54 protein-coding genes (2 of these 54 running past the window's edge) are annotated in these 56,766 nt (G+C 71.2%); 21 read left to right on the top strand and 33 right to left on the bottom strand.

What is annotated here, in order from left to right; all coding sequences use genetic code 11:
* On the top strand, positions 1-556 hold the 3' portion of the coding sequence (locus tag RR3_RS20220) for an NAD-glutamate dehydrogenase domain-containing protein (RefSeq protein ID WP_017679900.1). It extends 2,480 nt beyond the left edge of the window; the window shows 556 of its 3,036 coding nt (coding positions 2,481-3,036); its start codon lies beyond the left edge, outside the window; its stop codon occupies positions 554-556.
* Positions 557-884: 328 nt separating this feature from the next.
* Here the strand turns inward: RR3_RS20220 and RR3_RS20225 are convergent, their stop codons facing one another.
* The 3 genes from RR3_RS20225 to RR3_RS20235 all read right to left on the bottom strand — a co-directional run bounded on the left by RR3_RS20225 (position 885) and on the right by RR3_RS20235 (position 4,026).
* Positions 885-1,424 (bottom strand): RES domain-containing protein, encoded by a 540-nt coding sequence (locus RR3_RS20225; RefSeq protein WP_017679899.1) that lies wholly within the window; start codon positions 1,422-1,424, stop codon positions 885-887.
* Positions 1,425-1,579: 155 nt separating this feature from the next.
* The gene (locus tag RR3_RS20230) at positions 1,580-2,089 is read right to left on the bottom strand and encodes a helix-turn-helix domain-containing protein (RefSeq protein ID WP_108754953.1); all 510 of its coding nucleotides are present in this window, start codon (positions 2,087-2,089) and stop codon (positions 1,580-1,582) included.
* Between the two features lie 434 nt (positions 2,090-2,523).
* Positions 2,524-4,026 carry a PucR family transcriptional regulator gene (locus RR3_RS20235; protein WP_017679897.1) on the bottom strand — a complete coding sequence of 501 codons (1,503 nt, stop codon included), beginning with the start codon at positions 4,024-4,026 and terminating at the stop codon, positions 2,524-2,526.
* Between the two features lie 133 nt (positions 4,027-4,159).
* Here RR3_RS20235 and gabT point away from each other — a divergent pair, with 133 nt between their 5' ends.
* On the top strand, positions 4,160-5,548 hold the full coding sequence (gene gabT / locus RR3_RS20240; RefSeq protein WP_017679896.1) for a 4-aminobutyrate--2-oxoglutarate transaminase: 1,389 nt from the start codon (positions 4,160-4,162) through the stop codon (positions 5,546-5,548).
* On the top strand, positions 5,545-6,990 hold the full coding sequence (locus tag RR3_RS20245; protein ID WP_064065701.1) for an NAD-dependent succinate-semialdehyde dehydrogenase: 1,446 nt from the start codon (positions 5,545-5,547) through the stop codon (positions 6,988-6,990). The genes gabT and RR3_RS20245 overlap by 4 nt, the downstream gene beginning before the upstream one ends.
* A gap of 84 nt (positions 6,991-7,074) precedes the next feature.
* Here RR3_RS20245 and RR3_RS20250 read toward each other — a convergent pair whose 3' ends face one another.
* Positions 7,075-7,695 carry a TetR family transcriptional regulator gene (locus RR3_RS20250; protein WP_017679894.1) on the bottom strand — a complete coding sequence of 207 codons (621 nt, stop codon included), beginning with the start codon at positions 7,693-7,695 and terminating at the stop codon, positions 7,075-7,077.
* A 173-nt stretch (positions 7,696-7,868) separates the two neighbouring features.
* Here RR3_RS20250 and RR3_RS20255 point away from each other — a divergent pair, with 173 nt between their 5' ends.
* The 4 genes from RR3_RS20255 (at position 7,869) to RR3_RS20270 (ending at position 13,539) form a co-directional block, all read left to right on the top strand.
* Positions 7,869-9,281: a flavin monoamine oxidase family protein gene (locus RR3_RS20255; RefSeq protein WP_040270364.1), complete on the top strand. Its 1,413-nt coding sequence runs from the start codon at positions 7,869-7,871 to the stop codon at positions 9,279-9,281.
* 267 nt (positions 9,282-9,548) lie between these two features.
* The gene (locus RR3_RS20260) at positions 9,549-10,976 is read left to right on the top strand and encodes a gamma-aminobutyraldehyde dehydrogenase (protein ID WP_064065700.1); all 1,428 of its coding nucleotides are present in this window, start codon (positions 9,549-9,551) and stop codon (positions 10,974-10,976) included.
* A 78-nt stretch (positions 10,977-11,054) separates the two neighbouring features.
* Positions 11,055-11,945, top strand: a complete 891-nt coding sequence (locus RR3_RS20265) for a universal stress protein (RefSeq protein WP_064065699.1) — start codon at positions 11,055-11,057, stop codon at positions 11,943-11,945.
* Between the two features lie 52 nt (positions 11,946-11,997).
* The gene (locus RR3_RS20270) at positions 11,998-13,539 is read left to right on the top strand and encodes an APC family permease (protein WP_304563469.1); all 1,542 of its coding nucleotides are present in this window, start codon (positions 11,998-12,000) and stop codon (positions 13,537-13,539) included.
* A 35-nt stretch (positions 13,540-13,574) separates the two neighbouring features.
* Here RR3_RS20270 and RR3_RS20275 read toward each other — a convergent pair whose 3' ends face one another.
* Positions 13,575-14,186, bottom strand: coding sequence for a TetR/AcrR family transcriptional regulator C-terminal domain-containing protein (locus tag RR3_RS20275; protein WP_017679889.1), 612 nt, complete (start codon positions 14,184-14,186; stop codon positions 13,575-13,577).
* Between the two features lie 107 nt (positions 14,187-14,293).
* Between RR3_RS20275 and RR3_RS20280 the strand changes: the two genes are divergently transcribed.
* Complete coding sequence (locus RR3_RS20280) at positions 14,294-15,259, top strand: nitrilase-related carbon-nitrogen hydrolase (RefSeq protein WP_017679888.1); 966 nt, start codon at positions 14,294-14,296, stop codon at positions 15,257-15,259.
* On the top strand, positions 15,256-16,272 hold the full coding sequence (locus RR3_RS20285; protein WP_017679887.1) for an agmatine deiminase family protein: 1,017 nt from the start codon (positions 15,256-15,258) through the stop codon (positions 16,270-16,272). Before RR3_RS20280 ends, RR3_RS20285 begins: the two co-directional genes overlap by 4 nt.
* A gap of 88 nt (positions 16,273-16,360) precedes the next feature.
* Here RR3_RS20285 and RR3_RS20290 read toward each other — a convergent pair whose 3' ends face one another.
* Entirely contained in the window at positions 16,361-17,632 is a 1,272-nt protein-coding gene (locus tag RR3_RS20290; RefSeq protein ID WP_064065698.1) for an NADH:flavin oxidoreductase, read from the bottom strand.
* Positions 17,633-17,943: 311 nt separating this feature from the next.
* On the opposite strand from RR3_RS20290, the gene RR3_RS20295 reads away from it, so the two are divergent.
* The 3 genes from RR3_RS20295 to RR3_RS20305 all read left to right on the top strand — a co-directional run bounded on the left by RR3_RS20295 (position 17,944) and on the right by RR3_RS20305 (position 20,640).
* On the top strand, positions 17,944-19,251 hold the full coding sequence (locus tag RR3_RS20295; RefSeq protein WP_064065697.1) for a type I glutamate--ammonia ligase: 1,308 nt from the start codon (positions 17,944-17,946) through the stop codon (positions 19,249-19,251).
* 97 nt (positions 19,252-19,348) lie between these two features.
* Complete coding sequence (locus RR3_RS20300) at positions 19,349-19,699, top strand: hypothetical protein (RefSeq protein WP_048773250.1); 351 nt, start codon at positions 19,349-19,351, stop codon at positions 19,697-19,699.
* Positions 19,700-19,803: 104 nt separating this feature from the next.
* Entirely contained in the window at positions 19,804-20,640 is an 837-nt protein-coding gene (locus tag RR3_RS20305; protein WP_064065696.1) for a mycofactocin-coupled SDR family oxidoreductase, read from the top strand.
* Between the two features lie 63 nt (positions 20,641-20,703).
* Here the strand turns inward: RR3_RS20305 and RR3_RS20310 are convergent, their stop codons facing one another.
* The gene (locus tag RR3_RS20310; protein ID WP_010596058.1) at positions 20,704-21,465 is read right to left on the bottom strand and encodes an SDR family NAD(P)-dependent oxidoreductase; all 762 of its coding nucleotides are present in this window, start codon (positions 21,463-21,465) and stop codon (positions 20,704-20,706) included.
* 173 nt (positions 21,466-21,638) lie between these two features.
* On the opposite strand from RR3_RS20310, the gene RR3_RS20315 reads away from it, so the two are divergent.
* Positions 21,639-22,415, top strand: a complete 777-nt coding sequence (locus tag RR3_RS20315) for an SDR family oxidoreductase (RefSeq protein WP_010596059.1) — start codon at positions 21,639-21,641, stop codon at positions 22,413-22,415.
* 41 nt (positions 22,416-22,456) lie between these two features.
* On the opposite strand, the gene RR3_RS20320 is transcribed toward RR3_RS20315, so the two are convergent.
* The 10 genes from RR3_RS20320 to RR3_RS20365 form a co-directional block, all read right to left on the bottom strand.
* Entirely contained in the window at positions 22,457-23,269 is an 813-nt protein-coding gene (locus RR3_RS20320; protein ID WP_010596060.1) for a MaoC/PaaZ C-terminal domain-containing protein, read from the bottom strand.
* A 17-nt stretch (positions 23,270-23,286) separates the two neighbouring features.
* Positions 23,287-24,462, bottom strand: coding sequence for a lipid-transfer protein (locus RR3_RS20325; protein WP_059174959.1), 1,176 nt, complete (start codon positions 24,460-24,462; stop codon positions 23,287-23,289).
* Positions 24,459-24,899 (bottom strand): MaoC family dehydratase, encoded by a 441-nt coding sequence (locus tag RR3_RS20330; protein ID WP_064065695.1) that lies wholly within the window; start codon positions 24,897-24,899, stop codon positions 24,459-24,461. The genes RR3_RS20325 and RR3_RS20330 overlap by 4 nt, the downstream gene beginning before the upstream one ends.
* Positions 24,896-26,008, bottom strand: a complete 1,113-nt coding sequence (locus RR3_RS20335) for an acyl-CoA dehydrogenase family protein (protein ID WP_017679882.1) — start codon at positions 26,006-26,008, stop codon at positions 24,896-24,898. The genes RR3_RS20330 and RR3_RS20335 overlap by 4 nt, the downstream gene beginning before the upstream one ends.
* On the bottom strand, positions 26,009-26,953 hold the full coding sequence (locus RR3_RS20340; RefSeq protein ID WP_064065694.1) for a bifunctional MaoC family dehydratase N-terminal/OB-fold nucleic acid binding domain-containing protein: 945 nt from the start codon (positions 26,951-26,953) through the stop codon (positions 26,009-26,011). It abuts the gene before it with no gap.
* The gene (locus RR3_RS20345; protein ID WP_064065693.1) at positions 26,950-28,116 is read right to left on the bottom strand and encodes an acyl-CoA dehydrogenase family protein; all 1,167 of its coding nucleotides are present in this window, start codon (positions 28,114-28,116) and stop codon (positions 26,950-26,952) included. Before RR3_RS20345 ends, RR3_RS20340 begins: the two co-directional genes overlap by 4 nt.
* Positions 28,117-28,215: 99 nt before the next feature.
* Positions 28,216-29,100 carry an LLM class F420-dependent oxidoreductase gene (locus RR3_RS20350; RefSeq protein WP_040270158.1) on the bottom strand — a complete coding sequence of 295 codons (885 nt, stop codon included), beginning with the start codon at positions 29,098-29,100 and terminating at the stop codon, positions 28,216-28,218.
* Complete coding sequence (locus tag RR3_RS20355) at positions 29,097-29,963, bottom strand: SDR family NAD(P)-dependent oxidoreductase (RefSeq protein ID WP_017679878.1); 867 nt, start codon at positions 29,961-29,963, stop codon at positions 29,097-29,099. The genes RR3_RS20350 and RR3_RS20355 overlap by 4 nt, the downstream gene beginning before the upstream one ends.
* Before the next feature lie 3 nt (positions 29,964-29,966).
* The gene (casI, locus tag RR3_RS20360; RefSeq protein ID WP_064065770.1) at positions 29,967-31,664 is read right to left on the bottom strand and encodes a steroid-22-oyl-CoA synthetase; all 1,698 of its coding nucleotides are present in this window, start codon (positions 31,662-31,664) and stop codon (positions 29,967-29,969) included.
* 14 nt (positions 31,665-31,678) lie between these two features.
* Complete coding sequence (locus RR3_RS20365; protein ID WP_040270153.1) at positions 31,679-32,872, bottom strand: NADH:flavin oxidoreductase; 1,194 nt, start codon at positions 32,870-32,872, stop codon at positions 31,679-31,681.
* A gap of 217 nt (positions 32,873-33,089) precedes the next feature.
* On the opposite strand from RR3_RS20365, the gene casG reads away from it, so the two are divergent.
* Positions 33,090-34,754 (top strand): steroid-24-oyl-CoA synthetase, encoded by a 1,665-nt coding sequence (gene casG, locus RR3_RS20370; protein WP_064065692.1) that lies wholly within the window; start codon positions 33,090-33,092, stop codon positions 34,752-34,754.
* Positions 34,755-34,822: 68 nt separating this feature from the next.
* Here casG and RR3_RS20375 read toward each other — a convergent pair whose 3' ends face one another.
* The 9 genes from RR3_RS20375 to hsaA all read right to left on the bottom strand — a co-directional run bounded on the left by RR3_RS20375 (position 34,823) and on the right by hsaA (position 45,258).
* Positions 34,823-35,977 (bottom strand): biosynthetic peptidoglycan transglycosylase, encoded by a 1,155-nt coding sequence (locus tag RR3_RS20375; RefSeq protein ID WP_040270151.1) that lies wholly within the window; start codon positions 35,975-35,977, stop codon positions 34,823-34,825.
* 128 nt (positions 35,978-36,105) lie between these two features.
* Positions 36,106-36,894: an SDR family NAD(P)-dependent oxidoreductase gene (locus RR3_RS20380; RefSeq protein WP_017679874.1), complete on the bottom strand. Its 789-nt coding sequence runs from the start codon at positions 36,892-36,894 to the stop codon at positions 36,106-36,108.
* Between the two features lie 10 nt (positions 36,895-36,904).
* A complete protein-coding gene (locus RR3_RS20385) occupies positions 36,905-37,555 on the bottom strand; it encodes a PaaI family thioesterase (RefSeq protein ID WP_010596073.1) in 651 nt (216 codons plus the stop codon).
* A complete protein-coding gene (locus RR3_RS20390) occupies positions 37,552-38,424 on the bottom strand; it encodes a MaoC/PaaZ C-terminal domain-containing protein (RefSeq protein ID WP_017679873.1) in 873 nt (290 codons plus the stop codon). The genes RR3_RS20385 and RR3_RS20390 overlap by 4 nt, the downstream gene beginning before the upstream one ends.
* Before the next feature lie 2 nt (positions 38,425-38,426).
* The gene (locus RR3_RS20395) at positions 38,427-39,677 is read right to left on the bottom strand and encodes a lipid-transfer protein (protein ID WP_040270145.1); all 1,251 of its coding nucleotides are present in this window, start codon (positions 39,675-39,677) and stop codon (positions 38,427-38,429) included.
* Positions 39,674-41,866: an acyl-CoA dehydrogenase family protein gene (locus tag RR3_RS20400; RefSeq protein ID WP_064065691.1), complete on the bottom strand. Its 2,193-nt coding sequence runs from the start codon at positions 41,864-41,866 to the stop codon at positions 39,674-39,676. Before RR3_RS20400 ends, RR3_RS20395 begins: the two co-directional genes overlap by 4 nt.
* A gap of 28 nt (positions 41,867-41,894) precedes the next feature.
* Positions 41,895-43,055: a steroid 3-ketoacyl-CoA thiolase gene (locus RR3_RS20405; RefSeq protein ID WP_064065690.1), complete on the bottom strand. Its 1,161-nt coding sequence runs from the start codon at positions 43,053-43,055 to the stop codon at positions 41,895-41,897.
* 221 nt (positions 43,056-43,276) lie between these two features.
* On the bottom strand, positions 43,277-43,921 hold the full coding sequence (locus RR3_RS20410; RefSeq protein WP_010596079.1) for a TetR/AcrR family transcriptional regulator: 645 nt from the start codon (positions 43,919-43,921) through the stop codon (positions 43,277-43,279).
* A gap of 170 nt (positions 43,922-44,091) precedes the next feature.
* Complete coding sequence (gene hsaA, locus RR3_RS20415; RefSeq protein ID WP_017679869.1) at positions 44,092-45,258, bottom strand: 3-hydroxy-9,10-secoandrosta-1,3,5(10)-triene-9,17-dione monooxygenase oxygenase subunit; 1,167 nt, start codon at positions 45,256-45,258, stop codon at positions 44,092-44,094.
* Between the two features lie 231 nt (positions 45,259-45,489).
* Between hsaA and RR3_RS20420 the strand changes: the two genes are divergently transcribed.
* The 3 genes from RR3_RS20420 to RR3_RS20430 are packed head-to-tail and all read left to right on the top strand — an operon-like array spanning position 45,490 to position 47,713.
* Positions 45,490-46,665: a 3-ketosteroid-9-alpha-monooxygenase, oxygenase component gene (locus RR3_RS20420; protein WP_010596082.1), complete on the top strand. Its 1,176-nt coding sequence runs from the start codon at positions 45,490-45,492 to the stop codon at positions 46,663-46,665.
* Positions 46,643-46,900 (top strand): hypothetical protein, encoded by a 258-nt coding sequence (locus tag RR3_RS20425; RefSeq protein ID WP_017679868.1) that lies wholly within the window; start codon positions 46,643-46,645, stop codon positions 46,898-46,900. Before RR3_RS20420 ends, RR3_RS20425 begins: the two co-directional genes overlap by 23 nt.
* Before the next feature lie 21 nt (positions 46,901-46,921).
* A complete protein-coding gene (locus RR3_RS20430; RefSeq protein ID WP_010596084.1) occupies positions 46,922-47,713 on the top strand; it encodes an SDR family NAD(P)-dependent oxidoreductase in 792 nt (263 codons plus the stop codon).
* A gap of 353 nt (positions 47,714-48,066) precedes the next feature.
* On the opposite strand, the gene RR3_RS25205 is transcribed toward RR3_RS20430, so the two are convergent.
* The 7 genes from RR3_RS25205 to RR3_RS20460 form a co-directional block, all read right to left on the bottom strand.
* Positions 48,067-48,198, bottom strand: coding sequence for a hypothetical protein (locus tag RR3_RS25205; protein ID WP_017679867.1), 132 nt, complete (start codon positions 48,196-48,198; stop codon positions 48,067-48,069).
* 70 nt (positions 48,199-48,268) lie between these two features.
* Positions 48,269-49,180, bottom strand: a complete 912-nt coding sequence (gene bphC, locus RR3_RS20435) for a biphenyl-2,3-diol 1,2-dioxygenase (RefSeq protein ID WP_017679866.1) — start codon at positions 49,178-49,180, stop codon at positions 48,269-48,271.
* Positions 49,181-49,211: 31 nt separating this feature from the next.
* Positions 49,212-50,390 (bottom strand): acyl-CoA dehydrogenase family protein, encoded by a 1,179-nt coding sequence (locus RR3_RS20440; RefSeq protein ID WP_017679865.1) that lies wholly within the window; start codon positions 50,388-50,390, stop codon positions 49,212-49,214.
* 32 nt (positions 50,391-50,422) lie between these two features.
* Positions 50,423-51,445 (bottom strand): 4-hydroxy-2-oxovalerate aldolase, encoded by a 1,023-nt coding sequence (gene dmpG, locus RR3_RS20445; protein ID WP_017679864.1) that lies wholly within the window; start codon positions 51,443-51,445, stop codon positions 50,423-50,425.
* Positions 51,446-51,484: 39 nt separating this feature from the next.
* Positions 51,485-52,387 (bottom strand): acetaldehyde dehydrogenase (acetylating), encoded by a 903-nt coding sequence (locus RR3_RS20450; protein ID WP_017679863.1) that lies wholly within the window; start codon positions 52,385-52,387, stop codon positions 51,485-51,487.
* A 12-nt stretch (positions 52,388-52,399) separates the two neighbouring features.
* On the bottom strand, positions 52,400-53,185 hold the full coding sequence (locus tag RR3_RS20455; protein ID WP_017679862.1) for a 2-keto-4-pentenoate hydratase: 786 nt from the start codon (positions 53,183-53,185) through the stop codon (positions 52,400-52,402).
* Positions 53,186-53,301: 116 nt separating this feature from the next.
* Positions 53,302-54,171: an alpha/beta fold hydrolase gene (locus RR3_RS20460; RefSeq protein ID WP_017679861.1), complete on the bottom strand. Its 870-nt coding sequence runs from the start codon at positions 54,169-54,171 to the stop codon at positions 53,302-53,304.
* Positions 54,172-54,412: 241 nt separating this feature from the next.
* On the opposite strand from RR3_RS20460, the gene RR3_RS20465 reads away from it, so the two are divergent.
* The 4 genes from RR3_RS20465 to RR3_RS25285 all read left to right on the top strand — a co-directional run.
* The gene (locus RR3_RS20465) at positions 54,413-54,940 is read left to right on the top strand and encodes a flavin reductase family protein (RefSeq protein WP_017679860.1); all 528 of its coding nucleotides are present in this window, start codon (positions 54,413-54,415) and stop codon (positions 54,938-54,940) included.
* Between the two features lie 80 nt (positions 54,941-55,020).
* On the top strand, positions 55,021-55,530 hold the full coding sequence (locus RR3_RS20470) for a ClbS/DfsB family four-helix bundle protein (RefSeq protein WP_026137567.1): 510 nt from the start codon (positions 55,021-55,023) through the stop codon (positions 55,528-55,530).
* 273 nt (positions 55,531-55,803) lie between these two features.
* Positions 55,804-56,244: a VOC family protein gene (locus tag RR3_RS20475; protein ID WP_017679858.1), complete on the top strand. Its 441-nt coding sequence runs from the start codon at positions 55,804-55,806 to the stop codon at positions 56,242-56,244.
* A gap of 241 nt (positions 56,245-56,485) precedes the next feature.
* Positions 56,486-56,766, top strand: the 5' end (the start) of a protein-coding gene (locus RR3_RS25285) for a DUF6745 domain-containing protein (protein ID WP_010593434.1). The gene runs 862 nt beyond the window's last position; the window shows 281 of its 1,143 coding nt (coding positions 1-281); it begins with the start codon at positions 56,486-56,488; its stop codon lies off the right edge, out of view.

The following is a 56,766-nucleotide window of genomic DNA, read 5'->3' on the forward strand; positions in this document are numbered from 1 at the left end:
CACCACGGTGGCGGAACTGAGCGCGCTCGCGCGCGTCGTCGAGGCCGAGATGGCGTGGTTGCTGCGCCACACCGCCCGCCGGACGCTCCGCGACGTGCTCGCGGGTGCGTGCACCGACGCGGACACACCGGAGGCTCTCGTCGCGGTCTTCGCCGCGCCCGTCGCCGCCGCCCTGGGCGACCGGCCCTCGGCCGAGGACTGCCGCGGCGCCTTCGCGAACGCCGCGGTGGCGCTGCGCCTGGGCATCGACCCCGCCCGTGTCGCCGCGGCCCGCGACGAACTGGCCGACCTCCTCCACATTCGCCGGCTCCTGGACGGTTTCGTGACCCGGGTGCGCGGCCCGTACTGGGAGGCCATGGGTGCGGCGGCTCTGCGCGACGAGATCGCCGACCGGCTCGACGCGCTCGTCGTCACCGCGCTCGACGGCCGTGCCGCGGACCTGCCCGATCGCGCGCACCGGCTCGTGCGGCTCCTCGACCGGCTCCGCGGTGAGGACGCGGTGGACACCGCCCGGCTGGCCGTGATCGCCGGGGAGCTGCGCCTGCTCGACCGCTGAGCGGGTGTCTCTTATGGATCGGCTCTTGCGTGCGGCATGACGCATGTCGTGGATGATGCGTTGCGTTCCCGGGACCCGGCCCCGGCACCGGGATGTGCCGCGCGGTCGGTGTCCCGGGGCCCGATACGCCACCGCAAGCCGCGCCGCGGTTCGTCGCATCGCCTCGCCTCATCCCCTACGGACAGAATCCGCGACCCCACTCAGGTGGGGCAGGGAGGAGAGGGCCATTCGGAGCGTACAGCGGGTCGAGAACACCCGCGCGGCGGGCAGGCCGTACACGCAGGAGGATGAAACTCCTTCTGCCACAGCCTCTCCTGGATGGTCCCCACTACGAGCAGGTGGGGCAGTGGGCGACCAGGTCGGCGCGCATGCCCAGACTCACCGCAGCATCGACCACGCGCGGCCACATCCGCGGCTCCGCCAGCGCGAAGTCCTGTACCGCGCCGCGCGAGTCGGCCGGTACCTCGAGCCGGTCCTCGGTGTTCCACAACGCCAACGCAGGACCGTTGGAATGCGCGGCGTCATAGTAGACACCGTGGATACGCCGTCGAGCCACGGGCTGATCCTCGTAGATCGCCCGCGCCCACTGCTGGATGCGCGGGCGCGGATAGTCGCCGGTGGCCAGCGACGGCAGCGCACCGATGCGCATCGCCGCGCCCTGCCCGCGCAGGTCGAGCACGGCGACCGGGGCGGTCGGTCGCAGCAGCGCCACCCGGTAGCGCGGGCACACCGCCGCCGCAGGGAAATCCCCGAAGACCTCACCGAGCGCTGTGGCCAAGTTGCCGGCGACGTACAGCACCGACCGCCCGTCCGGACACGTCCGCGGCGCACCGTCGGGGGCCGGCAGATGCGGGTCCAGTCGGTGCAACGGCCCGAAGTGCCGGTGGGTGGTTCCGTTCGGGGTGTACGGGGACGGGTGGTAGATGCGGCACCAGCGCCACGGGTGGCCGGGGCTCGGTTCGCGCCACCGCCAGACCCATGCTCGTCCGCCATGCAGCGGTCGCGTCGGTGCGGGAAGTGGGGCTACCACGCGGCTGCGGTGCCGGCCTCGGCCGCCCGCACGACGTCGTCGATGCGCCCGGCGGCGAGCGCTTCGGCCGGGGTCGCGCCGTCGAGGTCGGGGTTCACGTTCAGGGCCCATTCGGTCAAAGACACCGCACCCCCGGGAAACACCCGACTCACCCGGGCCAGGCCGGGCACGAAGCCCTGCTCGGTGTCGGCGTCGAACTGCCACGACGGCAGCCGCCACTCCCGGCCCTTCTTCACCCCGATCAAATCCCCCGCCTTGAGACGATCGAGGACCGCCTGCTCGGACACCTCGAGCAGCTCCGCGGCCTCCGGTCGGGTCAGGGACTCCGCCACCACCGCGCGACGGGCCCGATACTGCCGGCGCAGGTTCTCCAATGCGGCGTGTCTACGCTCGGCCGGGGACGGACCCCGCCCCCACAACCCTGCGTCCAGCCCCTCACCCTCGTCCCCGACCACGCCGAGCACGAAACTCTCCCGCTCCGCCTCCGGCACACTGCCGAGCACGTCCTTCAACACCGCGGAAAAGCCCGCTGCACCCGGCGCCGAAGTCGTGGTACCTGCAGCGTCGGACGCGGGCGGCGTCGTCCGCGGGGTCGACGTGCGGGACTTCGTCCCGGCCGCCCGACCCGTGTCCTTCGTGCGCGCGGTCGAGGCCGACCCGATGTTCGTACGACCGGTCCGCTTCGTGCTCATATCCCCAGGCTACGCCTCTGAACAAGATAAACAAGAAAAGAAAGCAAAGGAGGGGACTGCCTCGGCTCGACGATGTGGATGCGCATCGACTTCCCTGGAGTTTCCCTGGGGTCGGATTCGGGATCGGCGGACCACCCGAACTTGTCGAGGCACCATGACACTCCTCGCCGCGCTGCGCCGGCACTTTCAGGTACACGCACGAACTGCCTGGTCACGGCTCTTCCTTTCACGATGAGGCCGGTGATCTAAGGCGCCGGTTCCCCGATCAGCAAGGCGAGCAGCAGCTCTGCCCGGACGCGGGCATCACCGAGGTCCACGCCGAGCACCTGCTCCGCCTTGGCGATCCGGCTGCGCAGGGTGTGCCGGTGCACCTCCAGGGCCGCGGCCGCCGCCTCCCATTGCCCGTTCGCCTCGAGGAAGGCCCGCAGCGACGCGACGAGCCTGGTCCCGCGGCCGCGGTCGTAGTCGGCGAGAGCGGACACCGTCGACGCGGCCACGGATTCGAGAACGGCCCGCACCGCCGGGGACGCGAGCAGGGCGGTGCCGTGGGTGGCGTCGAATTCCACGAGGCGGTGGGCCGCGTCCGCGGCGGCGACGGCATGCTCGGCCTGTTCGACGGCGCGGCGGGTGTCGGTGAGCCGGTGCGCGGCGCTGAGGCCGCCGCGGAGGGTGCGGGCCTGCGGCGGGGACAGGTCCGCCAGCAGCGCCGCCACGTCGGACAGCGTGTCCTCGCCGCGCAGCAGCACGGTGAGCGCCTCGTCGTCGCTGCGCGCGTACAGCGGCCGCTGCCGGGCACCGAGACCGGCGTCGAGCACGCGCCGCACGTCGGCCGGGATCGGGGTGTGCAGCTGCAGGATCCGGATTCGGTTGCGGGTGCCGACCGCGTCGGCGAGATACTCCGAGGCGTCGCCGGAGTCGAGGGCACCGGCGACGAGAAGACCGAACACCTTCGCGCCCAGCGCGTTCCGTTCCGCCCGCAGCCGCCGCGGCTTGTCCAGCTCGAGGGTGACGAGGGAGACGGCGTGGCCGATCAGGACGAGTTCGACGTTCTCGAGCGGCCGGTCGGCCTGCACGGCCAGGTATCCGCTGACGACGCCGGCGTGCGTGACCGGCTGCACCGTCAGCGTCCGGCCGGGCCGGCTCGTGGTGACCGAGCCGGCGCCGTCCCGGCGCAAGTCCGGGATCTGCTCCGCCAGCTCCGCCGCGGCCTCGGGGTGGGCGGCCACCTCCCCGGTGCGCTCGTCCAGGTAGGCGACGGCGGTGTGAGTGGCGACGGCCAGTTCCCGCACGACGGCCGGCACACCGCCACGCAGCACGGCACGGGTGATGCGCACCTGGGTGTCGGCGGCGCGCCGCACGAGCTCGTACTGCTGCTCGGCGAGCCGGGCGGTGACGGCACGGCTCACGGCGGCGAACGGCGTCGTGTACGGCACCTCGAGCAGAGCCAGCCCCACCGCGTCGGCCGCCTCGAGGACCGACTGCGGAATCCGCTCGTGCGACAGCCCGGTGCCGAAGCCGAGGGCGGCGACGCCCGCCTCCGCGAGGCGGCGCACGTAGTCGCCGCCCGCCGCCGGCTCCAATCCCAGGCCGATAGTGAGGACGAGTTCCCCGCCGGAGAGCCACGGCCGCGGGTCCAGCAGTTCGGTGGGCTGGACGAAGCCGATCTTCCGGTCCATCCCGGCCCGGCCACCGCGCAGGGTCAATCCCAGTCCCGGTTGCCGCAGTAGCCAGGCGATGCCGACGCTCATGGGGCCATCGTAGGACGCCTCGACGAAATGGCGCGGTGCGAATCGCCGAGTTGTACGGATCGGCCCTGTCTCGGGTCCGCCGCCGCTCCCATACTCGAATCGTCTCTACGCCGCCGAGCCCGAGGAAGTCCCCATGACGAGCATCGAATACCGCCTTCCACAGCAGCGTCGCCTGGTCACCGCGCTGCCCGGCCCGCGCTCGGCGGCCCTGACCGAGCGTCGCCGCACGGCGGTCGGGGCGGGTGTGGCGTCCTCCGTGCCGGTCTACGCCGCCGACGTCGACGGCGGGATCGTCGTCGACGTCGACGGCAACGCCCTGATCGACCTGGGTTCCGGTATCGCGGTCACCAGCGTCGGCGCCTCGGACCCGGCGGTCGTGGCGGCGGTGCAGGAGCAGGTCGCGCACTTCACGCACACCTGCTTCATGGTCACCCCCTACGAGGGCTACATCGCCGTCGCCGAGAAGCTCGCGGCGCTGACCCCCGGCGACCACGCCAAGCGCACGGTGCTGTTCAACAGCGGCGCCGAGGCCGTCGAGAACGCGGTGAAGATCGCCCGCGTCGCCACCGGTCGCAGCGCCGTGGTGGTCTTCGACCACGCCTACCACGGCCGCACCAACCTGACGATGGCGCTCACCGCGAAGAACCAGCCCTACAAGGAGGGCTTCGGCCCGTTCGCCCCGGACATCCACCGCGTGCCGGCGTCCTACCCGTTCCGGGAGGGCCGCAACTACGACGGCACCGAGGTCACCGGCGAGCAGGCCGCCCACCGCGCGATCTCGCAGATCGACAAGCAGATCGGCGCGCACAACGTCGCCGCGATCGTGCTCGAGCCCATCCAGGGCGAGGGCGGATTCATCGTGCCGGCCAAGGGTTTCCTGCCGACCCTCGTCGACTGGGCGAAGGCCAACGGCATCGTCTTCGTCGCCGACGAGGTGCAGACCGGCTTCGCGCGCACCGGTGACTGGTTCGCCGGCAACGACGAGAACATCGTCCCGGACCTGATGACCCTCGCCAAGGGCATCGCCGGCGGCATGCCGCTCGCCGCGGTGACCGGCCGCGCCGAACTGATCGATGCCGTCCACGGCGGCGGTCTCGGCGGCACCTACGGCGGCAACCCCGTCGCGTGCGCCGCGGCGCTCGCCACCCTGGACCGGATCGAGCAGCTGGACCTGTGCGGCCGCGCCCGGCGCATCGAGCAGATCGCCACCGAGCGGTTGCGGGCGCTCGCCGCGGACGTCGACATCGTCGGCGAGGTCCGCGGCCGCGGCGCGATGCTCGCCGTCGAGTTCGTCCGGCCCGGCACCCGCGAGCCGAACCCGGAGGCCACCAAGGCGATCGCCGCGAAGGCGCTCGAGCAGGGCGTCATCGTGCTCACCTGCGGCACCTACGGCAACGTCGTCCGCCTGCTGCCGCCGCTGGTGATCTCCGACGAACTGCTCACCGACGGCCTCGACGTTCTCGCTGCCGCAATCCGCGACGTCGCGGGCGTGCGCCCGACCCTGGCAGGAGCCACCCGATGACCCACACCCTTCCCGCGGGTGTCCCGACCCGCCTCTGGCTGGGCGGCAAGCTCACCGACTCGTCCACCGGCGCGACGTTCCCCGTCGAGGACCCGGCCACCGGCGCGGTGCTCGCCGACGTCGCCGACGCCTCCGCCGACGACGGGCTGCGCGCCCTCGACCTCGCCGTCGCCGCGCAGGCCGAGTGGGCGGCGACCCCGCCCCGCGTGCGGGGCGAGATCCTGCGCACCGCCTTCGAACTCGTCCACGCCCGCGCCGACGACTTCGCCCGCGTCATCACCCTCGAGATGGGCAAGACCGTCGCCGAGGCCCGCGGCGAGGTGAACTACGGCGCGGAGTTCCTGCGCTGGTTCGCCGAGGAGGCCGTGCGCATCGGCGGCCGCACCGCCACCGCCCCCGCCGGGAACGGGCGCATCCTCGTCACCAAGGAACCGGTCGGGCCCGTCCTGGCGATCACCCCGTGGAACTTCCCGCTGGCGATGGCCACCCGCAAGATCGGCCCGGCCCTGGCCGCGGGCTGCCCGATCCTGGTCAAGCCGGCCGCCGAGACCCCGCTGACGATGCTGCTGCTCGGGCAGGTCTTCGCCGACGCCGGCCTGCCGGCCGGGGTGCTGTCGATCCTGCCCGCCACCGACGCCGCGGCGCTGACCGGGCCGCTGCTCGCCGACGCGCGGCTGCGCAAGATCACCTTCACCGGCTCCACCGGCGTCGGCAAGCTGCTGGTCCGCCAGTCCGCCGACCGGCTGCTGCGCACCTCGATGGAACTCGGCGGCAACGCCCCGTTCCTGGTGTTCGCCGACGCCGATCTCGACGCCGCCGTCGACGGCGCGATGGCCGCGAAGATGCGCAACGGCGGCGAGGCCTGCACCGCCGCCAACCGCTTCCACGTCGCCCGCGGTGTCGCGGTCGAGTTCACCGACAAGCTCACCGCCCGCATCGCGGCGCTGCGCACCGGTCACGGCCTCGACGACGGCACCGACCTCGGCCCGCTCATCACCGCCCGGCAGCGCGCCACGGTCGACGCGCTGGTGCGCGACGCCGTCGAGCGCGGCGCCCGGGTCCGCACCGGCGGACAGATCCCCGACGGGCCCGGCACGTTCTACCCGCCGACCGTGCTCGACGAGGTGCCGGCCGACGCGCGGCTGCTGCGCGAGGAGATCTTCGGCCCGGTCGCGGCGATCACCGTCTTCGACACCGAGGACGAGGCCGTCGCCGCCGCCAACGACACCGAGTACGGCCTGGCCGCCTACTTCTACACCCGCGACCTGAACCGTGCGATGCGCGTGGCGGGCGCGCTGAAGACCGGCATGGTCGGGGTCAACCGCGGGGTCATCTCCGACGTCGCCGCCCCCTTCGGCGGCGTCAAGGAGTCCGGTTTCGGCCGCGAGGGCGCGGCCGAGGGCATCGAGGAGTACCTCGACACCAAGTACATCGCCCTGTAGCGGGACCATCAGGAATCCGAATACCGGCTCGGTCCGGGAGCGCGGCACGTCGCGCTCCCGGGCCGAGCCGTATCCTATTGGGACTCAGTCATTCCGGAGCCGATCCAGGCGCGCCTCGAGTCCGGCGATCATCGCGTCGAGGCCGGCGTCGAAACCGGCGTCCGGGGTGTAGTCGCCGCCCGAGCCGGCGAACGCGTCGATCGCCGCGGTGAACACCGGGCTGACGCCGGCGAGGTCGGCGGTGTCGAAGATGTCGGCCGGGGCGTTGGCGTCGAGCGCGGAGCCGAAGATGAACGACTCCAGCGCGACGACGACCGGCACGATGGTCCCGATCGGCCACCCGGCCTCGGCGAAGCCCGCGGCCACCGCCTCGTAGACCGCGAGGGTGCGGGGCGCGCCCGCGACGGGCATCACGGCGATCACCGGGACCAGCGGCGCGTGCCGGGCGAACACGTCCCGGTAGGACAGGGCCCAGCGCCGTGTCGCCACGGCCCACGGCTCGGTGCCGAACCCGCTGACGTCGACCTTGGTCATGAGATCTTCCTGCACCCACAGCAGGACGTCCTGCTTCGAGCGCACGTGGTTGTACAGGGCGGACGGGGCCACCCCGAGGGCGCGGGCGAGCTTGGCGACGGTGAAGGCGTCGTAGCCGCCGTGTTCGATCACGTCGAGTGCGGCGTCGGTGATCGCTTGCCGAGACAGCACTTTCGTCGACGGCCGGCCGGCGCGCCGGTGCGTCCCCTCTCCCACGCCGCTCCCCCTCCGTCTCACGATTTCCGGCCACGAATTGCCGCGAGGGTCTTCTCCTCGCGCCTCGATGAGGTTACAGTGTGATGCGACACATATGAATGTCGTTCATTTTCTCGAAGGGGAATCCCATGCAATCCATCGAGCGTGACGTCGTCGTCGTCGGGGCGGGACCGTCCGGCCTGACCGCCGCCTACCGCCTGCGACAGGCGGGCCTGCGGGTCGCCGTCCTCGAAGCCCGCGACCGCGTCGGCGGCCGCACCTGGACCGACACGATCGACGGAGCGATGCTCGAGATCGGCGGTCAGTGGGTGTCCCCCGACCAGACCGCCCTGATCGCCCTCCTCGACGAACTGGGTCTGCGCACCTTCGCCCGCTACCGCGACGGCGAGAACATCTACCTCGACGCCGAGGGCCGGCCCGTCCGGTACCGCGGCGACACGTTCCCGACCTCCGAGCACACCCGCGTCGAGATGGACAAGCTGATCGCGCTGCTCGACGCGCTCGCCGCCGAGATCGGCCCCCACGAGCCGTGGGCGCATCCGCGGGCGCGGGAACTCGACACCGTCTCCTTCCACCACTGGCTCCGGGCCAACTCGGACGACGAGGAAGCGTGCGCCAACATCGGGTTGTTCATCGCCGGGGGCATGCTCACCAAGCCGGCCCACGCGTTCTCCGCGCTGCAGGCGATCCTCATGGCGGCATCCGCGGGTTCGTTCAGCAACCTCGTGGACGAGGACTTCATCCTCGACAAGCGCGTCGTCGGCGGTATGCAGCAGGTGTCGGAGCGGCTGGCCGAAAGGCTCGGCGACGACGTGTTTCTCGGAAATCCGGTGCGGACCCTGCACTGGTCCGAGGGCGCGGAGGCCGGGGCGCCGGGGCGCGTGCGCGCGGTGGCCGACGGGGTCGCCGTCGACGCCCGGTTCGCCGTGCTGGCCGTGCCGCCGAACCTGTACTCCCGCATCTCCTACGTCCCGCCGCTGCCGCGCCGCCAGCACCAGATGCACCAGCACCAGTCCCTCGGGCTCGTCATCAAGGTGCACGCCGTGTACGACACGCCGTTCTGGCGCGAGGAGGGCCTGTCCGGCACGTGCTTCGGCGCCGGAGCGCTCGTCCAGGAGATCTACGACAACACCAATTTCGAGGATCCGCGGGGCACCCTGGTGGCGTTCGTGGCGGACGAGAAGGCCGACGCCGTCTTCGAACTCTCCGCCGCGGAACGCAAGGCCGCGATCCTCTCGTCCATGGCCGGTTATCTCGGCGAGAAGGCCCAGAACCCGGTGGTCTACTACGAATCCGACTGGGGCTCCGAGGAGTGGACCCGCGGGGCCTACGCGGCGAGCTACGATCTCGGCGGCCTGCACCGCTACGGCAAGGACCAGCTCACACCCGTCGGACCGATCCTCTTCTCGTCGTCCGACCTGGCCGCCGAGGGCTACCAGCACGTCGACGGCGCCGTGCGCATGGGCGAGGACACGGCCCGGCGCATTCTCGACGCCCTCGGCTCCCGCGCGACCGCGGCGGCCGGCGCCCCGGCGCACTGACCGCCCCGCCCTTCCCCCGGCAGATCCGAAGATCCGGTTTCACAACAGTTTTCACGCTCGCTCGGCGCCCGTCTCGGCGTCCGACCCGCTCACGACGAGGTGAGCATTCCGGTCCCGGCGGCGCCGCCCTCCGGCAGCGCCGCCGCCCTCCGAACCTTTCGCACCCGATCCGGCCGCCGGATCCCTGGCCCGGCACCGTCGGTGCGGCCCACACTGATCACCAGAGTCCCTGCCCCGGCCGGGCAGGCCTCCGAGAGGAACCCAGCCATGACCGCTCTCCGCGAGAACTACATCGACGGCGCATTCGTGCCCTCGACGGCCACCGAATCCCTGCCGCTGATCGACCCGGTCGACGAATCCCTCGTGGGCTCGATCCCGGTGTCGACCGCCGCCGACGTCGACGCCGCGGTGGCGGCCGCGCAGCGCGCGTTCCGCACCTGGGGCAGGACCACCCCCAAGGAACGCCAGACGGCGCTGCTGAAGCTCGCCGACGCCCTCGAGGAGCACTGCGACGAACTCGTCGAGGCGGAGTGCCGCAACACCGGCCAGCCGAAGTCCATGATCGCCGACGAGGAGGTCAAGGTCGGCGCGGACCAGCTGCGCTTCTTCGCCGGCGCGGCCCGCATGCTCGAGGGCAAGGCGGCCGGCGAGTACATGGAGGGCCACACCTCCTACGTGCGGCGCGAGCCGATCGGCGTGGTCGGTCAGGTCACGCCCTGGAACTACCCGCTGATGATGGCGCTGTGGAAGATCGGACCCGCGCTCGCGGCCGGCAACACCATCGTCCTCAAGCCCAGCGACACCACCCCCGACAGCACGCTGGTGCTCGCCCGCCTGACCCGGGGCATCCTGCCCGACGGCGTCTTCAACGTCGTGCTCGGCAACGCCGCCACCGGGGCCGCCCTCGTCGAGCATCCCGCGCTCGGCCTGGTGTCGATCACCGCTTCGGTCCGCGCAGGCACCGAGGTGGCGGTCTCCGCGGCCCGGCAGCTCAAGCGCGCGCACCTCGAACTCGGCGGCAAGGCCCCCGTCCTGGTCTTCGACGACGCCGACGTGCCGAAGACCGCCGAAGCCGTCGCGGCGGCCGCCTTCTTCAACGGCGGCCAGGACTGCACGGCCGCCACCCGGGTACTGGTCCACGAGTCGATCCACGACGACCTCGTCGACGCGCTGGCGCGGCAGGCCGAGCTGCTGCGCCCGGGCCGCCCCGACGACTCGGACGCCTTCTACGGCCCGCTCAACAACGCCGCGCACTTCCAGCGCGTCACCGACAAGATCGCCGCCCTGCCCGCCTCGGCGACGATCGTCACCGGCGGCCGGCGCGCCGGCGAGAAGGGCTTCTTCTTCGAACCGACGATCGTCACCGGCGTGGGCCAGCACGACCCCATCGTGCAGGACGAGACGTTCGGCCCGGTCCTGACGGTGCAGTCCTTCGCCACCGAGGACGAGGCCGTCGCGCTGGCCAACGACGTCCGCTACGGGCTCGCCGCGAGCGTGTGGACCCGCGACCACGGGCGCACCCAGCGGCTGTCCGCCACGCTCGACTTCGGCGCGGTGTGGATCAACTGCCACATCCCGCTCGTCGCGGAGATGCCGCACGGCGGGTTCAAGCAGTCCGGCTACGGCAAGGACCTCTCCACCTACAGCGTCGAGGACTACACCCGCATCAAGCACGTGATGAGCACCCACGACTGACCTGCCGCGGCCCGACCGCGCCGTTGCCGGAAGCCGGCGGCACCCTCCCGCCGGCTTCCCCTACCGGATCGGAATCCCATGAGACTGGTTGTCGGATACCTCGCCACCCCCAGCGGCGCGGACGGGCTGGCGCTCGGCGTCCAGCTCGCCCGCAGCCTGGGCGCCGAACTCGACATCTGTATGGTCCTGCCCCCGGACCGCCCGGTGCCCTCCCGGGTGCCCGCCGAACCCGGGTACGAGGACGTCCTCGCCGGCACGGGCGAAGCATGGCTCGCCCAGGCGGCGGCCACGGTGCCCGACGACGTGCGGGCGCACACGCACCTGAGCTTCCACGAATCCTTCGCGCAGGGCCTGCTCGACGAGGTCGCCCGGCTCGGTGCGCGCGCCGTCGTTCTCGGGGCCGCGGGCGACGGGCTCCTCGGCCGGCACTCCATCGGCACGGTGTCGTCCGAGCTGCTGCATTCCGCGCCCGTGCCGCTGGCCCTGGCACCGCGCGGATTCCGACACTCGGCCGCGCCCCGCGTCCACGAGGTCACGTGCGCACTCGGCACCCGCACCGGAGCGGACGTCCTGCTCAGGACCGCGGTACGCGCCTGCGAGCGGATGCGCACGCCGCTGCGGCTCGCCTCGCTCGTCGCCCTCGATCCGCACGGTCTCGGCCGCGACGTGCGCAAGTCGCACGAACTCGCCCTCGAGTCGGCGCGGGCCCACGCGCGCACCCTTCTGGACACCGCCCGCGCCGAGCTTCCCGGCGACTACCCGGTCCGGTCGCTCGTCGCGGACGGGGACACCGTCGAATCGGCGGTGGCGAAGCTCGAATGGCACGACGGCGACGTCGTGATGGTCGGCTCCAGCCGGCTCGCCCAACCGCACCGGCTCTTCCTGGGTTCGACGGCAGCGAAGATGCTGCGGGTCGTTCCGGTGCCCATGATCGTCGTTCCCAAGCACGAGTTCGAGAACAGTGAGTAGACCCGTCATGACGAATTCGCTTCCCACCACCGAGATCCGGGAGGTCCCCCCGATGGCCGCACCCACCGACGGTGTCGTCTCGAAGGGCCTGGCCGCCGGCCGGATCGGCACCTTCGGCGGTGCCGTCCTGGGCATCTCGTCCGTCGCGCCGGGTTACACGCTGACCGCGAGCATCGGCCTGATCGTCGCGGCCGTGGGACTGAAGATGCCGGCGATCTTCATCGCCGGGTTCGTCCCGATGTTCCTCACCGCGTACGCCTACCGCGAACTCAACTCCGAATCACCGGACTGCGGAGCGTCGTTCACGTGGTCGACGAAAGCCTTCGGCCCGTACGTGGGGTGGATGTGCGGCTGGGGCATGGTGATCGCGACGATCATCGTGCTGTCCAACCTGGCCGCGATCGCCGTCCAGTTCTTCTACCTGTTCCTGGCGCGGATCACCGGAGACGCCGCGCTCGCGGATCTGCCCGGGAACAAGCTCGTCAACGTCGGCACGACCCTGGTGTTCATCGCGATCGCGACGTGGATCGCGAGCCGCGGCATCACCACCAGCGAGCGCGTCCAGTACGCGCTCGTCGGCTTCCAGATGGTGCTTCTGCTCGCGTTCGCGGTCGCCGCGCTCGTGCACGTCGGCGCGGGCGACGCGCCCGCCGGGCTCTCGCTCGACGCCTCCTGGTTCGACCCGTTCCACGGACTCGCACTCGGCGCCTTCGTGATCGGCGTGACCGGCTCGATCTTCGCGTTCTGGGGATGGGACACGTGCCTGACCCTCGGGGAGGAGTCCCGCGACCCGAAGAAGACCCCGGGCCGGGCCGGGTTGCTGTGCGTGGCCACGATCCTGCTGACCTACCTGCTGGTGTCGGTCGCGGCGATGATGTACGCCGGCGTCGGTACGACGGGTCTCGGGCTGGGCAATCCCGACAACTCCGAGAACATCTTCGGCGCCCTCGCCGATCCCGTCCTGGGTCAGTGGGGCGGCCTGCTGCTCTTCCTCGCGATCTTCGTCTCGTCGGTGGCGAGCCTGCAGACCACCTTCCTGCCCGCGGCGCGGACGATGCTCGCCATGGGCGCCTACGGCGCGTTCCCGCGCCGGCTGGCGGCGGTGCACCCCCGCTTCCTGGTGCCCTCGTACGCGACGGTCGTCGCGGGGGTCGTCACCGCGGTGTTCTACGCCGGCGTGACGTTCCTGTCGGAACGGACCCTGCTCGACACCATTGCGGCGCTGGGGATCATGATCTGCTGGTACTACGGGATCACCGCGTTCGCGTGCGTCTGGTACTTCCGGGGACGGCTGTTCACCAGCGCCCGCAACGCCGTGTTCCGCTTCGCCTTCCCCCTCTCGGGCGGGATCATGCTCGCCGCCGTCTTCGCGATCTCCGTGGGCGAGAGCATGAATCCCGACAACGGCAGCGGCGCCGAGATCGGCGGCATCGGACTGGTGTTCTTCCTCGGCTTCGGGATCCTGCTGCTCGGTGCGGTCCTGATGCTGGTGATGCGGGCCCGCAACCCGCAGTTCTTCCGCGGGGAGACCCTCACGCGCAGCACCGCCGCGCTCACCGGTGAGACGGACGTGCTCTCCACCGACCGCGGTTGACCTCGGACCGCACCGATCACCGCCGGCCGGGCCGCTCAGCGCCCGGCCGGCGTCTGTGCGACCAGGCCGGCCACCAGTGCGCGCAGGCCGAATTCGAAGGCGGCATCGGCCCGTTGCGGATTGGGGCCCGCGGTCTGCAGCGCGGCGCGCATCGCGTCCCCGGTCTCGGGGACGTTCGCCCACACCACCTCGGGCGCGGCGAGGTCGAGCGCCGAGCCGAGAACGAAGCTGTCCACCGTCGTGACGGCATGCAGCACCTGCGCCGGGGTGAACCCGGCATCGGTGAATGCCTGTGCCAGAGCGTTGTACAGCCCGAACGCGACCGGCGACTGCACGGTCTGCGCGGTGAACAGCGGGATCAGCCGCGGATGCGCGGCGTAGGCGCGACGGTACTCGCGGGCGAGGGCGGCGACGGTCTCGGACCAGTCGCCGGCCGGGGCGCCCACGGCGATGGTGGACATGATGCGGGCCCGCATGGCCTCGACGATCTCGGCGCGCCCGGACACGTGGTTGTACAGCGACGACGGCCGCACCTTCAGCCGTTCGGCCAGTCCGGGCATGGTGAAGTCGCCCGCGGTGTCCACCATCCGGATGGCGGCGTCCGTGATGATCTCGGGCGAGAGCAGCCGCGTGGGCGGTCGTGGCATACGGACACTCCTCGAAATCGTCGTGGGCTCTTGCCCGGAACGCGCTCGTCCACCATACTTAACGAATCACATTCGTTTTATCCCCCGGACCGATTCCCGAGGACCCCATGCTCACCATCACCGCCACCACGCCGCCCGACTCGCTGTGCCGAGTGGACACCCCCGATCGGCCGCCGCTGCGCGTCGGACTGGTCCAGCACCGCTGGCACGACGACGAACGGGCGTTGCGCGCCGAACTCACCGAGGGCATCGCCACCGCCGCCGGCCTGGGCGCACGCGTCGTGTTCCTGCCCGAACTCACCCTCAGCCGCTACCCGGCCGACACACCCGGCGGCACCGACGCCGCCCGGACCGCCGAAGACCTGCGGACCGGCCCGACCGTCGCCTTCGCCGCGGCCGCCGCCTCCGCCCACGGCGTGTTCGTGCACGCTTCCCTCTACGAACGCGCCGACGGCTCCGACGGACTCGGCTACAACACCGCCGTCCTCGTCTCCCCGGCCGGCGAGCCGGTGGCCCGCACCCGGAAGCTGCACATCCCCGTGACCGCCGGATATCACGAGGACACCTACTTCCGGGGCGGACCGGCCACCGACCCGTATCCCGTCCACACCCCCGACGGCCTCGACGGCGCCCGCATCGGCATGCCGACCTGCTGGGACGAGTGGTTCCCGGAGGTGGCGCGCGCGTACTCGCTCGCCGGGGCCGAGATCCTCGTCTACCCGACGGCGATCGGTTCCGAACCCGACCATCCCGAGTTCGACACCCGTCCGCTGTGGCAGCAGGTGATCGTCGGAAACGGCATCGCCAACGGCACGTTCATGATCGTGCCGAACCGGTACGGCTGCGAGGGAGCCGTGACCTTCTACGGCTCCTCGTTCGTCTCCGATCCGTACGGCCGCATCCTGGTGCAGGCACCGCGCGACGAATCCGCCGTGCTGGTAGCCGATCTCGACCTCGCGCAGCGCCGGGACTGGTTGTCGCTGTTCCCGTTCCTGACCACGCGCCGCCCGGACACCTACGGCTCGCTGACCGCGCCGGTGGATGCGCACGCCCCCTTCGGGGCCACGCGATGAGCTGGCGCATGCCCGCGGAGGGCGAACCGCACGAGCGCACGTGGATGGCCTTCCCCACCGAGGGATACTCGCTGGGCGACACCGCGGAGGAGCACCACGAGGCCCGCGCCACGTGGGCCGCGGTCGCGCATGCCGTCGCCGAGTTCGAACCCGTCACGGTGGTGGCCGATCCCGGCCAGGTCGACGCGGCGCGCCGATACCTGTCCCGCGACGTCGAACTGATCGAGGCCCCGCTGAACGACGCCTGGATGCGCGACATCGGGCCGACCTTCGTCCTCGACGACGACGGCCGCCGCGGCGGGGTCGACTGGGTGTTCAACGGGTGGGGCGCCCAGGACTGGGCCCGCTGGGACCACGACGCCCGGATCGCGTCGTTCGTGCTCGAGCGCGCCGGCGTCGAGCGCGTCGCCTCGATGCTGGTCAACGAGGGCGGCGGCATCCAGGTCGACGGTCTCGGCACCGTCCTGCTCACCGAGACCGTCCAGCTCGACCCCGGGCGCAACCCGCACCTGGACAAGGCCGCGGTCGAAGCGGAACTGCGGCGCACCCTCGGCGCGACCTGCGCGATCTGGCTGCCGCGCGGGCTGACGCGGGACCAGGAACGCTACGGCACCCGCGGGCACGTCGACATCGTCGCCGCGATCGCGTCCCCGGGTGTGGTCCTCGTCCACGACCAGCGCGACCGGGACCACCCGGACTTCCACGTCACCGCCCAGATCGTCGACCGGCTGCAGCACACGACCGACGTCCGCGGCGAGCCGTGGTGCATCGTCCGGGTGCCGGCCCCGGCCACGGTGCGCGACGACGAGGGCTGGGTGGACTACAGCTACATCAACCACTACGTCGTCAACGGCGGGGTGATCGCCTGCCGCTTCGGCGACCCCGCCGACGACGAGGCCGCGGAGATCCTGGCGGCCGCGTATCCGGGCCGGCGCGTCGTGGGAGTGGACGCCCGGCCGCTCTTCCGCCGCGGGGGCGGCATCCACTGCATCACCCAGCACCAACCGCGGTGACGGGTCCGGCGGTGCCGCCGCGCCGGCACCGCCGGCCCGTCCGTTGAACAGCGCCCGGAGCAGATTCCCGGGCCGGGTCGGTGGTTCGCTACCGTGCGGCCGTACGGGACGCGGTGAAGGGCGTCGGACCCGTGATCGCCACGTTCCCCGGGCGCTCATCGGGGACGAGCACACAGTGGGTACGGCCGTAGACGGTGTACATGCACTTGTTGTTGTGGTTGCACCGTCCGGTCACCGTGTGGTCCGCGCGGATGCGCTCGATCAGATCCGGCTCCCGCAGCAGCGCGCGCCCCATGGCGACGAAGTCGAACCCCTCCCGCATTCCGGTGGTGATGTGGTCGTAGTTGTTGATCCCGCCCAGGAGGATCAGCGCGGTGTGCTCCATGACGGGAACGAACTGGCGAGCGGACTCGAGCATGTACAGATCCTCGTAGGGATACGAACCCAGCGCCCGTTTGCCGAACAGGCGCACACCCGTCCTGAAGGGTTCCTTCACGACCGACGCGAACTCGTCGACAGGCACGTCGCCGCGGAACAGGTACATCTGCTTGAAGAAGGACGAGCCCTGCGTCAGCTCGAGCGCATCGAGGTTGCGGTCCTGGTCGAGCAATTGCGCTGTGCGAAGGGACTCGGTGAGCCAGATGCTGCCGCGGATCCCGTCGTCCATGCTCATCTTCGCGGTGACAGCCACTCGCGTGCCGACCACCTCCCGCACCCGTCGGGCGATCTCACGGACGAAGCGGGAGCGATTGTCGATGCTGCCCCCGTACTCGTCCTTCCTGCGGTTCAGAAGCGGACTGAGAAACGAGCTCGGCAGATACAGATGGCCGAAGTGCAGTTCGATCGCATCGAACCCGGCCTCGGCCGCGACGGCGGACGCCTCACCGAATTGATCGACGACCTTCTCGATCTCGGCTCGATCGATTTCGCGGCAGTACTCGAAAGACGAAGGGTTGATCACCCGGCTCGGTGCCATCGCGGTGACGCCTGTGATCTTCTTCGAGGCCACCACACCGGCGTGGCCGAGTTGAGCGGAGATTGCGCCACCGGCCTCGTGGACGGCATCCGTCAGCTTCCGCAGGCCGGGAAGCGCCTGCCGGTTCATCAGTATCTGACCGGGCGCGCTGGCGCCCTCGGGAGCCACACAGCAGTACGCGACCGTCGTCATGCCCACCCCACCGCGGACGAAGCCGAGGTGGAAGTCGATCAGATCGTCGGTGACCAGACCTTCGGGTGAACGCCCCTCCGATGTCGCGGCCTTGACGATGCGGTTGCGGAGCCGGACAGGGCCCAACGTCGCGGGGGCGAACGGATCCCGGGGCGCTTTGGCCGACCCGGTCGAGGTTTCCGAAACGGTCATGGCGAGCAGCCCTCCCGACTGAGTGAATGTGACCCCACTTACATTCCGCAGGCAGCCGTGGCCGTGTCAACGAGCGTCCCTCTCAGCGGACACCGCGCGGGCTCGGCGCTCGTCCGGACGGCGGACCCCGGCGACGGTGCGCGACGAAGAGGGCCGCCCTTCCACCGCGGGGCGACATCCACTGCGTCTCCGAGCACCGACCGCGACGGTCGTCGCCGGCGCTGTCCGGTGTCGGCGAAGACGGCCCCCGTGACCCGTCCCCCCTCTACTGTGTCCTCGGGACGGCCCACGGCGCGTGCGGGAGGTTTCCTGTGACGGAGGAACGGCTCGATACCGGGGCGGCGGATCGGATCGTCGGTTCGATCGTCGACTCGACCGGGATCTCGCGCGCCAAAGCTTTTCCCGCGCACATGCTTTCGTGGTTCGTCGAGGTCGGTGCGGGGGCGTCGCCGAGCTGGGCGGTGTTCTGCGTCGACGACCACCTGGCGTTCACACCGTCGCTGTCGGTGACGGGTGATCTGCGGCTGCGGATCGACCGCGACCGGCTCCGGCGTATCGGCGACGGGATCCGATGGGCTCCTGCCGGCCTGTACGACCAGGACGGGACACGGTCGTCGCTGTGCACCCGCGGGGTGCTCGAGCGCGTCGTCGACGCCCTCGCCGGGATCGGGGTGCAGGCCCGGATCGGGCACGAGGTGGAGTTCACGCTCGTCGGCGGGCACGACGAGTGGGCCGCGTACGGACTCGGCGCCGTCCTCGGGCAGGACGAGTTCGTCGCCGACCTGCTGCGTGCCGCCGCAGGCGCCGGACTGGGGATCGAGCAGATCCACGCCGAGGCGGGCGCGCAGCAGTTCGAACTGTCCCTGTCCCCCACCGACCCGGTCGGCTCGGCCGACGACCTCGTTCTCGCGCGCATCCTGATCGGTCGCACCGCGCGCGCCCACGGGATGCGCGCGTCGTTCTCGCCCGTGCCCGTCGCCGGCGGGTCGGGCAACGGCGCCCACGTCCACGTGTCCTTCACCCGGGACGGGCGGCCGCTGCTGTCCGGTGGCGCCGGCCCGCACGGGATGACGGACGCGGGCGGCAGCGTCGTCGCCGGCATCCTGCGCGCCCTCCCCGGCCTCGGCGCCGTCCTCACCGGGTCCGTGCTTTCGCACCTGCGGCTGCGGCCGGGCATGTGGGCGGGCGCCTGGTGCTGCTGGGGACTCGAGAACCGCGAGGCCGCGGTGCGGCTGTGCGCCCTCACGCCTGGGAATCCGCACGGCGCGCATCTCGAGGTCAAGCCGGTGGATCCGTCGGCGAACCCGTACCTCGCCTGCGCGGCGATCCTCGGGGCCGCGCACGCCGGCCTCGTCGGTGCACTGCCGCTGCCGGCGGAGGTCCCGGTCGATCCCGTCCGGCTGACCGACGCCGAACGCGCCGCGCTCGGGGTCGACCTCCTTCCCACGAGCCCCGACGACCTGCTCGCGGCCCTCGCCTCGTCGCGGCTCGCCGGTGACCTGTTCGGGCCGTCGCTGCGCGAGGCGCTGCTCGCGGTGAAGAGCTACGAGTACGGCGAGTACCGCGCGCGGCCACCCGCCGAACTCGCGGAGCGGTTCCGTTTCGCATGGACCACCTGAGGGCGTGGCGAATTTCACCGTAACGGGCGTGCCGGGTTTGTCGATCTACGGCCGTCGGCAACTGCGGACAGTCGACACCTGTGGAGAACGGACGACCATGCACAATCCCGAGTCGGTGGACCCTCTCGCGTCCACCCAGCCCATCGCCAAGGTGCTCGTCCCGGGCGAGCCGGCCGCGGCGCCGGCGTCGCACTCCGCGGCGCGGGTCCCGGCCTCCGGCGCCGAGGTCCGACGCGTCAAACGGCTCACCTACGGCGACGAGCCCCGCGGGCGCGCGTGGCGGCCGGATCTGTGGACGGTCGTCGGCGTGCTGGCCGTGCTGCTGGCGGTCGCGTTCGTCGTCGTCGCGGTACTCGTCTCGGGGAACCGGTCGCAACCGTCGTACCGGCCCGGTTACGCACCGTCGGGCATGGGCGCTGCGTCCGTGCCCGTCGCGGCCGTCGCGTGAGGACCCCCGACCTGCCCTCCTCCCGCTGAGCGGGATCGCCGGAGTGTCGCCGCCCTCCCGGGGCAGCAGCATCGACCTGCTGACCGAGTAGGAGGAGTGAATCGATGAGTGAATTCGAAGGCCGGGTCGCGCTGATCACGGGCGGGGCACGCGGGCAGGGACGCAGCCACGCGGTGGCGCTGGCCGAGCGCGGCGCCGACATCGTGCTGTGCGACCGGTGTGCCGACAGCCCGGTGGTGCCGTACCCGCTGGCCACCGAGGCCGACCTGGAGGAGACCGCGGAGGCGGTGCGCGCGACCGGGCGCCGGTGCCTCACCGCGAAGCTGGACACCGCGGACCGCCCGGCGATGGACGAACTCGTCGCGCGGGCGCACGCGGAGTTCGGCCGGATCGACATCGCGGTGGCGAACGCCGGAGTGTCGGTCGCCGCCCCGATCCAGTCGATGACCGAGGCACAGTGGGCCGAGGCGATCGGATCGAACCTGACCGGGGTGTTCAACACGGTCGGGTCGGTGGCACCCGGCATGGTGGAGCGCGGGTACGGCCGGATCGTGACGATCTCGTCGATGCTCGGGCGCGCGGGCAACACCAACATGGCGGCGTACAGCGCGTCGAAGTGGGGCGTGATCGGCCTGACCAAGAGCGCCGCGCTGGATCTGGCTCCGCACGGGATCACGGTGAACGCGATCGCCCCCGGGAACATCTCGACGCCGATGATCCACAACGACTTCCTCTACGGCCTGATGCGCCCGGACCTCGAGCACCCCGGCGCCGACGACGTGGCGCCGGTCTTCCAGAGCCTGCACGCACAGCCGGTGCCGTGGCTCGATCCCGAGGAGATCACCCGCGTGGTGCTGTTCTTCGCCGCCGAGGCGAGCACCCACATCAGCGGCACCGTGCTGCCGGTCGACGCCGGCAACGCGGGCCGGGTAACCGGATAGGCGCCTCCGGCGCGGGTGCGTCCTTTGGGCGGCCAGGGCAGCCCAAAGGACGCACCGGGGGCGTCAGCCCCAGCGGGACTGACCGCCGTCGAGGGGGATGGTCGCGCCGGTGAGGTAGCCGGCGTCCTCGCCGACGAGGAAGACGACGGCCCGGCCGATGTCGGTCTCGGGGTCGCCGATGCGACGCAGGGGGATTCCGGCGCGGAACTCCTCGGCCTCCTCGGGGTTGCGTTCCATCCACCGCTCGAGTCCCGGCGACAGGGCGTGGGGGGCGATGGCGTTGACGCGGATGCCGTCGACGCCCCACTCGCACGCCGCGGCACGGGTCAGCGACCGCATGCCCTCCTTGATCGATCCGTAGACGCCGTAGTTGCTCGCGTCCCACCGGACCGCCGCCGAGGTGACGAGGTTGACGATCGATCCACCCCCGCGTTCCTTCATCACCGGGTAGCAGGCCCGCATGAGCCGCAGCGTCGCGAGCGGTCCGGTGGCGAAGGACCGCTCGAACTCGTCGTCGGTGAACGACAGCAGCGGTCCGGGCCGGCAGTCGTTGGCGTTGTTGACCAGGATGTCCACGCCGCCGAAGTGCTCGACGGTGCGCTGGACCGCCGCGTCGACGTCGTCGGGGTTGCTGACGTCGCAGCGCACGGCGAGTGCCTTGCCGCCGAGCTCCTCGATCGCCTCGGCCGTCGAGATCACCTTGGATTCGGTGCGGCCCGCCGCCGCGATCCGCACGCCCTCCTTGGCGAGGGCGAGGGCGATGCCCCGGCCGATCCCCTGCCCCGCGCCCGTGATGAGCGCGACCTTGCCGTCCAGCTTGCTCATGTGTCCTGCTCCGGTTCTCTCGCCACTTCGGAAGTCCTGGTGCGTCCCAGGCTCCCCGTCCACTATCCTTGACCAAGCACTTGCTTGTCTATGTCGGTTTCCACCGTCGCCCGCGAAAAGCGTCGGACGGCAAGCAGTCTCGAACCGCTCCGAACTCGCAGAAAGGTAGCCACGTGCACCTTCCCAATCCTGCCGACCACACCGGGCGCGCCGTGATCGTCACCGGCGGCACCAAGGGCATCGGCTTCGTCGTCGCCGAGCACTTCCTCGCCGCCGGCGCCGACGTCCTGGTCTGCGCCCGCAACGAACCCGAGACGCTGCCCGCGGTCGACGGCCGCAGCGCCGCGTTCCGGGCCGTCGACGTGCGCAACCCGGCCGACGTGGCCGGCCTCGTCGACGACACCGTCGCCCGGTTCGGCCGGCTCGACGTGCTCGTCAACAACGCCGGCGGGTCGCCGGACGCCGACGCCGCCACCGTCTCCCCGCGCTTCGTGGAGAAGATCGTCGCACTGAACCTGCTCGCCCCGTTCTACGCCGCGCAGGCCGCCAACCGGGTGATGCAGGAACAGCCCGAGGGCGGCGCGATCGTCAACATCGGCAGCGTCTCGGCGCACGACCCGCAGCCCGGCACCGCCGCCTACACCGCCGCCAAGGCCGGCCTGCTGGGCCTGACGAAGGCTCTCGCCCTCGAATGGGCCCCGAAGGTGCGCGTCAACCACATCACCACCGGCCTGATCCGCACCGAGGCCGCCGCGTCGGTGTACGGCGACGACGGCGGCGCCGCCGTGACCCGGACCCTGCCGATGGAGCGGATGGCGGTCCCGTCGGACATCGCCCGGGCCTGCCTGTTCCTCGGCAGCGACCTGGCGGCCTACGTCAACGGCGCCGACCTCGCCGTCCACGGCGGCGGCGAGTTCCCGGCCCGGTACATGGCCCTGCACGGGAAGTGACCGCGCGGATCGGTGCCCGGATGCCGGGCACCGATCCCACGTCACGCGAACGACGCCCGCGCCCCCGAGATCACGGCCCGTCCGTCCCCGACCACCTCGAACGCCACGTCGTCGCGTCCACCCCAGGCCCGCAACTCGGCGACGTCGCCGGGGAACACCGGCGCCGCGAAGCGGCCCTGCAGCGCGGTGAGATCCGCCGGATGCGCACCGACGAGCCGCGCCAGCGGCAACGTCGCCGCCGCGAGCGTGCACAGCCCGTGCATGATCGGACGCGGTTGCCCGATCCGCGCGGCCGCCTCCGGGTCGATGTGGATGTGGTGCCGGTCGCCGGTGAGCCGGTAGAGCGCGGCCTGGTTGGCGGCGGTGACCAGAGGCGCGGTCAGCTCCGGCTCGCCCTGCGGGGCCGCCGGCTTCGACGGGCCGCGCTCGCCGCCGAACCCACCCGCGCCGGGCGCGAAGATCGACCAGGTCGCGACGAAGTACTCGCACTCGACCCGGACCTCGAACACGGCCGCGGCGCCCTTGTCCCACACCTCACCCACCGACGCCCGCAGCTCCACCTCGCCGCGGCGCGGCAGCGGAGCCAGCACGGTCAGCTCCTGCGAGCCGTGCAGCGCGGTGCCGGTGTCGAACGCGCCCCGCGAGCCCAGCTCGTCCGGCGCCCACTGGGCGAGGGTCAGCGCGAACGTCGGCAGCACCCGCAGCCGGTCCTCGAGCACCAGGTCCAGGTCGGTGGCCGGCTGGGCGCCGACGGCGAGCGCGTACAGGATCGCGTCGCGCTCGTCGTAACTCACCGTGCGGGTGCCCAGGTCGGCGCCGCGCCACGCACCGGCCTTCTGCTCCACTGCCGTCATGTCGTGTCCTTCCGGGTTCAGGCCGCGCCGAGGATCAGGCCGGAGGTGGGAACCGCGGTTCCCGCCGTCACCAGCACGTTCTCGACGCCGTCGGGTTGGTTGGTGGAGGTACCGCGCAGCAGGCGCACCGCCTCGGCGATGCCGTTGACGCCGTGCAGATACGCCTCGCCGACCTGCCCGCCGTGGGTGTTGGACGGCAACCGGCCGCCGAGCTCGAGATTGCCCTCGCGGATGAAGTCCTTCGCCTCGCCGGGGCGGCAGAAGCCGAGTTCCTCTAGCTGCGGCAGCACCAGCGGGGTGAAGTGGTCGTAGAGGATCGCGGCGTCGATCTCGTCCGGGCTCAGGCCGCTCTGCGCGTAGAGCTGGCGGCCGACCAGACCCATCTCCGGGATGCCGGAGATGTCCGGACGGTAGTAGCTGGTCATCATGTGCTGGTCCTTGCCGGAGCCCTGCGCGGCGCCCTTGACCAGGACCGGTGTGTGCCGCAGGTCCCGGGCCCGCTCGGCGGAGACGACGACGAGCGCCTGCCCGCCGTCGGTTTCCTGGCAGCAGTCGAGCAGGTGCAGCGGCTCGGCGATCCACCGCGAGTTCTGGTGGTCCTCGAGCGTGATGGGCTTGCCGTAGAACCACGCCGCGGGGTTGTTCGCGGCGTGCTTGCGGGCGACGACGGCGACCCGGCCGAAATCCTCGCTCGTGGCACCGTACTGGTGCATGTACCGGCGGGCGAACATCGCGACCCACTGGGCGGGAGTCGCCAGTCCCTGCGGGGTCAGCCACGCGTAGGCCGCGCGGTCGGCGGTCGAATCCATCGGCCGGTCGTGCTGGCCGAGACCGAACCGGACCCCGGAACGTTCGTTGAACGCACGGTAGACCACGACGACCTCGGCGACGCCCGTCGCGACGGCCATCGCGGCCTGCTGCACGGTCGCGCAGGCCGCCCCGCCGCCGTACCCGATGCGGGAGAAGAACTTCAGTTCCCCGAGTCCGCAGTTGCGGGCGACGAGGATCTCGCCGTTGGTCTCCATCGTGTAGGTGGCCAGGCCGTCGACCTCGGACGGGTCGATGCCGGCGTCGGCCAGCGCCGCGACGATCGCCTCGCACGCGAGCTGCAGCTCGGAGCGGCCGGACCTCTTGGAGAACTCGGTGGCGCCGATGCCGACGATCGCGGCGGCACCGGAGAGCGGGGTGGTCATCGGGTTCCTCCCGGCCGGTCGGTGAAGGCGATCGTGACGGTGCCGGTGGCATGGTCGCCGAGGCTGTTGGCGCCGCGGACGCGGACCTCGACGAGCCCGTCGGACTTGCCGACCACCTCACCGGTCATCGTCATGGTGTCGCCGGGGTAGTTCGGTGCGCCCAGGCGGATCTTCACCCGCCGCACCACGGCGCACGGACCGGCCCAGTCCGTGACGAACCGGCCCACCAGGCCGTTGCTGGTGAGGATGTTCATGAACACGTCCTTCGATCCGCGCTCGCGGGCGAGTTCGGGATCGTGGTGGACGTCCTGGAAGTCGCGGGTCGCGAGGGCGGTCGCGACGATCAGGGTGCGGGTGAGCGGGATCGCGAGTTCGGGCAGCACCTCGTCGATCTCGATGTCGTCGTAGCTGCGGTCCGTGGACACGGTGGCGGTCATGCCACCACCTCGACCCCGGCGGCGAGCTGGGCACCGAGCCGCGCCAGATCCGACGCGGAGCCACCGAGCGTGGCACCGATCTGCTTGCCCCACAACAGGTGCCGATGCACCGGATAGTCGGTGTCGACGCCCATTCCGCCGTGCACGTGCGTCGTGCGGTGCACGACGCGCTGACCGCCGTCGGTGGCCCACCACTTGGCGACGAGCACCGACGTGCCCGGGTCCGCGCCCTCGGTGAGCAGCCAGGCCGCCTGCCACAGCGTCACCCGCATGGCCTCGAGGTCGATGTAGCAGTCGGCGAGCTGATGGCCCACCGCCTGGAACGTCGCAAGCGGACGCCCGAACTGCATGCGTCCGTTGAGGTAGGTGACGGCCTGCTCGACCGCCCCGGCACCGACACCGAGCTGCAGGGCGGCGAGCGCGAGCTCGACGCGGTCGAGCAACCACTGCACCGCGGTGCCGTCGGCGGGGCCGAGCAGCTCGGCGGGCGCCGCGTCGAACGTGACGTTGCCGCAGATCTCCCACGTGGTGGACTGCGTCTGCTCCACGGTGACACCGTCACCGGCGAGGTCGACGACGAACAGCGCGGCACCGGCCGGCGTCGTCGCCGACACGATCGCGCGCTCCGCGACGTGGGTGACCGGGACGGCGGCCTTGGCGCCGGTCAGGTGCCACCCGCCGCCGGTCTCGGTCGCGGTGGTCGCCGGAGCGCCGTCGACGTACGGGCCGAACTCCTCGAGCCCGATCGTCAGGAACCGGCTGCCGTCGGCGACGCCGGGAACCAGCGCGGTGCGCTGCGCGTCGGTGCCGAACTCGACCACCGCCAGGGCGGCGAGCACGGACTGCCAGATCGGGACGGGCGCCACGTGCCGGCCCTGCTGCTCGAGCAGCACGTACAGCTCCGACAATCCGAGACCGCCGCCGCCGAGCTCCTCGGGCAGGGCGACGCCGAGCAGACCGGTGGTGGCGAGTTCGCGCCACAGCTCCCGGTCGACGCGCTCGTCGCCGAGCTCGACCTGCTTGACCCGGTCGATGCCGGCCTTGCCGGTGAAGACCTCGTGGGCGAGGCCGCGAATCGCTTCCTGCTCTTCGCTGAAGTTGAAATCCATCTACGAGTCCTCCCGTGCGGCCGGCCGGAACGCGGGCAGCGTCAAATCCGGGTCGGCGTCGATCCAGTCCAGTTCCACCGGCATGCCGATCTCCACCGCGTCCGGCGCGACACCGGTCATGTTCGCGATCAGGCGGGTGCCCTCCTCGAGTTCGATCGTCGCCACGACGAGCGGGTACTCGAAGCCGGGAATCTGCGGGTGGTGGTTGACCACGAAGCTGTAGACGGTGCCGCGGCCCGACGCGTCGACGGTGTCCCAGTCGAGCGAGCGGCACTGCCCGCACATCGGTCCCGTCGGGTGCCGCAGGGTGCCGCACGACGTGCAGCGCTGGATCACCAGCCGGTGCTCCTTCGCCGCCTCGAACCAGAAGGCGTTGTCGGCGTTGAGCGCCGGGCGCGGACGCAGCCCCTTCGGCTTCGCCTGCGCCGTATCCTTCGGCCGGAAACGGAGGGTGCGCCACCGCTGGGTGGCGACGACCTCGCCGGCGCCGTTGCGGTACGTCTTGAGCGTGGTCACGAAGTGCCCGGCACCGAGCCCGGTCCTCTTCTCCTCCGAGATCGACTCGATCACCTCGGTGAGCGAGACCCGGTCGCCGGGGCGCAGCTCGGTGAAGAACTCGAAGTCCGAGTCGGTGGCGACGACGGAGGTGAACCCGGCGGCGTCCAGGGTGGCGATCAGGTCGGTCCACACCTGCGACGGGTCGTTGTTCGCCATCTTGTCGGTGAAGGTGCGCATCGTCCACACCTGCGTCATGAGCGCGGGGGCGACGGCACCGTCACGGCCGGTGGCGCGGGCGGCCTCGTCGTCGAGGTAGATCGGGCTGGTGTCGCCCATCGTCTCGACCCAGTGCCGGATCATCGGGGTGTTGACCTCGTCCGGCCCCCACGTGGTGGGGGTCAGGGTCTGCCCCTCGAACGCCCGCAGCGTGGTCAGCAGTTCGCTCACTTGACCCTCTTCTCCCGCACGAGGCCCAGGCCCATGGTGCCGACCATGTCGCGCAGGACCTCGTTGACGCCGCCGCCGAACGTGTTGACCATGCCCTGCCGGGAGATCTGCTCGATCTGACCGGCCAGCACCGCGCCCGGCGATTCGGGACGGATGCGACCGGCCGCGCCGAGGATGCCCAGCAGCGTCCGGTACACGTCGACGTGGGTCTCGGTGCCGTACACCTTGGTGGCACCGGCGTCCGCGCCCGAGAGGGTGTCGGCCGCGACGGCGGCGGTCATCTTCCAGTTCAGCAGCCGCATCGCCTCGAGCTTCGCGTGCGTGCGGGCAAATTCCTGCTGCACCCAGGGAATTTCGATGGCGCCGTTCTCCTTCGCCCAGTCCAGCACCTGATGCCACAGCCCGTAGGTGCGGCCGCCGATCGCGGCCAGGCCGATGCGCTCGTGGTTGAGCTGGGCGGTGATCAGCGGCCAGCCGCCGTTGATCTCCCCGACCACGTCCCGGACGGGGACGCGGATGCCGCTGTAGTAGGTGGCGGTGACCGACAGGCCGCCGACGGTGTGGATCGGCGACCACGAGAACCCGGGCGCGTCGGTCGGCACCATGAGGATCGAGATCCCGCGGTGCTTGGGGGCGTCGGCGTCGGTGCGGCACGCCAGCCACACGTAGTCGGCCGTGTTGGCGCCCGAGGTGAAGATCTTGTTGCCGTCGACCACCCACTCGTCGCCGTCGCGCACCGCGCGGGTCTTCAGCGACGCCAGGTCGGTGCCGGCCTCCGACTCGGTGTAGCCGATGGCGAAGACGATGTCGCCGGAGAGGATGCCGGGCAGGAAGCGGTCCTTCTGCTCCTGCGTGCCGTACTTCATCAGGGTCGGGCCGACCGTGTTGACGGTGACGAACGGGAACGGCAGGCCCGCGCGCTGCACCTCGTCGAAGAAGACGAACTGCTCCTCGATGGACCGGCCCTGCCCGCCGTACTCCGTGGGCCAGCCGATCCCCAGCCAGCCGTCCTTGCCGAGCAGCGTGACGACCTCGCGGAAGTGCTCGCCCCCCACTCCCTGCTCACCGGCGCGGCGACGCTTGTCCTCCGGCAGCAGCGACGCGAAGTAGGCGCGCAGCTCCCTCCTGAGCGCGACCTGCTCCGGGGATTCCTTCAGATCCATCGCGAATTCTCCTAGCGACCGAATGTCGTTGTGACCTCGGACGCTAGTCAGCGTGGCCGCCGAGCGGGCGAACCGTCTCGACCAGCGGGAACCGCCCGGTCAGACCCGGCCGAGGCGTTCGGCACAGGCGGCCATCTCGTCGACGACCCGGTTCAGCGTCCCGGCCTTCGGCGACGCCGACAGCACCATCCGCGTCGCCCCGAGGGCGCGGGCCCGGTCGATGCGGGCCTCGTCGAGCCGCGGCAGCGTCGCCCCGAGCACCAGTTCCACGGCGCCGGGATCGCGGCCGGCCGCCTCGGCGGCGCGGCGCATCTGCCCGATCGCCCGATCGAGATCCTCCCCGGCCAGGCCGAGCGGCTGGAATCCGTCGCCGAGCCGGCCGGCCCGCCGCGCGGCGGCCGCGCTGTGCCCGCCGATGTACAGCGGCACGCCGCTCTCGCGGTGCGGCTTCGGCCAGCTGTGGGCGCCGCGGAAGGAGTAGAACTCGCCGTCGAAGTCCGCTCCCGCCGGGTCGGTGCCGGCCCACAGGGCGCGCATCACCGCGATCGCCTCGTCGGCGATCTTCCCGCGCCGGTCGAAGTCGCCGCCGCACGCCTCGATCTCCTCCCGCATCCAGCCCAGCCCCAGGCAGATCCGGACGCGGCCGCGGGAGAGCCGGTCGAGGGTGGCCAGGCGCTTGGCCAGCACCACCGGATGGTGGTTGGGCAGCACCAGCACGCCCGTGGCGAGACCGAGGTCGGTGGTGGCACCGGCGACGAACGACAGCAGCTCGAGCGGGTCGGGCAGGTCGCAGTCGTCGGGCAGGTGGGACTTGCCGGTCGGCGAGTACGGATACGCGCTGCCGGTGTTCGCGATCACCACGGAGTGCTCGACGGCGGAGATCTCGTCGAACCCCAGTTTCTCCGCGGCACGCGCGAATTCGAGGATCCACTCGGGGTCCCCGCTGTGTCCCAGCTCGATCGGCACCACCACACCCAGCTTCACGTACGTCCGTCCTCTCGTGCCGCCGCTCCCCGAGCGGTCGTCTCCTCGATCAGTTTCGGCGCCCACACCACCTTGCCGAGCAGCCGGTCCGCCTCGGGCGCGGTCGCCAGCCACACCGCGGCGGCGGCGGGCACCGTCGCCGGCACGGCCTCGAATCCGGCGTCCTCGACGGCGCGCGTGCCGCCCCGGGCCCGGCCGGCCTCGGTGACGACGAACCCGGGGCTGAGGTTGAACGCCCGGATCCCGCGGCCCCGGTACTCGGCGTTGATCATCCCGGCGATCCGGGCGAACGCGGCCTTCGACGCGGCGTACGACAGGCCCCAACCGCCCTCCCCGGGTGGGGCGGGCGGGTCGATCGCCGCCGACCCGGACACCAGATCGATCACCACACCGCTGCCGCGGTCGAGCATCGCCGGCAGCACCGTCTGCATCAACGCCACCTGGTGCAGGTAGTTGCCGTCGATCATGGCGGCGGCGTCGGCGAGGTCGATGTCGAGCAGCCGGTCCATGTTCCCCGCGGTCTGCGCGTACGCGTTGGCGACCAGCACGTCGACCCGGCCCCACGCGTCCAGGACGCGCCGGCCCGCGCCGCGCACCGATTCGACGTCGAGCAGGTCCATCGGGACGGGCAGCGCCCGCACTCCCAGTGCCTCGATCTCCGCGGTGGTGGTCTCGAGGCTGCCGGGCACGGCGATGGGTTCGTCGCCGTCGCGGCGGCTGCGGGGCGGCACGGCGCCCTGGCCCTCGCGGACCGTGCGGGCGGTGACGGCGACGTCGAAGCCCGCCCGGGCGAACGCGAGGGCGGTCTCGCGTCCGATGCCGCGGCTGGCGCCCGTGACGAGGGCGACGCGGGTGCCGGGCATCGACTACACGCTCAGCAGCCGCTGCCGGCCGTGTGCGGCGAATTCCTCGTCCAGGGCGGCCTTGTCGGCCTCGCTCATCGCGGTGTACTCCGGCGCGCCGCGTCCCACCCACCGGTACACGGGCTCGGTGGTGTGCCAGCGCTGCGCCTGCAGCTCGCGCTTGAGGACCTTGTTCGAGCCGGTCACCGGCAGGTTCGTCGACACCCGCACGAACCGGGGAATCGCCTTCGACCCGAGATCGGCTTGGCCGGTGAGGAATTCGGCGAGCTCGGCCGGGTCGAAGTCGGTGAGCGAGGCGACCTCGATCGCCGCCATCACCTGATCGCCCGACCGCGGGTCCGGCACCGCGTAGACACCGGTGGTCACGACCTTCGGGTGCCGGCGCAGGACCCGCTCGATCATCAGCGCCGAGGTGTTCTCGCCGTCGACCCGGATCCAGTCGCCCTTGCGGCCCGCGAAGTAGATGAAGCCGGCCTCGTCGACGTAGCCGAGGTCGCCGGTCCAGTACCACCCGTTGCGGATCCGCTCGGCGTCGGCGACGTCGTTCTTGTAGTAGCCCTCGAAGGCGCGGGCGCCCTCCTTGTTGATCATCTCGCCGATCGCCTCGTCCGGGTTGAGCACCCGGCCGTGCTCGTCGAGCACCGCGCGGGCACACTCGGCGAACGTGTCGGGATGCACCACCGCGATCCCGGCGTGCGCGGGCCGGCCGAGCGCGCCCTCCGGCGCCGCCGGATCGAGCCGGACCGAACCGGCGCCCTCGCTCGAGCCGTACCCCTCGAACAGCACCGCGCCGAACCGGCGCACGAACTCGGCCTTGTCCTCCGGCGAGGCCTCGGTGCCGAAGCCCCGCTCGAGCCGGTTGTCGGCGTCGTCGGGCTGTTCGGGGGTGGCCATCAGGTAGGCCAGGGCCTTGCCGACGTAGGTGAAGAACGTCGCGCCGAAGAACTTCACGTCGGGCAGGAACCCGGACGCGGAGAACTTGCGGGTCAGGCACACCGTCGCACCGTTGGCCAGGGCCGGCGCCCACAGCGCCATCAGCGCGTTGCCGTGGAACAGCGGCATGCAGCAGTAGTCCACGTCGTCGCGGTGGTGCCCGTACTTGGCGGTGTTGGCGTACGCGAGCCGCGACAACCGGCCCTGGGAGCACTTGACGGCCTTGGACCGGCCGGTGGTGCCGGAGGTGAACAGCAGCAGGAACAGGCTGTCCTCGTCGACGCCGTCGGCGATCGCCGGTTCCACCCGCTCGAGGCGGGCCGCGTAGCCGGGATCGTCGATCAGCAGGAAGCGGTCCTCGCCGAGGCCCAGGTCGAGGCCGCGCAGCTTCGCCATCCCGGCGGTGTCGGTGACGATGAGCTGGCAGTCCACGTACCTGATCTCGGCCTCGAGTTCCGCCGCGCCGCGCGTGGGATTGATGCCGACGACCGTCGCGCCCACCAGCGCGGCCCCGCCGAGCCAGAACAGGAAGTCCGGGACGTTGTCGAGGAGGATCCCGATGTGGAACGGGCCGTCGCCGCGCAGCGACCGCGCGAGAGCGCCACGCGCGGCGCTCTCGCGCACCACGGCGTCCCACGTCCAGTCCTGCTCCCGGGTCCGCAGGCCGAGCCGGTCGTCGCCGACGCGGTCGAGCAGCATCTCGGCGATGGTGGCGCGCTGCACGCCCGCTTCCGTCGCGGCGGTGCCGGGGTTCACGGTGCTCGTCATCGTCGCGGCTCCCTTCACGCCGTCCGGAGCACGCAGTGGGTGCCCCCGTAGATGGCGGTCATGCACTTGTTGCAGTGGTTGCACAGCGACGCGGTGGCCGCGTCCTCCTGCATGCGGTTGACGAGGTCCGGGTCGCGCAGCAGCGCCCGCGCGGCGGCGACGAACTGGAAGCCCTCGGCCATCGCCTCGTCGATGATCGCCCGGTTGGTGATGCCGCCGAGCAGCACCAGCGGCATCTTCAGCTGCGACCGGAACTGCTTGGCGTCCTCGAGCAGGTAGCCGTCGCGGTAGGGGTATTCACGCAGGAAGTGCTTGCCCACCAACTGGATTCCCAGCTTCGTCGGCTGCGGCATCACGGCGGCGAAGTCGCGCAGCGGCGCGTCGCCCTTGAACAGGTACATCGGGTTGAGCAGCGAGCTGCCGGCGGTCAGCTCGAGGGCGTCGAGCGAGCCGTCGGCCTCGAGCCACTTGGCGACCTGGATCGACTCGTCGAGCCAGAAGCCGCCGGGCACGCCGTCGTCCATGTTGAGCTTGGCGAGGATCGCGATCTTGTCGCCGACGGCGTCGCGGACGGCGCGGGCGGCCTCCCGCGCGAAGCGGGCGCGGTTCTCCAGCGACCCGCCGTACTCGTCCTTGCGCTTGTTGATCTTCGGGCTCAGGAACGAGCTGATGAGGTAGTTGTGCCCGAAGTGGATCTCGACGGCGTCGAAGCCGGCCTCGACGGCGCGGCGCGCGGCCTCGGCGTGGCCCTCGGTGATGCGGGCGATGTCCGCCTTGGTGGCGGGCTTGCTGAAGTTCTGGGTCGTCATGCGGAAGGCGCGGCTCGGCCCGAGGGCCGGGGTGCCGAGGTACTTCGCAGCGGCGACCGGACCGGCGTGGCCGATCTGCGCGGAGACCGCGGCGCCCTCGTTGTGGATCGCGTCGGTGAGCTTGCGCATGCCGGGCCGGGTCTCGTCGGTCCACTGCAGCTGACCGGGGGCGGTGCGGCCGTCGGGTGCGACGGCGCAGTAGGCGACCGTCGTCATGCCGACGCCGCCGGCGGCGGGCCGGCGGTGGAACTCGATGAGCTCGTCGGTGACGAGCCCCTTCGGGGTCAGGCCCTCGAACGTGGCCGCCTTGATCACCCGGTTGCGCAGGGTCAGCGGGCCGAGCTTCGCGGGGGCGAAGGGATCGATCCTTGTCGTCGGGGTATCGAGAAATGTGGACATGCGGTTGCTCCTCCGGCAGCGATTCTGCGCCGAACGTAGCCCCGGCTGTCGGGTGGATCACGGTGAGTCCCGCTCAGTGGTAACCACTACCGCACCCACGGCCCGACGTGAGAAATTGCAGTGGCACGCCTCACACGCGGCCGCGGCCAGGGTGAGGTCACAGGTCTATCGCCGCAGGTGACACGGTATTCACGTGACACGAAGGAAAGGTCCCCGCATGACTGCGTCCGCAGATCCCCGGCTGTACCTCGACGAGGTCGTCTCCCGCCTGACCGGCCCGGGTGGCCGGTTCGAGATCGTCGAGGAAGAGGTGCTCGGCGCCTCGATGCCGGTGATGAAGAACCGCGGCAAGGCCGTGGGCGAGCTGCTCGCCGACTCCCTGCGCTGGGGGGACCGCGACTACCTCGTCACCGCCGACCGCCGGCTCTCCTTCGCCGAGCACGCCGCCGCCGCCTACTCCCTCGCCCGGGCGCTGCGCAGCGACTACGGCGTCGAGAAGGGCGATCGCGTCGCGATCCTGGCCGCGAACACCCCGGAGTGGGTGATCGCGTTCTGGGCGAGCCAGACGCTCGGCGCGATCACCGTCGGGCTCAACGGCTGGTGGGTGCCGCGGGAGATCGAGTACGGCCTCGAGCACAGCCGGCCGAAGGTCCTCGTCGTCGACGCCAAGCGCGCCGAGGCCCTCGCGGACGTCGACACCACCGGGATCACGGTCCTGACGATGGAGGAGGACCTGCCCCGGCTGATCGCGCAGTACCCCGGCGCCGAGCCGCCGCGCGTCGACATCGACGAGGACGACCCGTCGGTCATCCTCTACACCAGCGGCACCAGCGGCCGGCCCAAGGGCGCGCTGCACTCGCACCGCAACCTGCTGGCGGTCGTCGACTACCACCGGTTCAGCGATGCCCTGCTCGCGGCGTTCACCGGCCGGACCTACAGCGACGACGTCCCCAGCGACCTGCGGTACCTGCTCACCTCGCCGCTGTTCCACATCGCGAGCCTGCACAACCTGGTGATCCCGCGGCTGGCGACGGGCAGCGCGGTGATCATGCACCAGGGTTCGTTCGACGTGGACAAGGTGCTGAGCCTGATCGAACGCGAACGCGTCACCAACTGGGGCGCGGTGCCGACGATGGCGTCGCGGCTGCTCGAGCACGACAACCTCGACAAGTACGACCTGTCGTCGCTGACGGCGTTCGCACTCGCGTCGGCACCGTCGTCGATCGCATTCAAGGACCGGCTGCGCGAGAAGGTGCCCTTCGCGCGCGACGCCCTCGTCGACAGCTACGGGCTCACCGAGTGCAGCACCGCCATCGCGGTCGCCAACTCGCAGGACATCGAGGCGTTCCCCGGCACCCTGGGCCGGCCGATCATCACGGTGAGCCTCGAGATCCGCGATCCGTTCGGCGAATGGCTGCCGGACGGGGTCGAAGGCGAGGTGTGCGTGCGCAGCCCGTTCGTCATGCTCGGCTACTGGGAGGACGAGGAGGCCACGGCCGCGGTGATCACCCCGGACCGGTGGCTGCGCACCGGTGACTACGGCGTCATCGAGAACGGCCGGCTGCGCCTGACGGGCCGTCGCTCCGACCTGATCCTGCGCGGCGGCGAGAACGTCTACCCCACCGAGATCGAGCAGACCCTCGACGAGCACCCGGCCGTGCGCGAGTGCGCCGTGATCGGCGTCCCGCACCCCGACCTCGGTCAGGAGGTGGCGGCGGTCGTCGTCCTCGCCGAGGGGGCGAGCGTGACGGAGGAGGAGCTGCGCGAGTACGCGGCCGAGCGTCTGTCGTACTTCAAGGTTCCCACCCGCTGGCGGATCACCTCCGACCTGCTGCCCCGCAACGCGACGGGCAAGACGGTGCGTCGCGAGGTCAGCATCTAGTTGCGCGGGGCGGTGCTTCTTGCGCGCGTTCTCACGCGCGCGAGAAGCACCGCCGGTCGCGGATGCGGCTACTGCGACCGGGACACGAACCCGGGGTCCTCGACCGCCAGACGCTGACGCACCGGCTCGGGCATCGTCGAGCACGAATCCGCGCTGGGCCGGTCGTCGGCGTGGTCGGCGGCCGAATCCTCGATGCCCACCGACGCGACGATGTTCTCCCAGCCGCCCCACCCGGCGAAGCGGGCGGGCAGATCGACGTTGGCGGCACCGTTGATGTGGAACGCAGCGCTCGGATACGGCGCGTCCGGTGGCGTGGCGACGCCCCCGCCGGGCAGGCGCACGACGTCCTCCGGATTGGGCAGCATGCCCGCGAGCTGCATCGCGTGGTACTGGTACATCTCCCAGGGCGCGGTGTCGAAGTAGTACCAGCTGGCCGCGCACACCCCGTACAGGTCGGGACCGAACTGCGCGTAGTTCAGGTACAGCTCCATGATGCGGGCGTCGGGCAGGGTGCTGCTCAACAGGATCGACGGCACCGTCTCGACGGCCTTGCGGATCGCGCTCTGGTCGGGGGTGAAGAACATGTTCTTCGCGAGCTGCTGCGGGATCGTCGAGTACGTCTGCTGCGGCTCACCCGTCAGGTGGGCGCGGGCGCGGTCGGCGTAGTCGCCCCAGTGGAACGCCTGCGCACGAAGACCCATCTGGTCGTCCTCGTGGGCGATCACCGAGGCGACGATGTAGCGGCTGACGTGGTCGAGCGAGACGTACTGGTAGGTGACCGGGCCGTCGTCGATGCGCATGAACCGCGACGACGCCGGCGTCCACACCCGCAGCGACGCGGTGGCCGTCAGCGCGATCAGCACGAGCGCCGCGACCGCTGCGCCGGCCCGCTTCGCCCGCGTCGGCCACGGATTGCGGGGCGGCTGCGCCGGCAGCGGGGGCGGCCCGGGCCGGGCGACGGGCGGCCACGGCGGCTCGGGGCGACGCACTCCCGCGTACTCGGGTTCGCGACGAGGCTGCGGCTCGGACCGGCGGGGCCACTGCACCGCGGGGCGACGCAGGCGGGACCCCTGCCCCGCGGGACGACGCAGCCGGCGCAGCTTCGGGCCGCGGTCCTGCGGTTCCCGGCGCACCGGCACCTCGGGGGCCGCCGCCCAGGCGCGGAGGCGGGCGGCGACACACCGGGTGCACCGGCCGTCGACCCGCCGCTCGAACGGACCCACGATCCGCCCGCACGCTGCGCACCTGCCCGGCCTCATCGTTGTACACGCCTCCCGCTGGTCACCGACACGACCTCTTCATCTTCGTCGCCGACGGTCACGGGCCGGTCTCGGGGGTCGGGACCGGATGCTCAGTCCACCCGCGGCGCCCACTGGACGCCGTTGATGTGCGCGCCGCCGTCGACGAACAAGGTGTTGCCGGTGAGGTAGCGCGCACCGTCGCTCGCGAGGAACACCGCGACGGGTCCGATGTCGTCGAGCGAGTCACCGATGCGGCCCATCGGGTTGGCCTGCGCCGACGCCGCCGCCATCTGCGGGTCAGTCTCGGCCACCCGCCGGAACGCCTCGCTCTGCGCGCCGGGGCAGATCACGTTGCAGCAGATCTGCTTCGGCGCCCATTCCCGCGCCGCGGTGCGGGTGAGGGTGCGCAGCGCCTCCTTGGCGGCGTTGTACTGCACGGAGTACATGTGCGCGTTGACGCCGTTGAGCGAACACAGGTTGATCACCCGGCCGGTGCCGTGGCGCTCGAGTTCCGGGAGGGCCCGCTGCATCGCCCAGAACGCCGCCATCACGGCCGTGTCGAACCCGGCACGCAGCTGCTCGTCGGTCATGTTCTCGAACCGGGCGTACCCGGAGCCGCGCCAGGCGTTGTTGACGAGGACGTCGAGACGGCCGAACCGTTCGACCGCGGCGTCGACCGCCGCGTGGACCTGGGCCTTGTCGGTGACGTCGGTGCGCACGAAGTGGGCGCGCGCACCCCACTCGTCGCGCAGCCACCGGGCGGTGGCATCGCCGGCCTGCTCGTCGATCTCGGCGACGACGACGTCCGCGCCCTCCCGCGCGTACGCCGCGGCGATGCCGCGCCCGATGCCCATGCCGGCGCCGGTGATCAGCGCGACACGACCGTCGAGTGCTCCCATGCGGATTCTCCTATCGGGGACGCGGAACCGTCTTGTCGATGAACAGTCCCTCCACCGAGACGCACAGCTGTCCGTCGGCCGTCGTGATGCTGCCGACGGTGCGGATCTTGCGGCCGTCGACGGAGACGAGCCGGCCGGTGACGACGAGCGGCTCGAACAGCGGCGTGGGCCGGTGGTAGTTCGTCTCGAGCTTCGCCGTCATCCCGGACTTGCCGCCCCAGGCGTTGGCGACGCCGAGCACATGGTCGAGGATGAGCGCGGACACCCCGCCGTGGACGCACCCGGGCGGACCCTGGTACGGCATCGTCAGCGTGACCGTGCCCTGCACCGAGCCGTCCTCGAGGCCCTCGAGGACCAGGGGCGGGGCGATGGCGTTCTCGGGGCCGGTGACCGGGTCGTGCCGGGTGACGCCCTCACCGTTCCACATGTCGATCAGTCGTTCGGCGACCTCCGGGGCGTGTTCCTCGAGGTGGTCGGCGATGCTGTTCAGTTCCTCCGCGACCCGGTCGAGGTTGGCGTTGCCGCGGTCGGTGCGCAGCATGGCGTCGACGACGCGGCGCGCGGCGGCGGTCGCCCGGTCCACCGGCGCGTCCTGCGGCGCCGAGGTCAGCACCGTGCCGTGGGCGTGGGTGGCGGCGGTGGGATGGGTTCCGACCTTCACGGACGCACCTCCATGACGGCGTGGGTGAGGACGGGGGCGCCGTCGCGCTCCGGGCAGGTCGCCAGCAACGTCAGCCGGTCGCCGTCGTGCCAGACGGCGGTCTCGATGGTCTCGCCCGGGAACAGCGAGCCGGCGAACCGCACCGAGTAGCTCTGCACCCGTGCCGGATCGCCGTCGAGCAGGCCGTCGACGACGGCCTTGCACACGATCCCGTAGGAGGCCAGACCGTGCAGGATGGGCCGGTCGAAACCGGCGGCCTGCGCGAACGCGGGCTCGGCGTGCAGCGGGTTCATGTCGCCGCTGAGCCGGTACAGCAGGGCCTGCCGCGTGCCGGTGGGCGAGACGAGGACGGTGTCGGCGTCGCGGTCGGGCACCGTGTGCGGCGTCTCCGGGCCGGGTTCGCCGCCGAAGCCGCCCTCGCCGCGGGCCCAGATCTGCATGCCGGTGGTCCACAGCGGCGCACCTTCCGGGGTGGTCGCCGCCTGTTCGAGCACGATGACGGCGGCCTTGCCCTTGTCCCACACGTGCGCCACGCGCGACGAGATGTGCGCCGTCCCGGAGGCGGGGATGGGGGCGTGCAGCTGCAGCGACTGCCCGCCGTGCAGGATGCGGCGCAGGTCGATGTCGATGCCGGGCAGGTTCATGCCGGCCGGTTTCAGCGCGCCGGCCGAGATGCCCTGGCCGGCCACCATCGCGAACGTCGGCAGCACCCGCAGGTCCTTCTCGTACACCCAGCGCAGCTCGGCCGGGTCGAGTCCGTCGCCGCCGGCGCCGAGCCCGAGGTGGTACAGCATGACGTCGCGGTCGGTCCAGACCGCTTCGCGCACAGTGGGTTCGGCGGACAGTGCGGTCTTCGGGTCGATGGGCACGGTCAGTTCTCCTTCTCGTCCGCGGTTCCGGTGAGGGTTCCGGCCCGGTACAGCGTCACCACGCACGCGCCGCCGAGCCCCAGATTGTGTTGCAGGCCCACGCGGGCGCCGTCGACCTGACGGCCGCCGGCTTCGCCGCGCAGCTGCCAGGTGAGTTCGGCGCACTGGGCCAGGCCGGTGGCGCCGAGGGGATGGCCCTTGGAGAGCAGGCCGCCCGACGGGTTGACCACCCACCGGCCGCCGTGGGTGGTGGCACCCGACTCGACGAGCTTGCCGCCCTCGCCGGGGCTGCACAGCCCGAGCCCCTCGTAGGTGATGATCTCGTTGATGGCGAAGCAGTCGTGCAGTTCGATCACGTCGACGTCGTCGACGGTGAGCCCGGACTCGGCGAACACCCGGGCGGCGGCCGCTCCCGTCATCGGGGCGCCGACGACGTCGATCATCGAGCGGCTGTCGAACGATTCGCCGGTGTCGGTGGTCAACGCCTGCGCGACGATCTCGACGGCCCGGTCCTCGAGGCCGTGCTCGCGCACGAAGGCCTCGCTCACCAGGACCGCCGCGCCGGCGCCGTCGGAGGTGGGCGAGCACTGCGAGCGGGTGAGCGGCGCGTGGATCATCTTGTCGCCCAGCACCTGTTCGAGGGTGTACTCGTCGCGGAACTGCGCGTAGGGGTTGTGCACCGAGTGCCGGTGGTTCTTCACCGCCACGGCGGCGATCTGCTCGGCGGTGGTGCCGTAGCGCTCCATGTGCTCGACCGCGGCGTTGCCGAACAGCTGGGCGGTCATCGGGCCGGTGCCCCACTCGTGCAGGTCGGTCATGACGTTCAGGTGGTGGTCGAGCGTGGTGACCTTCGGCAGTTCGCCGGTGCCGGTCAGGGAGGTGCGGGTCATCTTCTCGAACCCGACGGCCAGCGCGACGTCGGCCTGCCCGCCCTGCACCCAGTCCCGCGCCGTCATCAGCGCCGTGGAGCCGGTGGCGCAGTTGTTGTCGACGTTGACGATCGGGATGCCGGTCAGTCCCACCTCGTACAGGGCGCGCTGACCGGCGGTGGACGGCTGGAACACGTAACCGACGGCGGCCCGCTGCACCCGCCCGTAGCCGATGCCGGCGTCGCCGAGGGCCATGTCGACGGCCTCGCGGACCATCTCGGGGTATTCCCGGCCGCTGGTCTCGATCTTCTCGAACTTCGTCATCCCCACGCCGACGACGAACACGCGGCGTCCCTGCCGCGCCGACGTCACGGCGGTGCTCACTTCCCGGGCTCGGGGTCGCGGGGCAGGCCGAGCAGGCGCTCCCCGATGATGTTGAGCTGAACGTTGGTGGTGCCGCCGGCGATCGACATGCACTGGGAGTTGAGGAACATCTGCGTCGCCGACCGGCGGTCCTGCGCGCCGAGCAGGGCACGCGGTCCGGCCCAGTCCATCGCGACCTCCCACACCTGCTGGATGTGCTCGACGCCGAGCAGCTTCGCGACCGAGGACTCGGCACCGGGCTGGGCACCGGCCAGGGAGCGCAGCGTGGTGCGCAACGCCATCAGCCCGCCGGTCTGCGCGTCGCACAGCACCTTCCCGAGGACGGTGGCCTGTTCGTCGTCGAGTCCGCCGGGCAGTTCGGCGGCCAGATCGAGCAGGGCCTCGCCGCCGGAGCCGAGGGACGAGTCGTGCGAGAGGGAGACGCGTTCGTTGGCGAGGGTGGTGCGGGCGAGCTTCCAGCCGTCGCCGGGCTCGCCGACGAGGCACTCGTCCGGGACGAAGACGTTGTCGATGAAGATCTCGTTGAACAGCGCCTCGCCGGTGATCTCGCGCAGCGGGCGGATGTCGAGACCCTCGCTGCCGCGCATGTCGACGAGGAAGTACGACAAGCCCTTGTGCTTGGGAGCGGAGGCGTCGGTGCGGGCCAGGCAGATGCCCCAGTGGGCGTCGCGGGCCATCGAGGTCCACACCTTCTGCCCCTGCAGGATCCACCCGCCGTCGATCTTGGTGGCCTTCGTGGTCAGCGACGCCAGGTCCGAGCCCGCGCCGGGCTCGGAGAACAGCTGGCACCAGACGATGTCGCCGCGCAGCGACGGCGGCACGAACCGCTCGAGCTGCTCCGGGCTGCCGTGCTCGATCAGGGTCGGCACCACCCAGTTGCCGATGATCATGTCGTGCGGCCTCAGGCTCGCCGCGCGCAGTTCCTCGGCGATCACCAGCTGGGTGACCGCGTCGGCGCCCTTGCCCCACGGCGCGGGCAGATGCGGTGCGGTGTAGCCCTTCTCGGCGAGGTACGTGGTGCGTTCGGCGCCGTCGAGCGTGGCGGCGGGCGCGAGTTCGCCGCGCACCTCGTCCCGGATCCGCTCCGCCTCCGGCGGCAGGTCGATGCCGAGGACGCGGCGGGTGCCGCCGCGGGTGAGGTCGGTGACCCGCCGGCGCCACGACGCGGTGGAACCGAGCAGGATCCGCAGCGACTGGGCGCGGCGCAGGTACAGGTGCGCGTCGTGTTCCCACGTGTAGCCGATGCCGCCGAGAATCTGGATGCAGTCCTTGGCCACGGCGAACGCGGCCTCGGGGGCTGTGGCGCCGGCGACGGCGGCCGCGAGGGACGCCTCGTCGGCGTCGACACCGCCGGGGGTCAGGGCGCGGGCGGCGTCCCACGCGCACACGCGGGCCTGCTCGGCGAGTGCGAGCATGCGTGCGGCGCGGTGCTTGACGCCCTGGAACTGGCCGATCGGGCGGCCGAACTGGCGGCGCACCGCGGCGTACTCGGCGGCGGTGCGCACGCACCAGTCCGCGATGCCCGACGCCTCGGCCGCGAACAGGGCGGCCGCGAGATCGGTGACGCGCTGCGGGTCGATCCGCAGCACGTCGTCGGCGCCGAGCGCCAGACGGTCCACCTCGAACTGCGAATTGCCGCGCACCACGTCGTGACTGGGCAGATCCTCGACGTCGACCCGGTCGCGGTGCAGCAGCACCCAGGCGCGGTTGCCGGCGTCCTCGGCCGCGACGAGCAGCACGTCGGCGGTGTGGCCGCCGAGGACGAATCCGGACCGTCCGGACAGGGTGGTGCCGGCCGAGCCGCGCCCCACCCGCAACGTGCCCGGGTCGAGGGCGACGCCGGCGAGCGTGGCGCCGTCCGCGAGACCGGCGAGTTCGGCGGTGCGGCCGGCCTCGCGCAGCACCGCGGCGGTCAGCACGGTCGGCAGGAACGGGCCGGGCACCATCGACCGGCCCAGTTCCTCGATGACCACCGCGAGTTCGACCAGACCGAAGCCGGCGCCGCCGACCTCCTCGGGCAGGTGCAGCCCGAGCACACCGAGTTCGGCGAGCGAGCCCCAGAACGCGGGACGGGTGTCGGTCTTGGCTTCGACGGCCTGGCGCACCACGTCGGCGGTGACGTGGCGGGCGGCCCAGCCGCGCACCGCGTCGCGCAGGTCGCGGTCCTCGTCTGTCAGTCCAATGGTCATGTCGGCCTCGCGAATTCGATGGTGGTGGTCAGATGCGTTCGATGACGGTGGCGGTGGACAGTGCGCCGCCCGCGCACATGGTGACCAGTGCCGTCGACCGGTCGGACCGCTCGAGCTCGTGCAGGGCGGTGGCGAGGAGCCGGGCACCGGTCGACCCGACGGCGTGGCCGAGGGCGATGGCGCCACCGTTGACGTTGACCTTGGACATGTCGGCGTCGAGCACCTGCGCCCACGACAGGACGACCGCCGCGAACGCCTCGTTGATCTCGACGAGATCGATGTCGTCCAGCGTCATCCCGGCCTTGCCGAGCACGTGGCGGGTGGCGTCGATCGGGCCGTCGAGGTGGTAGTACGGGTCGGACCCGACCATGCCCGAGGCGACGATCCGGGCACGGGGCCGCAGGCCCAGTTCCTGGGCGCGCTCGGCGCTGGTGAGCAGGACCGCGGCGGCGCCGTCGCTGATCTGCGACGCGGAGCCCGCGGTGTGGATGCCGCCCTCGACGACCGGCTTCAGCGCGGCCAGGCCTTCGGCGGTGGTCTCACGCAGGCCGCCGTCGCGGGTGACGACGGTGGTTTCACCGGTGGGCACGCCGTCGGCGAGCACGGGCGCCTCGGTGGGGACGATCTCGCGGTCGAACCGGCCCTCGGCCCAGGCGGCGGCGGCGCGGCGCTGCGACTCGAGACCGAAGGCGTCGGTGTCGCCGCGCTTGATGCCGCGCTTGGCGGCGATGCGCTCGGCGGAGGTGAACTGGTCGCCCATGTCGATGGTCCAGTCGTCCGGGTAGGGGCTGCCGGTCTCGGAGGTGAGGGCCTGGCCGAGGAAGACCCGGCTCATGGATTCGACGCCGCAGCCGATGCCGGCGGTGATCTGGCCGGAGGCGATGAGGCCGGCGACGATGTGGACGGCCTGCTGGGAGGAGCCGCACGCGCAGTCGATCGACGTGGCGGCCGTCGTGTAGGGCAGGCCGGCGTGCAGCCACGCCTGCCGGGTGACGTTGTTGGACTGTTCGCCGGCCTGGGTGACGCAGCCGCCGACGACCTGGCCCACCTGGTCGGGGGCGAGGCCGGTGCGCTCGAGGACGGCGCGCTGGGCGGTGCCGAGCAGGGTGGCCGGGTGCAGACCGGACAGGGCGCCGCGGCGGCGGCCGACGGGGGTACGGGCCGCGTCGACGATGACTACGTCGGTCATGAGCTGGCTCCTCGGAACATGAGTGCTGGGCAGGTGTCGATGGGACGCGCCGGCGCACAGAACCGGAACGCGTTCACTTTTGGAATGTATTCCATTTCTTACGCCACGGCAATGGCCTATTTCGGACCTTATGCAGCTCTACGCCCCACGGATGGAATAAGAATTCATTTCAGTTACGCAGGCACGCCGAGGTTCGAGACACGGGTGCGCGACCGGGGAGGTCAGACGGAGGGTGCCGGGCTCGCGTTCGCCGGGCTCGCGTTCGACAGGCCCGCGAGCAGCAGCTCACACGCCACCCGCAGGTCGGACTCCGCGTCGGGAACCGAGATCCGGCCGTTGAGACTGGACTGGATGATCCCGAACCACGCCTGCTCGAGGACCCGCACCAGCGTCGCGTCCCGTTCGGTGACGTACTCGAGTCCGGCCGCCCGATAGAGCACCTCGCGGAAGCGGTGGTCGATCTTCGCGACGTCGGGAATGGAGGTGGCCTTGGCGGTGCTCGTGGACTGGATCATCGCCGTCGCCAGCAACGGCCGTCGCCGCAGCGCCCGCGTCGCCCGCACGAGCGCCTCGTAGACGGCCTCCTGCGGGGTGGCGTCCGGATTGGTGCGCTGGGCCATCCGCTCGCTCATCTGATCGATCTGATCGACCATGACCGCCACGAACAGGTGCGTCTTGGACGGGAAGTACCGGTACAGGGTGCCGATGGCGACGCCGGCCATCTTCGCGACCTCGTGCATCTGCACCCGTTCGAGTTCCTTCTCGGTCGCCAGGCTCGCAGCGGCGTCGAGGATGCGCCCGAACCGCGCGCGCTGCTCGGCGGACGTCGGCTCCGCGGCGTCCCGCGCTTCGGCAACTCTGGGCACGGGGGTCCTCCTCCGTCGTCTCGTCTCTGCGGCGATGCCGCGCCGCCCAGCATCCCGCGTTCCGCGCCGAGCCGCCGGAGATCTTCCGCTCAGTGGGACGCGCGCGTGCTCGGCGCACGAGAGGGAGGATACAGCGATCCCGGGCGCCCCTCGTTCCAGCAGGTGGCGGCTCAGATCAGGTTGTCCTCCACCGGCAGGCCGAATGCGCCCCGTCCGTACATCGCGAGGGCGCGTTCGGGATCGTTGGCGACGTGCACGCTGCCCGCGTGTGCGTCACGCCACGCCCGCTCGACGGGGGTCCCCCGGCCGAGCGAGTTGCCGCCCGAGGTCTTGAACAGCAGATCGATCGCCTCGACGGCACGCTCGGTGCCCCGCACCTGGTCGCGGCGCAGCCGCAGCCGCAGCCGCGTCGGCAGCGGCTGCCCCGCCACCGCCAGCTCGTACAACTCCCGGATGTTGCGGTCCGTCTGGAGGATCGCCGCGTCGATCTCCGAGGCGGCCCGGGCGACGGCGACCTGCGCGAACTGGTCCTCGGCGAACCGGCCCCCGCCCAGGCTCAACCGCACCCGGTTCCGCATCGCCCCCAGATACTGCTCGTAGCACCCGGCGACCGTTCCGATCACCGGCGCGGCGACGGCGGTGGTGAAGATCGCGGCGAACGGCAGCCGGAACAACGGTCCCGGGTTCACCGCGTGGCCGGGGGCACGCAGCTGCGCCAGGTCGTAGTTGCGCACCGTGCGGTGGTGCGGCACGAACGCCTTGTCGACGGAGATCTCGTTGCTGGCGGTTCCGCGCATGCCCACGACGTCCCACACGTCCAGGATCCGGTAGTCGCTGCGCGGCACCAGGACGGTCATGAAGTCCACCGGCCGGCCCTCGGCACCGACGACGAGTGCCCCGAGCAACGCCCAGGTCGCATGCTCGCACCCGGACGAGAACCGCCAGTTGCCCGACAGCCGGAAACCGCCGTCGACCGGGACGAGTTCGCCGACCGGCGCGTACGACGAGGACAGCAGCGTCGAATCGTCCTGCCCCCACACGTCGTCCTGGGCCTGCGGGTCGAACAGGCCCAGGTGCCAGGAGTGGACCCCGAGGATCGACGTCACCCAGCCCGTCGACCCGCAGGCCCCCGAGATCTCCCGCACCACCTCGTAGAAGCGCACGGGGTCGCATTCGAGACCGCCGTACCGGGCGGGCTGCAGCATCCGGAACACCCCCGCCGCGGCCAGGTCCTGCACGGTCTGGTCCGGCACCCGGCGCGAGTCGTCGACCGTCTGCGCGCGCTCCGCGATGGACGGCAGCAGTTCGCGCACCTTCGTCAGCACGTCGTCGGGCATCGGCGTCACTCCTTCGTGACCGGGGCGGGTACGGGCTCCCCCATCGTGCGGCGCCGTCGCCGCGGCCCGCCGGAACGTGTCCCGGACAGTGGGATCGCCGCACCCCCGGTGACCGGCCTCACCTAGCGTCGATCCCACAGGTCGCAGGCGGCTGCCGTCCCCCGGCCCACCCGCGCACAGCACCGAGGTGCTCCATCCGATACGACATTTCCTCCGAAAGGACGGACGACAGTGAGCTCCAGCAAGTCCGACGACGTCGAAGTTCGCGAGATCGTGGCCGGTGCCGCGCCCACCCGGTTCGCCCGGGGCTGGCACTGCCTGGGCCTGTCCGAGTCCTTCAAGGACGGCAAGCCGCATTCGGTCCACGCCTTCGGCACCAAGCTCGTGGTGTTCGCCGACAGCAGCGGCAACCTGAAGATCCTCGACGCGTACTGCCGGCACATGGGCGGCGACCTCAGCCAGGGCACGATCAAGGGCGACTCGGTGGCCTGCCCCTTCCACGACTGGCGCTGGGGCGGCAACGGCCGGTGCACGTCGATCCCCTACGCGCGGCGCGTTCCGCCGATCGCGAAGACCCGCGCGTGGCACACCCTCGACCAGGACGGAATGCTGTTCGTCTGGCACGATCCCGAGGGCAACCCGCCGCCCGCCGACGTCACCATCCCCCGCATCGAGGGCGCGACGAGCGACGAGTGGACCGACTGGGTCTGGTACACCACCGAGGTCGACACCAACTGCCGCGAGATCATCGACAACATCGTCGACATGGCGCACTTCTTCTACGTGCACTACTCGTTCCCCACGTACTTCAAGAACATCTTCGAGGGCCACGTCGCGACGCAGATCATGCACGGTCAGGCGCGCGAGGACATGCGGCCGCACGCCGACGGCCAGCCGAAGCTCGTCGGCAGCCGCTCCGAGGCGGCGTACTTCGGTCCGTCGTTCATGATCGACGACCTGCAGTACAAGTACGAGGGCTACGACATCGACTCGGTGCTGCTCAACTGCCACTACCCCGTCACCGAGAACAAGTTCGTCCTGATGTACGGGATCATCGTGAAAAAGTCGGACGCCCTCGGCGACTCGGCCGACGAGACGGCCCGCAAGTTCGGTGACTTCATCGCCCGAGGCTTCGAGCAGGACGTCGAGATCTGGAAGAACAAGACGCGCATCGAGAATCCGCTGCTGTGCGACGAGGACGGCCCGGTCTACCAGCTGCGCCGCTGGTACGAGCAGTTCTACGTGGACGCCGCCGACGTCAAGCCGGAGATGACCGAGCGGTTCGAGTTCGAGATGGACACCACCCGCCCCGTGGCGGCGTGGATGAAGGAGGTCGAGGAGAACCTCGCCCGCAAGACGGCAGCCGAGGAGGCGGCGACCACCGATGCAACCCCTGCAGTGCACTGAGTGCGGCGCCCGGGTTCTCGTCGCCAAGAACAGCTGGGAGCACACCTCCGTCCAGTGGAACGAGGAGGCGCGGTCTCGGTGCCCGGAGATGCGTGAGCAGGGTGGGCAGGACTCCCGGCCCGGGGCGCCGCGCCGTGGTTGCGCGAAGCTCGCCGAGACGATCACGTGGGCCGCGACCGAAGGCCGCCTCACCGTCCTCGACGACACCCCGGTCCCGGGGCCGATCATCCAGTAAGTCAGCCGGAAAGGAACTTTCGTGATCGACGTCAAGCAGTACGGCTCGTGGGCCGTCATCGCCGGCGGCTCCGAGGGCGTCGGTGCCGCGTTCGCCGACGAGCTCAGCAAGGCGGGGCTGAACCTGGTGCTCGTCGCCCGCAAGCCCGGCCCGCTCGAGGAGACCGCCGAGAAGGTCCGCGGCAACGGGGTCGAGGTGCGCACCCTCGCGCTCGATCTGCTCGCCGACGACGCGGTCGAGCAGCTCCGGCGGGCGACCGCCGACGTCGAGGTGGGTCTGCTCATCTTCAACGCCGGCGCCAACAGTTACGGTCACGAGTTCGTCTCCGGCGACCTCGACGGCTTCCGTGGCGTGATCACCCTCAACATCGATCGGCAGCTGGAACTTTCGCACCTGTTCGGGTCGAAGATGAAGGAGCGCGGGCGCGGCGGCATCATGCTGCTCGGCTCGCTCGCCGGCTACATGGGGTCCGAGCACCAGAGCATCTACGCGGCGTCCAAGGCGTTCAGTCGCGTGTTCGCCGAGAGCCTGTGGCTCGAACTCGCCCCGCACGGGGTGCACGTCGTCGAACTCGTCCTCGGTGTGACCCGCACCCCGGCGATGATCCGCGCCGGGCTGAACTTCGACATCCCCGGCATGCTCGTCGCCGAGCCGGAGGAGGTGGCCCGGGAGGGCCTCCAACACCTCACCGACGGGCCGGTGTGGGTGGCCGGCGGCAACTACGACGCCGCGGTCAAGCGCAGCGGGTTCCCCCGCGACAAGCTCGTCCGGGGCGCGGCCGAGGCGATGCGCAAGCTGCTGAACAGGAGCTGACCGAACGGATTTCCGGGGCGTCGGTGTGAAAGCACCGACGCGGGGGTACCTTACACACGATCGGGTCGGCCGGACTGCGCACATTCCATGACAGTCGGTCCACCGTCGACTTGCTGCGCAGGACGGCCGGCCCGATCGGTTCTCGTATCCGCACTGCCCACCCGCCGAGCACGGCGTGTGGGCAGTTCGTTTCTGTGCGGGTCGGAGCACCGGCCGGGTCGACTGCCGCGCCGGCGGGACCTGCGAGCTCGGTGCGTCGTCGGTAGGCGCGGACCGGCACTGCGTTCCGCGCAGAGCACCGACGATCCTGTCCTGCAGGCGCACCGGGGTCATGGCGCAGCCGTAGCCGACGATCACGACGAGCCATGACAGATCGCGGCGCGGGCGCACCGTCGCAGCCGCACCGACAAATTCGTCGCGAGCAGCGTCGCGACGACGCCGAGCAGCACGGCAGGAACCATGCCGTGCGAGGTGCGGCCCAGCACCAGGGCTCGACGACGAAGGCCCGGCCGGGGTGATCCCCGGCCGGGCCTTTGTTCGTGTTTCCTCTGCGAGCTAGGACTTCGGGCTGAACGCCGCCAGCGGCTCGGACCCGGACCAGTCGTGGCCCCAGTAGCTGTCGGCGGTGATCTCCTCGGCCGTGTAGTACGCCTCGTCGACGAGCATTCCCTCGGTGCCGAACTCGAGGTCCCAGCCGCCCGGCGCGCGCACGTAGAACGAGACCATCTTGTCGTTCGTGTGCCGGCCCAGCGTCGAGGAGATGGAGAACCCGAGCTTACGTACGCGGTCGAGTGCCTGACCGACGGCGTCGAGGGTGTCGACCTCGGTCATCAGGTGCACGAGGCCGGGCTCCTCGGTCGGCGGCGCCGGGCACAGGGCCAGGCTGTGGTGACGCTGGTTCACGCCGAGGAAGCGCACGCGCCGCGCCGGGCCGGGAGCCTGGAGCCGGATCGCGCCGCGCGGCAGGAAGCCGAGCACCTCGGTGTAGAAGGCATGCGCCGCGTCGAAATCGGTGGCGGGCAGCACGACGTGGCCGAGGCCCTGCTCGCCGGTGACCCACCGGCCGCCGTGCGGGGTGACGACGGGGCTGTGATCGAGCACCGGGCCGAAGAACACCTCGACGCGGGTGCCGATCGGGTCGTCGAACGCGATGACCTGCTCGGCGTCGCGGTAGTCGCATTCCTCCTGGGAGAGGACGTCGACGGTGACGCCCGCCTTCTCGACGGTCTCGCGGACCCGCTGGAGGGCGAACTGATCGCGCACCTCCCAGCCCACCGCGAGTGCCTTGTCGGATTCGCCGGGCAGCACGATCAGGCGTGCCCGCCGCTCGTCGACCCGCAGGTAGAGGCCGTCCGGTTCGGGGCCGGAACCGACGGCCATGCCGAGGCCGTCGACGACGAGTTCACGCCAGCGCGCGACGTCGGTGGTCTGGATCCGGAGGTATCCGAGTCCTCGAATATCCGTCATATGTGTTCCTTCCGGGACGTTCGCGGGAGAGCTAGATCATCGAGCGGTGGACACCCTGCGGCTCGCCGCCGAGCTGGGTCAGCGCAGACGCGTGGAAGATCGAGCCGGGGACGTGGATCGCGTGCGACAGACCGACGTGCGCATCGCGCCAGAAACGCTGCATCGGGAACTTCAGGTGCATCGCGCCACCACCGGCGCGGGCGAAGATCTCGTCGACGGCGCGGACGGCCCGCCACGCGGCAGCGGTCTGGGTGCGGCGCCCGATGGCACGCTCGTCGAAGGTGACCTCCTGGCCTTTGTCCGTCTTGTCCCAGAAGCGGTCGACGGTCTCGAGGATCGCGGCGCGCGACGCGGCGATCTCGGCGGCCGCCTCACCGAGGGCATAGAGGACGTACGGGTCCTCCTTGATCGGGATACCGGTGACCGCGACGCGCTCCTTCTGGGCCGCGATGTAGCACGCGAGCGCGCCCTCGGCCATGCCGATCAGCGACGAGGTGATGCCCAGCGGGAAGATGCACGAGAACGGGAACTTGTAGAGGGTCTCGTCGCGCCCGGCGTGCCGCCAGCCGTTGCCGCTGAGGACGACGTCGGCGTCGAGGGTGCGGTAGGTGGGGATGAAGGCGTCCTCGATGATCAGATCCTTCGAGCCGGTGCCGCGCAGGCCCACGACGTTCCAGCTGTCCTGGTCGATCTCGTAGTCCGAGCGCGGCAGCAGCACGTGCAGGACCTGCGGCGGGTTCAGCCGGTTGCCGTCCTTGTCGCCCACCGCGGCGCCGATCATGATCCAGCCGCAGTGGTCGGTGCCCGAGGAGAACGACCAGCGGCCGTTGAGGATGTAGCCACCGTCGACCGGAACCGCGACACCCATCGGCGCGTACGGGGAGGCCATCCACATGTCGGGGTCCTCGCCCCAGATCTCGTTCTGCGCCTTCGGATCGAAGAACGTGAGCTCCCACGGGTGCACGCCGACGATGCCGGCGACCCATCCGGTGGCGCCGTCCATTGCGCCGATCGCCATCGCGGTCTCGGCGAACTCGCGCGGGTGGACCTCGAGGCCGCCGTGCTCCTTGGGCTGCAGCATGCGGATGACACCGGCGTCACGCAGCCGCTTGGCGTTGTTGTCGGTCAGGCGCATGAGCTTGTCGCCCTCGGCGCCCTCGGCGCGGATCTCGTCCGCGTACTGGATGATGTTGTCCAAAACCTGGCCCATGACTGTCAGCTCTCTGCTCGGGACCCGAGGGTCTACTTCTGGGCGGCGAGACCGACGGCGATCTCGATGAGTTGGTCTTCCTGGCCCCCGACGAGGTTGCGGCGGCCGGCCTCGATGAGGATCTCCGCGCCGGAGACCCCGTACCGATCGGCGTGGGTGGCGGCGTGCTTGAGGAAGCTCGAGTACACGCCGGCGTACCCCATCGTCAGCGACATCCGGTCGAGGAGGCACTCGCCGTCCATGATCGGCCGCACCACGTCCTCGGCGGCGTCGATGATCTTCAGGGTGTCGATACCCGTTCGGATACCGAGCTTCTCGGCGACGGCGACGAACGCTTCGACGGGGGTGTTGCCCGCGCCGGCACCGAACCGGCGGGTGGAGCCGTCGATCTGCAGTGCGCCGGCACGCACCGCGAGCACCGAGTTCGCCACGCCGAGCCCCATGTTCTCGTGCCCGTGGAAACCGACCTGCGCGTCGTCGCCGAGCTCGGCGACGAGAGCCGCGACCCGGTCGGAGACTCCCTCGAGGACGAGGGCGCCGGCCGAGTCGACGACGTACACGCACTGGCAGCCGGCGTCGGCCATGATGCGCGCCTGCTTCGCGAGCACCTCGGGCGGCTGGCTGTGCGACATCATCAGGAATCCGACGGTCTCGAGACCGAGCTCGCGGGCCAGCCCGAAGTGCTGGGCGGAGATGTCGGCCTCGGTGCAGTGCGTGGCGATCCGGCAGATCGACGCGCCGTTGTCGGCGGCCTCGCGGATGTCCGAGCGGACCCCGAGCCCCGGCAGCATCAGGAACGCGATCTTCGCCTGCGTCGCGGTCTCGACGGCCGCCTTGATGAGCTCCTGCTCGGGGGTGCGGCTGAAGCCGTAGTTGAACGACGAGCCGCCGAGGCCGTCGCCGTGGGTGACCTCGATGACGGGCACACCGGCGGCGTCGAGTGCACCGACGATCGAGCGCACGTCCTCGACGGTGAACTGGTGACGCTTGGCATGGGAGCCGTCACGCAACGACGAGTCCGTGATCCGGATGTCGAGATCTGCGCTGTAGGGCATCGACTGTGTTCCTTCGAAAGTACGGTCTGCGGTGGGGTTCTACACGCGGGCGGTGAGCAGCTTGGCCGCGAAGCTCTCGCCCACCTTCGTGGCGGCCGCGGTCATGATGTCGAGGTTGCCCGAGTACGGCGGCAGGAAGTCGCCGGCGCCCTCGACCTCGAGGAAGATCGCCACGCGGGCGCGTCCGCCGCTCATCGGGGTGGGGTCGTCGAACTGCGGCTCGGCGCGCAGGCGGTAGCCGGGGACGTAGCCCTGCACCGTGGCGACCACCTCGTGGATCGACGCGGCGATCGCGTCGCGGTCGGCGTCCTCGGGGATCGAGCAGAACACGGTGTCGCGCATGAGCATCGGCGGCTCGGCCGGGTTGAGGATGATGATGGCCTTGCCCTTGCGGGCGCCGCCGATCGTCTCGATGCCGCGGCTGGTGGTGATGGTGAACTCGTCGATGTTGGCGCGGGTTCCGGGGCCGGCCGACGGGGAGGCGACGCTCGCGACGATCTCGGCGTACTCGACCTCGGTGACGCGGGAGACGGCGTGCACCATCGGGATCGTGGCCTGGCCGCCGCAGGTGATGAGGTTGACGTTCGGTGCGTCCTCGTGTTCGCCCATGTTCACGGCGGGCACGACGGCCGGCCCGAGGGCGGCCGGGGTGAGGTCGACGACCTGGATGCCGAGTTCGGCGTAGCGGGGTGCGTTCGCGCGGTGCACGTAGGCCGAGGTGGCCTCGAAGATCACGTCGGGCCGCTCGTCCTGGGCCAGCAGCCAGTCCACCCCCTCGTGGCTCGCGACCAGGCCCTCGGTCGCCGCGCGGGCGAGACCCTCGCTGCCGGGGTCGACACCGATCATCCACCGCGGCTCGATGACGTCCGAGCGCAGCAGTTTGTACATCAGGTCGGTGCCGATGTTGCCCGGCCCGACGATCGCGGCGGTAGCCTTCGTCACTGGTGCACTTCCTTACTTGAATTCTACTGAGACAGAGCCGATGTCGCTGAAATCAGCGCGGAAGACGTCGCCCGGGCGGGCATCGACGGCGCGGGTGCACGAGCCGGGCAGGATCACGTGCCCGGCCTCGAGCCGCACCCCGAAGCTCGCCACCTTGCGGGCCAGCCACGCGACGGCACGGGTCGGGTCGCCCAGTACCGCCGCCGCCTCGCCGCGCGCGATCTCCTCGTCGCCCTGGTACAGCACCGCCGAGATCGCTCCGATGTCGACCCGGTCCGGTTCGATGCGGCCCGCCCCGAGGATCACTCCCGCGGACGAGGCGTTGTCGGCGATCGTGTCCGCCAACCCGATCCGCCAGTCCACGATGCGCGAGTCGATGAGTTCGATGCTCGGGACGATGTACTCGGTCGCCCGGAGCACGTCCGCCTCGGTGCAGTCCTCGCCGGGGAGGGTCTCGCCGAGGACGTAGCCGATCTCGACCTCGATGCGCGGGTAGCAGAACTGCGCCGTGTCGATGGGCTCGTCCTCGGCGTACACCATCGTCGAGAGCAGGTGTCCGTAGTCGGGCTCGTCCACGCCCATCATCTTCTGCATGACCTCGGACGACAGGCCGACCTTGTGGCCGTAGACGGTGGCGCCCGCCTCGAGCCGGCGGCGGATGTTGATCAGCTGGATCTCGTACGAATCCACCACGTCGATGTCGGGGAAGGTCTCCGTCAGCGGGGCGATCGCGGCGCGGTCGCGCTCGGCGGCCCACAGAAGATCGGCGGCGGCGAGTCGCCGGGAACCGTCGAGCATCGTGCACTCCTGGAACTGGTCGATGATCCGCGCGTCGTCGCGCCGATCGGTTGTCTCGAAGGTGGCATATGCGCAGGTGGGAGGACGGAAGTCTTCCCGCTCAGCGGGATCGTGGGCTAGCTGCGATCGTCGTCGCGCAGCAGGAACGCGAGGACCGCCGACAGCCACGCGTCGCGGGCTTCGATCATCGTCCAGTGCCCGCACTTCGGGAACGTGTGCAGCTCGCAGTTCGGGATGTCGCGCATGGGCAGCATCGCCATGTCCACGGGGCTGACCCGGTCGTCGCGGCCCCACGTCAGCAGGGTGGGCGCGGTGATCTTGTGCAGCTGCGCCCAGTACGGGGTGACGTTCGAGGCGGCCGCCGCGGCGGCGCCGGCGGCGAACGCCTTCGAGCTGTACATCCGGCGGGCGATCTCGAGGGTCTTCGGTTCGGTGGCGAGCGCCCAGCGTTCCTCGACGAGCTGGTCGGTGACCACGGCGGGGTCGTAGACCATGGACTGCAGCCAGCGGACGAGGCCCTCGCGGGTGGGGTTGTCGGTGAACTCCATGAGCAGCTTGATGCCCTCGCCCGGTCCGGGCGCGAAGACGTTCTTGCCCATCCCGCCGATCGTGACGAGCCTGCGCACGCGGTGCGGCTCGTCGATGGCGACCTTGGCGGCGACGATCCCGCCCATCGAGTTGCCGACCATGTCCACCGCACCGAGACCGAGGCCGTCGAGGAAGGTGCCCACGGCCCCCTGCGCCATCGCCATCGGATGGCCGTCGCCGGGGTCGCTGACGCCGAAACCGGGAAACTCGAGCACCAGGCAGCGGAAGTGCCGCGCGAAGTCGGCGAGGACGCCGCGGTAGTTGCGCCACCCCGTCACCCCCGGGCCGGAGCCGTGCAGCAGCAGCAGCGGCGGTCCGTCGCCGGCCTCGTGGTAGCGCAGCACACCCTGATCGGTGGGAAGTTCCTTCAGGGTCCCCTCGTAGCTCACTTCGGTCATCGTCGTCCCTGTTCGTCGCCGTGGTGCCGGGCACACCGCCCATTCGAACCGCAGGCTGCCAGCCCTGATCGACGACGGCCATACACCATCCCGTTCAGCGAGATCACCGCTCGGTCGACGGCGGCGCCGCCGACCCCGTCCGCTCAGCGGGACGCTCGCTCGGACCGCCCCGGCCCTGACCTAGCGTCGCCCATCGACCAGTGATCACGCCGATCCGTCCCCACGACCCGGAGGTGGACTCATGCCCCTCGAGACGACGACCCTCGCACCATCGACAGCCGACGCGCCCAGCCCGGAGGACATGCGCCGGGTGATGGGACAGTTCGCCACCGGGGTCACGGTGGTGACGGGACTGGACGACGAGGGCCCGGTGGGGTTCGCGTGCCAGTCGTTCGCCTCGGCGTCGCTCGAGCCGCCGCTCATCCTGTTCTGCGCCGACCACCGCGGCCGCGCGTGGCCCCGGATCCGGGCGACGGGGCGGTTCAGCGTCAACGTGCTCCGCGAGGACCAGTCCGACCTGTGCGCCCGGTTCGGCTCGAGCCGGGGGCGCAAGTACGAGGATCTTGCCTGGGAGGTGTCCCGCTGGGGAACGCCGGCGCTGCCGGACGTGCTGATGCGCGTGCACGCGCAGGTGCACGACGTCCACGTCGCCGGCGACCACGACGTGATCATCGGCCGGGTGCTGGAGCTGGACACCGTGTGCGAGGAGCGTCCCATGGTGTTCTTCCGGGGCCGGTTCGGGATCGAGAGCCCGGCGCCGGTGGTCTGACCGGGCCCGTCGCCGGGCACAGACCCACCGTCGCCGATACCGTGCATGCCGGCACCACCGCCCGCCACACGGAGACACGCATGCCGGTACCGCACACCAAGGACGAGTTGCTGCACGCCCTCGCCGACACGTACGGCGCGCTCACGCGCGAGCTGCAGCGTGTGCCTGCCGAACGGGCCCGGGAGGCGTCGCTGCCCGGGCACCGCGCCGGAACCCGGATGAGCCCGGCCGATCTGGTGGCGTACCTGATCGGATGGAGCGAACTGGTCGTTTCGTGGCACGACGACCGCGCTCGCGGCATCGACCCGCACCTCCCGGCACCGGGATTCACCTGGAACCGACTCGGCCCGCTGGCGCAGAAGTTCTACCGCGATCATGCCGACGTACCGTGGCCGCAGCTGCTGCAGCGGCTCGATGCCGCCCACGACCGCATCGTTGCCCTGGTGCGCGGGCTCGACAACGACGAACTCTACGGCGCGCCCTGGTATCGCACGTACACCGCGGGACGGATGATCCAGCTCAACACCTCCTCCCCGTACACCAACGCCCGGCGCCGCCTCCGCACCTGGCTACGCGCCGAGGGCCTGTGAGCCGCCCGCCGTCGCCGGCCGGGTGATCACTCCTCGCCGAGCTCCTCGGTGACGTCGCGGACGGCCCGGTCGCTCGCGTGCCATTTCCCCGGTTCGGTAGCACCCGGGACAACACCGGATGCGTGCCCACGACCGGCGAGGTCCGGTCCATGCAGGACAACAGCGACCTTTCGATACCACGGGTCGACCGCGGCTCTGCGGCAAGAACATGTCGAGATCCCGGACCCGTCTCCGTCCCAGCATCGGCACGACGACACTCGGAGGATGGGTCCCATGGCACACGTGAAACGTTTCGACCACATCGGCATCACCGTCGCGGACCTCGAGTCGGTGACGGCGTTCTTCGTCGGACTGGGTCTCGAGGTGGAGGGCACCGGATCCGTGGAGGGCGAGTTCGTGGAGACCGTCTGCGGCATCCCCGGCGCGCACTGTGAGATCGCCGTGCTCCGGCCGCCCGACGGAGGGACCCGGCTGGAGCTCGCGACCTTCGTCACGCCCGACCACGGGCCCGGATCACCCACGGCGATGCCCAACGAGCTCGGGCTGCGCAACGTGTCCTTCGAGGTCGACGACCTCCAGGCGGCCGTCGACGCGGTGGCTGCGGACGGTTACGGGCTCGTCGGCGGCATCGGCGAGTACGAGAACAGCGTGCGGATGGCCTACGTGCGTGGACCCGAAGGGATCATCGTGTCGCTCTTCGAGCAGATCGGCTGACGCGCGGGCGCCGTTGCCCGCGTGCCGATCCGTTGCCCGGGTCGCGGCGGTAGTTCCGAGAATGCCCTTCTGCAGCAGTCCCGTACGACGATCGACGACGGTCCCGCTCGGCCGATGACGTAAACGTCGGTCTTCGTCCACGCCCGAACGCCTGGGCGGGGACACTTGCTTGCGCCCAGAGCCTTCCCGTGCCATCCTCGATAACCATGACTACAGGAAAGGCGGCCACCGCCACCATCCGGTGAGCGCCGTGCCGATCTCATCAGCGGTTCCGCACCGCACCCTGTCCACCGGAATCACCGATCCGCACGCCCTTGCCGCCGCCGCGTCCGCCCGGCGCGACCATTGGCTCGCGCAAGGACTGTGTACGAGGCCTTCCGACCAGCCCGCCGCGGAATCCGCCGTCGCAGAGCTCTACCGACGAGCGGGATTCGACGAACCGGAGTTCGTCTGGGTCCCCTCTCCCCCAGCGGCACTGCAGTCGATTGCCGACGAAGGCCTCTCGGTCCCCCCGCTGCGCTT

It is taken from the genome of Rhodococcus ruber NBRC 15591 (assembly GCF_001894945.1).
GTDB lineage: Bacteria > Actinomycetota > Actinomycetes > Mycobacteriales > Mycobacteriaceae > Rhodococcus > Rhodococcus ruber.

Bases quoted from the DNA above. Each gene is read 5' to 3' on its own strand.
- RR3_RS20235 (WP_017679897.1), bottom strand. From the start codon at position 4,026: ATGAGCGTCGGCATCGCCTGGCTACTGCGGCAACCGGGACTGGGATTG.
- gabT (WP_017679896.1), top strand. From the start codon at position 4,160: ATGACGAGCATCGAATACCGCCTTCCACAGCAGCGTCGCCTGGTCACC.
- RR3_RS20245 (WP_064065701.1), top strand. From the start codon at position 5,545: ATGACCCACACCCTTCCCGCGGGTGTCCCGACCCGCCTCTGGCTGGGC.
- RR3_RS20255 (WP_040270364.1), top strand. From the start codon at position 7,869: ATGCAATCCATCGAGCGTGACGTCGTCGTCGTCGGGGCGGGACCGTCC.
- RR3_RS20260 (WP_064065700.1), top strand. From the start codon at position 9,549: ATGACCGCTCTCCGCGAGAACTACATCGACGGCGCATTCGTGCCCTCG.
- RR3_RS20265 (WP_064065699.1), top strand. From the start codon at position 11,055: ATGAGACTGGTTGTCGGATACCTCGCCACCCCCAGCGGCGCGGACGGG.
- RR3_RS20270 (WP_304563469.1), top strand. From the start codon at position 11,998: ATGGCCGCACCCACCGACGGTGTCGTCTCGAAGGGCCTGGCCGCCGGC.
- RR3_RS20275 (WP_017679889.1), bottom strand. From the start codon at position 14,186: ATGCCACGACCGCCCACGCGGCTGCTCTCGCCCGAGATCATCACGGAC.
- RR3_RS20280 (WP_017679888.1), top strand. From the start codon at position 14,294: ATGCTCACCATCACCGCCACCACGCCGCCCGACTCGCTGTGCCGAGTG.
- RR3_RS20285 (WP_017679887.1), top strand. From the start codon at position 15,256: ATGAGCTGGCGCATGCCCGCGGAGGGCGAACCGCACGAGCGCACGTGG.
- RR3_RS20290 (WP_064065698.1), bottom strand. From the start codon at position 17,632: ATGACCGTTTCGGAAACCTCGACCGGGTCGGCCAAAGCGCCCCGGGAT.
- RR3_RS20300 (WP_048773250.1), top strand. From the start codon at position 19,349: ATGCACAATCCCGAGTCGGTGGACCCTCTCGCGTCCACCCAGCCCATC.
- RR3_RS20305 (WP_064065696.1), top strand. From the start codon at position 19,804: ATGAGTGAATTCGAAGGCCGGGTCGCGCTGATCACGGGCGGGGCACGC.
- RR3_RS20310 (WP_010596058.1), bottom strand. From the start codon at position 21,465: ATGAGCAAGCTGGACGGCAAGGTCGCGCTCATCACGGGCGCGGGGCAG.
- RR3_RS20320 (WP_010596060.1), bottom strand. From the start codon at position 23,269: ATGACGGCAGTGGAGCAGAAGGCCGGTGCGTGGCGCGGCGCCGACCTG.
- RR3_RS20325 (WP_059174959.1), bottom strand. From the start codon at position 24,462: ATGACCACCCCGCTCTCCGGTGCCGCCGCGATCGTCGGCATCGGCGCC.
- RR3_RS20330 (WP_064065695.1), bottom strand. From the start codon at position 24,899: ATGACCGCCACCGTGTCCACGGACCGCAGCTACGACGACATCGAGATC.
- RR3_RS20335 (WP_017679882.1), bottom strand. From the start codon at position 26,008: ATGGATTTCAACTTCAGCGAAGAGCAGGAAGCGATTCGCGGCCTCGCC.
- RR3_RS20345 (WP_064065693.1), bottom strand. From the start codon at position 28,116: ATGGATCTGAAGGAATCCCCGGAGCAGGTCGCGCTCAGGAGGGAGCTG.
- RR3_RS20355 (WP_017679878.1), bottom strand. From the start codon at position 29,963: ATGCCCGGCACCCGCGTCGCCCTCGTCACGGGCGCCAGCCGCGGCATC.
- casI (WP_064065770.1), bottom strand. From the start codon at position 31,664: ATGACGAGCACCGTGAACCCCGGCACCGCCGCGACGGAAGCGGGCGTG.
- RR3_RS20365 (WP_040270153.1), bottom strand. From the start codon at position 32,872: ATGTCCACATTTCTCGATACCCCGACGACAAGGATCGATCCCTTCGCC.
- casG (WP_064065692.1), top strand. From the start codon at position 33,090: ATGACTGCGTCCGCAGATCCCCGGCTGTACCTCGACGAGGTCGTCTCC.
- RR3_RS20380 (WP_017679874.1), bottom strand. From the start codon at position 36,894: ATGGGAGCACTCGACGGTCGTGTCGCGCTGATCACCGGCGCCGGCATG.
- RR3_RS20400 (WP_064065691.1), bottom strand. From the start codon at position 41,866: ATGACCATTGGACTGACAGACGAGGACCGCGACCTGCGCGACGCGGTG.
- RR3_RS20405 (WP_064065690.1), bottom strand. From the start codon at position 43,055: ATGACCGACGTAGTCATCGTCGACGCGGCCCGTACCCCCGTCGGCCGC.
- hsaA (WP_017679869.1), bottom strand. From the start codon at position 45,258: ATGCCCGACGACGTGCTGACGAAGGTGCGCGAACTGCTGCCGTCCATC.
- RR3_RS20425 (WP_017679868.1), top strand. From the start codon at position 46,643: ATGCAACCCCTGCAGTGCACTGAGTGCGGCGCCCGGGTTCTCGTCGCC.
- bphC (WP_017679866.1), bottom strand. From the start codon at position 49,180: ATGACGGATATTCGAGGACTCGGATACCTCCGGATCCAGACCACCGAC.
- RR3_RS20440 (WP_017679865.1), bottom strand. From the start codon at position 50,390: ATGGGCCAGGTTTTGGACAACATCATCCAGTACGCGGACGAGATCCGC.
- dmpG (WP_017679864.1), bottom strand. From the start codon at position 51,445: ATGCCCTACAGCGCAGATCTCGACATCCGGATCACGGACTCGTCGTTG.
- RR3_RS20455 (WP_017679862.1), bottom strand. From the start codon at position 53,185: ATGCTCGACGGTTCCCGGCGACTCGCCGCCGCCGATCTTCTGTGGGCC.
- RR3_RS20460 (WP_017679861.1), bottom strand. From the start codon at position 54,171: ATGACCGAAGTGAGCTACGAGGGGACCCTGAAGGAACTTCCCACCGAT.
- RR3_RS20465 (WP_017679860.1), top strand. From the start codon at position 54,413: ATGCCCCTCGAGACGACGACCCTCGCACCATCGACAGCCGACGCGCCC.
- RR3_RS20470 (WP_026137567.1), top strand. From the start codon at position 55,021: ATGCCGGTACCGCACACCAAGGACGAGTTGCTGCACGCCCTCGCCGAC.
- RR3_RS20475 (WP_017679858.1), top strand. From the start codon at position 55,804: ATGGCACACGTGAAACGTTTCGACCACATCGGCATCACCGTCGCGGAC.